Annotated in this window: 65 protein-coding genes and 1 pseudogene (1 of these 66 only partly in view); 31 read left to right on the plus strand and 35 right to left on the minus strand. The window is 71.5% G+C overall.

Annotated features, from left to right (window positions below):
* From ACTMTI_RS27570 to ACTMTI_RS27595, 6 genes are all read right to left on the minus strand, one after another.
* On the minus strand, positions 1 to 95 hold a 95-nt coding region (locus ACTMTI_RS27570), incomplete at its 3' end, for a LysR family transcriptional regulator (protein ID WP_441123748.1).
* 99 nt (positions 96 to 194) lie between these two features.
* The gene (locus ACTMTI_RS27575; protein WP_433013658.1) at positions 195 to 392 is read right to left on the minus strand and encodes a hypothetical protein; all 198 of its coding nucleotides are present in this window, start codon (positions 390 to 392) and stop codon (positions 195 to 197) included.
* A gap of 157 nt (positions 393 to 549) precedes the next feature.
* Positions 550 to 723 (minus strand): CsbD family protein, encoded by a 174-nt coding sequence (locus ACTMTI_RS27580; RefSeq protein ID WP_433013661.1) that lies wholly within the window; start codon positions 721 to 723, stop codon positions 550 to 552.
* 236 nt (positions 724 to 959) lie between these two features.
* Positions 960 to 1,235 (minus strand): hypothetical protein, encoded by a 276-nt coding sequence (locus tag ACTMTI_RS27585; RefSeq protein WP_441123440.1) that lies wholly within the window; start codon positions 1,233 to 1,235, stop codon positions 960 to 962.
* Between the two features lie 29 nt (positions 1,236 to 1,264).
* Positions 1,265 to 2,050: an acyl-CoA desaturase gene (locus ACTMTI_RS27590; protein WP_441123441.1), complete on the minus strand. Its 786-nt coding sequence runs from the start codon at positions 2,048 to 2,050 to the stop codon at positions 1,265 to 1,267.
* Positions 2,044 to 2,352 carry a UBP-type zinc finger domain-containing protein gene (locus tag ACTMTI_RS27595; RefSeq protein ID WP_441123442.1) on the minus strand — a complete coding sequence of 103 codons (309 nt, stop codon included), beginning with the start codon at positions 2,350 to 2,352 and terminating at the stop codon, positions 2,044 to 2,046. The genes ACTMTI_RS27590 and ACTMTI_RS27595 overlap by 7 nt, the downstream gene beginning before the upstream one ends.
* A gap of 733 nt (positions 2,353 to 3,085) precedes the next feature.
* Between ACTMTI_RS27595 and ACTMTI_RS27600 the strand changes: the two genes are divergently transcribed.
* Positions 3,086 to 3,379: a hypothetical protein gene (locus ACTMTI_RS27600; protein WP_441123443.1), complete on the plus strand. Its 294-nt coding sequence runs from the start codon at positions 3,086 to 3,088 to the stop codon at positions 3,377 to 3,379.
* 90 nt (positions 3,380 to 3,469) lie between these two features.
* Here the strand turns inward: ACTMTI_RS27600 and ACTMTI_RS27605 are convergent, their stop codons facing one another.
* Complete coding sequence (locus ACTMTI_RS27605) at positions 3,470 to 3,949, minus strand: hypothetical protein (protein WP_441123444.1); 480 nt, start codon at positions 3,947 to 3,949, stop codon at positions 3,470 to 3,472.
* Positions 3,950 to 3,973: 24 nt separating this feature from the next.
* On the opposite strand from ACTMTI_RS27605, the gene ACTMTI_RS27610 reads away from it, so the two are divergent.
* The 3 genes from ACTMTI_RS27610 (at position 3,974) to ACTMTI_RS27620 (ending at position 5,905) form a co-directional block, all read left to right on the plus strand.
* On the plus strand, positions 3,974 to 4,276 hold the full coding sequence (locus ACTMTI_RS27610; protein WP_441123445.1) for a LapA family protein: 303 nt from the start codon (positions 3,974 to 3,976) through the stop codon (positions 4,274 to 4,276).
* A 155-nt stretch (positions 4,277 to 4,431) separates the two neighbouring features.
* Positions 4,432 to 5,403 (plus strand): acyl-CoA desaturase, encoded by a 972-nt coding sequence (locus tag ACTMTI_RS27615; RefSeq protein WP_441123446.1) that lies wholly within the window; start codon positions 4,432 to 4,434, stop codon positions 5,401 to 5,403.
* Positions 5,390 to 5,905, plus strand: coding sequence for a DUF5994 family protein (locus ACTMTI_RS27620; RefSeq protein WP_441123447.1), 516 nt, complete (start codon positions 5,390 to 5,392; stop codon positions 5,903 to 5,905). Before ACTMTI_RS27615 ends, ACTMTI_RS27620 begins: the two co-directional genes overlap by 14 nt.
* 31 nt (positions 5,906 to 5,936) lie before the next feature.
* Here ACTMTI_RS27620 and ACTMTI_RS27625 read toward each other — a convergent pair whose 3' ends face one another.
* The gene (locus tag ACTMTI_RS27625) at positions 5,937 to 6,152 is read right to left on the minus strand and encodes a hypothetical protein (protein ID WP_441123448.1); all 216 of its coding nucleotides are present in this window, start codon (positions 6,150 to 6,152) and stop codon (positions 5,937 to 5,939) included.
* Positions 6,153 to 6,552: 400 nt separating this feature from the next.
* Here ACTMTI_RS27625 and ACTMTI_RS27630 point away from each other — a divergent pair, with 400 nt between their 5' ends.
* From ACTMTI_RS27630 to ACTMTI_RS27640, 3 genes are all read left to right on the plus strand, one after another.
* Entirely contained in the window at positions 6,553 to 6,918 is a 366-nt protein-coding gene (locus ACTMTI_RS27630) for an STAS domain-containing protein (RefSeq protein ID WP_441123449.1), read from the plus strand.
* Positions 6,915 to 7,322, plus strand: coding sequence for an STAS domain-containing protein (locus ACTMTI_RS27635; RefSeq protein ID WP_441123450.1), 408 nt, complete (start codon positions 6,915 to 6,917; stop codon positions 7,320 to 7,322). The genes ACTMTI_RS27630 and ACTMTI_RS27635 overlap by 4 nt, the downstream gene beginning before the upstream one ends.
* Before the next feature lie 113 nt (positions 7,323 to 7,435).
* A complete protein-coding gene (locus ACTMTI_RS27640; RefSeq protein ID WP_441123451.1) occupies positions 7,436 to 8,539 on the plus strand; it encodes a protein kinase domain-containing protein in 1,104 nt (367 codons plus the stop codon).
* 403 nt (positions 8,540 to 8,942) lie between these two features.
* Here the strand turns inward: ACTMTI_RS27640 and ACTMTI_RS27645 are convergent, their stop codons facing one another.
* Both ACTMTI_RS27645 and ACTMTI_RS27650 read right to left on the minus strand, forming a co-directional pair.
* Positions 8,943 to 10,064 carry an AI-2E family transporter gene (locus ACTMTI_RS27645; protein ID WP_441123749.1) on the minus strand — a complete coding sequence of 374 codons (1,122 nt, stop codon included), beginning with the start codon at positions 10,062 to 10,064 and terminating at the stop codon, positions 8,943 to 8,945.
* A gap of 150 nt (positions 10,065 to 10,214) precedes the next feature.
* Complete coding sequence (locus ACTMTI_RS27650; protein WP_441123452.1) at positions 10,215 to 10,715, minus strand: hypothetical protein; 501 nt, start codon at positions 10,713 to 10,715, stop codon at positions 10,215 to 10,217.
* 24 nt (positions 10,716 to 10,739) lie between these two features.
* Here ACTMTI_RS27650 and tnpA point away from each other — a divergent pair.
* Positions 10,740 to 11,055, plus strand: a pseudogene (gene tnpA, locus ACTMTI_RS27655) (IS200/IS605 family transposase).
* Positions 11,056 to 11,234: 179 nt separating this feature from the next.
* Here the strand turns inward: tnpA and ACTMTI_RS27660 are convergent.
* Complete coding sequence (locus ACTMTI_RS27660; RefSeq protein WP_441123453.1) at positions 11,235 to 12,092, minus strand: hypothetical protein; 858 nt, start codon at positions 12,090 to 12,092, stop codon at positions 11,235 to 11,237.
* 108 nt (positions 12,093 to 12,200) lie between these two features.
* On the opposite strand from ACTMTI_RS27660, the gene ACTMTI_RS27665 reads away from it, so the two are divergent.
* From ACTMTI_RS27665 to ptsP, 8 genes are read left to right on the plus strand one after another with little or no spacing between them, the layout of a single operon-like run.
* Complete coding sequence (locus ACTMTI_RS27665) at positions 12,201 to 12,962, plus strand: DeoR/GlpR family DNA-binding transcription regulator (protein WP_441123454.1); 762 nt, start codon at positions 12,201 to 12,203, stop codon at positions 12,960 to 12,962.
* Complete coding sequence (pfkB, locus tag ACTMTI_RS27670; RefSeq protein WP_441123455.1) at positions 12,959 to 14,014, plus strand: 1-phosphofructokinase; 1,056 nt, start codon at positions 12,959 to 12,961, stop codon at positions 14,012 to 14,014. Before ACTMTI_RS27665 ends, pfkB begins: the two co-directional genes overlap by 4 nt.
* A 39-nt stretch (positions 14,015 to 14,053) precedes the next feature.
* Entirely contained in the window at positions 14,054 to 15,163 is a 1,110-nt protein-coding gene (gene mtlA / locus ACTMTI_RS27675; protein ID WP_441123456.1) for a mannitol-specific PTS transporter subunit IIC, read from the plus strand.
* A 3-nt stretch (positions 15,164 to 15,166) separates the two neighbouring features.
* Positions 15,167 to 15,475, plus strand: coding sequence for a PTS lactose transporter subunit IIB (locus ACTMTI_RS27680; RefSeq protein ID WP_441123457.1), 309 nt, complete (start codon positions 15,167 to 15,169; stop codon positions 15,473 to 15,475).
* Positions 15,468 to 15,893, plus strand: coding sequence for a PTS sugar transporter subunit IIA (locus tag ACTMTI_RS27685; RefSeq protein WP_441123458.1), 426 nt, complete (start codon positions 15,468 to 15,470; stop codon positions 15,891 to 15,893). Before ACTMTI_RS27680 ends, ACTMTI_RS27685 begins: the two co-directional genes overlap by 8 nt.
* Positions 15,890 to 16,894 carry a zinc-dependent dehydrogenase gene (locus ACTMTI_RS27690; protein WP_441123459.1) on the plus strand — a complete coding sequence of 335 codons (1,005 nt, stop codon included), beginning with the start codon at positions 15,890 to 15,892 and terminating at the stop codon, positions 16,892 to 16,894. Before ACTMTI_RS27685 ends, ACTMTI_RS27690 begins: the two co-directional genes overlap by 4 nt.
* Before the next feature lie 11 nt (positions 16,895 to 16,905).
* Entirely contained in the window at positions 16,906 to 17,187 is a 282-nt protein-coding gene (locus ACTMTI_RS27695; protein ID WP_441123460.1) for an HPr family phosphocarrier protein, read from the plus strand.
* A complete protein-coding gene (ptsP, locus tag ACTMTI_RS27700; protein ID WP_441123461.1) occupies positions 17,180 to 18,919 on the plus strand; it encodes a phosphoenolpyruvate--protein phosphotransferase in 1,740 nt (579 codons plus the stop codon). The genes ACTMTI_RS27695 and ptsP overlap by 8 nt, the downstream gene beginning before the upstream one ends.
* Before the next feature lie 4 nt (positions 18,920 to 18,923).
* Here ptsP and ACTMTI_RS27705 read toward each other — a convergent pair whose 3' ends face one another.
* The 3 genes from ACTMTI_RS27705 to ACTMTI_RS27715 all read right to left on the minus strand — a co-directional run bounded on the left by ACTMTI_RS27705 (position 18,924) and on the right by ACTMTI_RS27715 (position 20,607).
* Positions 18,924 to 19,586, minus strand: coding sequence for an aldo/keto reductase (locus tag ACTMTI_RS27705; protein ID WP_441123462.1), 663 nt, complete (start codon positions 19,584 to 19,586; stop codon positions 18,924 to 18,926).
* 165 nt (positions 19,587 to 19,751) lie between these two features.
* A complete protein-coding gene (locus ACTMTI_RS27710; protein WP_441123463.1) occupies positions 19,752 to 19,961 on the minus strand; it encodes an aldo/keto reductase in 210 nt (69 codons plus the stop codon).
* A 4-nt stretch (positions 19,962 to 19,965) separates the two neighbouring features.
* On the minus strand, positions 19,966 to 20,607 hold the full coding sequence (locus ACTMTI_RS27715; protein ID WP_441123464.1) for an SDR family oxidoreductase: 642 nt from the start codon (positions 20,605 to 20,607) through the stop codon (positions 19,966 to 19,968).
* Between the two features lie 25 nt (positions 20,608 to 20,632).
* On the opposite strand from ACTMTI_RS27715, the gene ACTMTI_RS27720 reads away from it, so the two are divergent.
* The 3 genes from ACTMTI_RS27720 to gndA all read left to right on the plus strand — a co-directional run bounded on the left by ACTMTI_RS27720 (position 20,633) and on the right by gndA (position 22,887).
* On the plus strand, positions 20,633 to 20,785 hold the full coding sequence (locus ACTMTI_RS27720) for a hypothetical protein (protein ID WP_441123465.1): 153 nt from the start codon (positions 20,633 to 20,635) through the stop codon (positions 20,783 to 20,785).
* A 40-nt stretch (positions 20,786 to 20,825) separates the two neighbouring features.
* Positions 20,826 to 21,398, plus strand: coding sequence for an HAD family hydrolase (locus ACTMTI_RS27725; RefSeq protein ID WP_441123466.1), 573 nt, complete (start codon positions 20,826 to 20,828; stop codon positions 21,396 to 21,398).
* A 64-nt stretch (positions 21,399 to 21,462) separates the two neighbouring features.
* A complete protein-coding gene (gndA, locus tag ACTMTI_RS27730) occupies positions 21,463 to 22,887 on the plus strand; it encodes an NADP-dependent phosphogluconate dehydrogenase (RefSeq protein WP_441123467.1) in 1,425 nt (474 codons plus the stop codon).
* Between the two features lie 78 nt (positions 22,888 to 22,965).
* Here the strand turns inward: gndA and ACTMTI_RS27735 are convergent, their stop codons facing one another.
* The 4 genes from ACTMTI_RS27735 to ACTMTI_RS27750 all read right to left on the minus strand — a co-directional run bounded on the left by ACTMTI_RS27735 (position 22,966) and on the right by ACTMTI_RS27750 (position 25,300).
* On the minus strand, positions 22,966 to 23,517 hold the full coding sequence (locus tag ACTMTI_RS27735) for a DUF6529 family protein (protein WP_441123468.1): 552 nt from the start codon (positions 23,515 to 23,517) through the stop codon (positions 22,966 to 22,968).
* Entirely contained in the window at positions 23,517 to 24,263 is a 747-nt protein-coding gene (locus ACTMTI_RS27740; protein WP_441123469.1) for a hypothetical protein, read from the minus strand. Before ACTMTI_RS27740 ends, ACTMTI_RS27735 begins: the two co-directional genes overlap by 1 nt.
* Before the next feature lie 106 nt (positions 24,264 to 24,369).
* Entirely contained in the window at positions 24,370 to 25,143 is a 774-nt protein-coding gene (locus tag ACTMTI_RS27745) for an acyl-CoA thioesterase domain-containing protein (protein ID WP_441123470.1), read from the minus strand.
* Positions 25,144 to 25,147: 4 nt separating this feature from the next.
* Positions 25,148 to 25,300, minus strand: a complete 153-nt coding sequence (locus ACTMTI_RS27750) for a hypothetical protein (protein ID WP_441123471.1) — start codon at positions 25,298 to 25,300, stop codon at positions 25,148 to 25,150.
* Positions 25,301 to 25,354: 54 nt separating this feature from the next.
* Between ACTMTI_RS27750 and ACTMTI_RS27755 the strand changes: the two genes are divergently transcribed.
* Positions 25,355 to 25,786 (plus strand): type II toxin-antitoxin system PemK/MazF family toxin, encoded by a 432-nt coding sequence (locus ACTMTI_RS27755; protein ID WP_441123472.1) that lies wholly within the window; start codon positions 25,355 to 25,357, stop codon positions 25,784 to 25,786.
* 18 nt (positions 25,787 to 25,804) lie between these two features.
* Here the strand turns inward: ACTMTI_RS27755 and ACTMTI_RS27760 are convergent, their stop codons facing one another.
* From ACTMTI_RS27760 to ACTMTI_RS27775, 4 genes are all read right to left on the minus strand, one after another.
* Complete coding sequence (locus ACTMTI_RS27760) at positions 25,805 to 26,722, minus strand: hypothetical protein (RefSeq protein ID WP_441123473.1); 918 nt, start codon at positions 26,720 to 26,722, stop codon at positions 25,805 to 25,807.
* Between the two features lie 111 nt (positions 26,723 to 26,833).
* On the minus strand, positions 26,834 to 27,748 hold the full coding sequence (locus ACTMTI_RS27765) for a pirin family protein (RefSeq protein ID WP_441123474.1): 915 nt from the start codon (positions 27,746 to 27,748) through the stop codon (positions 26,834 to 26,836).
* A gap of 22 nt (positions 27,749 to 27,770) precedes the next feature.
* Positions 27,771 to 28,892: an MBL fold metallo-hydrolase gene (locus ACTMTI_RS27770; protein WP_441123475.1), complete on the minus strand. Its 1,122-nt coding sequence runs from the start codon at positions 28,890 to 28,892 to the stop codon at positions 27,771 to 27,773.
* A gap of 72 nt (positions 28,893 to 28,964) precedes the next feature.
* Positions 28,965 to 29,753 (minus strand): SDR family NAD(P)-dependent oxidoreductase, encoded by a 789-nt coding sequence (locus tag ACTMTI_RS27775; RefSeq protein ID WP_441123476.1) that lies wholly within the window; start codon positions 29,751 to 29,753, stop codon positions 28,965 to 28,967.
* A 107-nt stretch (positions 29,754 to 29,860) separates the two neighbouring features.
* Between ACTMTI_RS27775 and ACTMTI_RS27780 the strand changes: the two genes are divergently transcribed.
* Positions 29,861 to 30,436, plus strand: a complete 576-nt coding sequence (locus ACTMTI_RS27780) for a TetR/AcrR family transcriptional regulator (protein ID WP_441123477.1) — start codon at positions 29,861 to 29,863, stop codon at positions 30,434 to 30,436.
* Here the strand turns inward: ACTMTI_RS27780 and ACTMTI_RS27785 are convergent.
* The 6 genes from ACTMTI_RS27785 to ACTMTI_RS27810 all read right to left on the minus strand — a co-directional run bounded on the left by ACTMTI_RS27785 (position 30,401) and on the right by ACTMTI_RS27810 (position 38,261).
* On the minus strand, positions 30,401 to 31,138 hold the full coding sequence (locus ACTMTI_RS27785; protein WP_441123478.1) for a DUF3152 domain-containing protein: 738 nt from the start codon (positions 31,136 to 31,138) through the stop codon (positions 30,401 to 30,403). The two genes, ACTMTI_RS27780 and ACTMTI_RS27785, sit on opposite strands and share 36 nt — an antisense overlap.
* Positions 31,139 to 31,253: 115 nt before the next feature.
* Positions 31,254 to 32,498, minus strand: a complete 1,245-nt coding sequence (locus ACTMTI_RS27790; protein WP_441123479.1) for an NAD(P)/FAD-dependent oxidoreductase — start codon at positions 32,496 to 32,498, stop codon at positions 31,254 to 31,256.
* A 190-nt stretch (positions 32,499 to 32,688) separates the two neighbouring features.
* The gene (locus ACTMTI_RS27795; protein ID WP_441123480.1) at positions 32,689 to 34,926 is read right to left on the minus strand and encodes a serine/threonine protein kinase; all 2,238 of its coding nucleotides are present in this window, start codon (positions 34,924 to 34,926) and stop codon (positions 32,689 to 32,691) included.
* A gap of 90 nt (positions 34,927 to 35,016) precedes the next feature.
* Positions 35,017 to 35,511, minus strand: coding sequence for a TetR-like C-terminal domain-containing protein (locus ACTMTI_RS27800; protein WP_441123481.1), 495 nt, complete (start codon positions 35,509 to 35,511; stop codon positions 35,017 to 35,019).
* Positions 35,512 to 35,522: 11 nt separating this feature from the next.
* On the minus strand, positions 35,523 to 36,515 hold the full coding sequence (locus tag ACTMTI_RS27805; protein ID WP_441123482.1) for a coiled-coil domain-containing protein: 993 nt from the start codon (positions 36,513 to 36,515) through the stop codon (positions 35,523 to 35,525).
* Positions 36,516 to 36,629: 114 nt separating this feature from the next.
* A complete protein-coding gene (locus ACTMTI_RS27810) occupies positions 36,630 to 38,261 on the minus strand; it encodes a serine/threonine-protein kinase (protein ID WP_441123483.1) in 1,632 nt (543 codons plus the stop codon).
* A 136-nt stretch (positions 38,262 to 38,397) separates the two neighbouring features.
* Between ACTMTI_RS27810 and ACTMTI_RS27815 the strand changes: the two genes are divergently transcribed.
* Entirely contained in the window at positions 38,398 to 39,036 is a 639-nt protein-coding gene (locus tag ACTMTI_RS27815) for a GNAT family N-acetyltransferase (protein WP_441123484.1), read from the plus strand.
* Between the two features lie 76 nt (positions 39,037 to 39,112).
* On the opposite strand, the gene ACTMTI_RS27820 is transcribed toward ACTMTI_RS27815, so the two are convergent.
* The 4 genes from ACTMTI_RS27820 to ACTMTI_RS27835 all read right to left on the minus strand — a co-directional run bounded on the left by ACTMTI_RS27820 (position 39,113) and on the right by ACTMTI_RS27835 (position 42,523).
* Complete coding sequence (locus ACTMTI_RS27820; RefSeq protein WP_441123485.1) at positions 39,113 to 40,177, minus strand: NAD(P)-binding domain-containing protein; 1,065 nt, start codon at positions 40,175 to 40,177, stop codon at positions 39,113 to 39,115.
* 167 nt (positions 40,178 to 40,344) lie between these two features.
* Entirely contained in the window at positions 40,345 to 41,118 is a 774-nt protein-coding gene (locus ACTMTI_RS27825; RefSeq protein ID WP_441123486.1) for a phosphotransferase enzyme family protein, read from the minus strand.
* 80 nt (positions 41,119 to 41,198) lie between these two features.
* A complete protein-coding gene (locus ACTMTI_RS27830; protein WP_441123487.1) occupies positions 41,199 to 41,753 on the minus strand; it encodes a hypothetical protein in 555 nt (184 codons plus the stop codon).
* A gap of 2 nt (positions 41,754 to 41,755) precedes the next feature.
* Entirely contained in the window at positions 41,756 to 42,523 is a 768-nt protein-coding gene (locus ACTMTI_RS27835; RefSeq protein WP_441123488.1) for a hypothetical protein, read from the minus strand.
* A 233-nt stretch (positions 42,524 to 42,756) separates the two neighbouring features.
* On the opposite strand from ACTMTI_RS27835, the gene ACTMTI_RS27840 reads away from it, so the two are divergent.
* On the plus strand, positions 42,757 to 43,104 hold the full coding sequence (locus ACTMTI_RS27840) for a hypothetical protein (RefSeq protein WP_441123489.1): 348 nt from the start codon (positions 42,757 to 42,759) through the stop codon (positions 43,102 to 43,104).
* On the opposite strand, the gene ACTMTI_RS27845 is transcribed toward ACTMTI_RS27840, so the two are convergent.
* Positions 43,101 to 43,655, minus strand: coding sequence for an Lrp/AsnC family transcriptional regulator (locus ACTMTI_RS27845; RefSeq protein ID WP_441123491.1), 555 nt, complete (start codon positions 43,653 to 43,655; stop codon positions 43,101 to 43,103). The genes ACTMTI_RS27840 and ACTMTI_RS27845 overlap by 4 nt on opposite strands.
* On the opposite strand from ACTMTI_RS27845, the gene ACTMTI_RS27850 reads away from it, so the two are divergent.
* The 7 genes from ACTMTI_RS27850 to ACTMTI_RS27880 are packed head-to-tail and all read left to right on the plus strand — an operon-like array spanning position 43,656 to position 50,290.
* Positions 43,656 to 43,826: a hypothetical protein gene (locus ACTMTI_RS27850; RefSeq protein WP_441123492.1), complete on the plus strand. Its 171-nt coding sequence runs from the start codon at positions 43,656 to 43,658 to the stop codon at positions 43,824 to 43,826.
* Positions 43,827 to 43,849: 23 nt separating this feature from the next.
* The gene (locus ACTMTI_RS27855) at positions 43,850 to 45,430 is read left to right on the plus strand and encodes an ABC transporter substrate-binding protein (protein ID WP_441123493.1); all 1,581 of its coding nucleotides are present in this window, start codon (positions 43,850 to 43,852) and stop codon (positions 45,428 to 45,430) included.
* Between the two features lie 11 nt (positions 45,431 to 45,441).
* Positions 45,442 to 46,638 (plus strand): ABC transporter permease, encoded by a 1,197-nt coding sequence (locus ACTMTI_RS27860; RefSeq protein WP_441123494.1) that lies wholly within the window; start codon positions 45,442 to 45,444, stop codon positions 46,636 to 46,638.
* Positions 46,635 to 47,480: an ABC transporter permease gene (locus ACTMTI_RS27865; protein WP_441123496.1), complete on the plus strand. Its 846-nt coding sequence runs from the start codon at positions 46,635 to 46,637 to the stop codon at positions 47,478 to 47,480. The genes ACTMTI_RS27860 and ACTMTI_RS27865 overlap by 4 nt, the downstream gene beginning before the upstream one ends.
* Positions 47,477 to 48,250, plus strand: coding sequence for an ABC transporter ATP-binding protein (locus ACTMTI_RS27870; RefSeq protein WP_441123497.1), 774 nt, complete (start codon positions 47,477 to 47,479; stop codon positions 48,248 to 48,250). Before ACTMTI_RS27865 ends, ACTMTI_RS27870 begins: the two co-directional genes overlap by 4 nt.
* On the plus strand, positions 48,247 to 49,155 hold the full coding sequence (locus ACTMTI_RS27875) for an ABC transporter ATP-binding protein (RefSeq protein ID WP_441123498.1): 909 nt from the start codon (positions 48,247 to 48,249) through the stop codon (positions 49,153 to 49,155). The genes ACTMTI_RS27870 and ACTMTI_RS27875 overlap by 4 nt, the downstream gene beginning before the upstream one ends.
* Before the next feature lie 16 nt (positions 49,156 to 49,171).
* On the plus strand, positions 49,172 to 50,290 hold the full coding sequence (locus tag ACTMTI_RS27880) for a M24 family metallopeptidase (protein ID WP_441123499.1): 1,119 nt from the start codon (positions 49,172 to 49,174) through the stop codon (positions 50,288 to 50,290).
* A 26-nt stretch (positions 50,291 to 50,316) separates the two neighbouring features.
* Here ACTMTI_RS27880 and ACTMTI_RS27885 read toward each other — a convergent pair whose 3' ends face one another.
* Positions 50,317 to 51,378, minus strand: coding sequence for a hypothetical protein (locus ACTMTI_RS27885; protein ID WP_441123500.1), 1,062 nt, complete (start codon positions 51,376 to 51,378; stop codon positions 50,317 to 50,319).
* 200 nt (positions 51,379 to 51,578) lie between these two features.
* Between ACTMTI_RS27885 and menC the strand changes: the two genes are divergently transcribed.
* Positions 51,579 to 52,679 carry an o-succinylbenzoate synthase gene (gene menC / locus ACTMTI_RS27890; protein ID WP_441123501.1) on the plus strand — a complete coding sequence of 367 codons (1,101 nt, stop codon included), beginning with the start codon at positions 51,579 to 51,581 and terminating at the stop codon, positions 52,677 to 52,679.
* Positions 52,680 to 52,722: 43 nt separating this feature from the next.
* Here menC and ACTMTI_RS27895 read toward each other — a convergent pair whose 3' ends face one another.
* Positions 52,723 to 53,280 carry the 3' portion of an SDR family oxidoreductase gene (locus ACTMTI_RS27895; RefSeq protein ID WP_441123502.1) on the minus strand. Its footprint extends 198 nt past the window's final position, so only the last 558 of its 756 coding nucleotides appear in the window; the start codon falls outside the window, past its right edge; its stop codon occupies positions 52,723 to 52,725.

The following is a 53,280-nucleotide window of genomic DNA, read 5'->3' on the forward strand; positions in this document are numbered from 1 at the left end:
AGCGCGGACTGCACGATGTGCTCGCGGGCCGCAGCCCGGCCGAAATGCAACTCTTCCGCCAGCGTCACGAAATAGCGCAGCTGACGTAACTCCATGCCCGCCACCCCTTCCTGCCCGGGAGGCGCCGATCCGGGCCGTCGTCTCCCACTCTAGGTTCCTCGTGGGCGTGTGGACTTCTGGAGGAGGTCCTGGCACTACTTGCTGGGCTGAGGTGTCTGGCAGGCGATCTTCGGGTTCATGCCGAGGTAGTTGAGGGGGCCGGCCAGGATCGTCACCGCGATGGTGGCCACCTGATTGCAGTTCTCCACCGGTCCTGTGTAGTAGTTGCGCTGGCCTGCGGCGACGGCGCCGGCGATCAGCCACAGGATCAGCACTACTGATGCGATGCGCATCGGTCCTACCTCCATCTTCGTTCTTGCGCGGGGGGTGGCGGAGACGATGCGGTCATCGGGCGGGGTCATCGGGCGGGTCATCGTGGAGTTCGCCGGCGTCCGTGCGGGATCCCAGCTTGGAATCTGGACCCGCAGGGGCGTTCTGTCGAAGCGGGGATCAGCGCTTGAAGGCGTCCCTGGCCTTCCGGCCGGCCTGCTTCAGATTGCCTGCGACCCGATCGCTCTTGCCCGCGATCTGCTGGCGCCGGTTGCCGGTGACGCGGCCGAAGCGCTGCCTGGCCCAGCCCTTGAGGACCTGGACCTTGTTGCTGATTTCCCAACGCAGACTCATCGCGATTTCCCTTCACCTCCGCATCCCGTACGCCGACATGCCGGGCGGACTGTTGATCCGTATGCCATGGCCCTGGCAAGTGGATACTCCGCCGCGGTCAGGCGGCTTGGAGCTCCAGTGTCCGCCCCGGCCTGGTAGGGGGAAACGAGCAATGGCGGCGCCGGTTATCACCGGAACCGATGAGCGCGGGCCGTTCCAGAGCATCCGGGGTCGCGATCTTGGAATGTCTTTCTTGTCTACGGCACGGGCTGTGCGGGCGGCTGGATGCCGGATGCCGGGCCGTCCGTGTCTTGCCTTCTCGTGCGCCGGGACGCGGCCAGGCTGGCGATCGTGGTCGTGGCCAGAACCGTGACGATCACTGTCAGCGACAGCCACACCGGGATCTGCGGGAAGCTGTCGTGGGCGGCTTGGGCGATGAGTTTGACGCCGATGAAGGCCAGGATGAACGCCAGCCCGTGGGAGAGGTAGACCAGCCGGTCGAGCAGGCCACCGCCGCACCGGTGAGCAGCCATCCCAACGGTGACACCGCAAGAGACATCGGTCAGTCTCCGCCCAGGACGCGGGCCTGCTGGGGGTGGTCGGGTCGGCGGCGCTGGATGCGCTCGTAGTCGGGCCAGTGCACGTCGCTCGCCCAGCCCAGCCGCTCGAACAGGCGGATCACCCCGGCGGACGGGTCGAGCTGGCCGCGTTCGAGGCCGTGGCGGGCACAGCTGGGCTGGCTGTGGTGGCCATTGTGCCAGCTCTCGCCGAAGGACAGCAGGGCCAGGGGCCACAGGTTGGTGGAGCGGTCGTGGCGGCGGGTCTTGAACGGCCTGCTGCCGATGACGTGGCACAGGGAGTTGACGCTCCAGGTGACGTGCTGCAGCAGCGCGACGCGGATCAACCCGGCCCACAGGAAAGCGGTCAGGGTGCCGTACAGGGTGCCGGTGATCGCCCAGCCGGCCAGGAACGGCAATGCCAGCGACAGCGCGCACAGCGCGGGGAAGGCACGTGCCACCCGGACCATGGCCGGATCGGCCAGCAGGTCCGGGGCGTAGCGTTCGGCCGGCGTTCGGTCGTCGGCGAACAGCCAGCCCAGATGGGCGTGGGCAAGCCCCCGAAGCTGCCCGCGCAGGCCGGTGCCGTACCGGTAGGGAGAGTGCGGATCGCCCGGCCGGTCGGTGAAGGCGTGATGGCGGCGATGGACGGCGACCCAGTCGATGACGTTGCCCTGAAAACCCATCGACCCGGCGATGGCCAGCGCCACGCGCAACCATGGCCGCGCGGTGAAGGAGCCGTGGGTGAGCAGCCGGTGGAAGCCGACCGTCACCCCCAGCCCGGTCACCACGTAGAAGCCCGCCGCCAGCAGCAGATCGGTGAGCGCGACTCCAGGGTGGCGGCCACCGGGTGGTCGGTTTCCTGGTAGTGATCCTTGGCGTGACCTCCGCGCGCATCGTCGCTGCAGGCCACCCACCCGCAGGTCAGGCACACCAGCAACCGCGTCCAGGTCCGGCCGAGGGCCAGGCATTCCTTGCATTCGGGCAGCCCGGGCTCCACGGCCGGGAGCAGATCGGTGTGATCGCAACGTTGCGTCTGACCGTTCAGACCGGCGCGCGCGGTCGCGTTCGTTCCTTCTGCGTCCAGGGTCATCACGACCCCCTCATGGTGACAGCGACGCAAGCTGCGCCGGCTGATCAGTGCTCAGTCAAGGTGATCTGCGAGCCGGTGGAAACGTCCATTCCCAGTAAGTCTCATCACCTGCGGCGATAGCGAGCCTGTGGGCGCGTTACCGACGCGCAGTATCTGACACGCATCCGGCTCGATCCCGCGTCTCGACGGACCGCCACAAAAGCGACGGACCGGGATCCCGGGGCGCTTCGCGGACTTCCTCGCTCTCGCGGTGAGTGGATGCTGATCAGCTGGTGACCCCTGCCAGGGCCGGGCGCGGAACGCGGGCGAGCTGTCCAGAACGCCATCAACTCAGCCGACAACGAGCTCGTAGCCGTCTCCCTCCGAATTCTGGCACCTTCGCGCCGAGGATCCGGCCGACCGTTGATGATCGCCGACAGTCTCCCGGCCCGAACCGGAGCCCAACACCGCGCGACGTCCTCGGCCGATGCACACGTGTCAGCGACCCTCGTCCCAGACTCAGGCAGGGCCGGGCGAGATCTTCCAAGAGGGGCCACTGGATCGTCTTGACCTGCCGGATCGCGAACTTTGAGGGCCGCCGGCCCGCAGAATCAGCCGGAGATTTCACCGGCGCAAATCCTCCCATCACCTTATGCCGAGAGTGGAATTCGCTAATTTGTGCGAAATTTCCTTGCTATTTATTTCGGATGGGTATTGAATAAGGAACGCAAGCCAAGGAAAAGGGGAGGCTCTTATGAGCTTCGTACAGATTCTGGAATTCGACACCAAACGCGCCGGGGAAGTCGAGTCGCTCATGAACGAGTGGCGGACACAGACCAAGGGCACGCACTATGTAAGACGCGAGGTCGTGGCGAAGCACCGCGATCGCCCCGATCACTACGTGGCCATCGTGGAGTTCTCCTCCTACGAGGAGGCCCAGCGTAACAGCAAGCTACCGGAAACCGACCGGTTCAACGCGCACATGGCCAAACTGTGCGAGGGCCCGATCGAGTTCTTCAACTACGATGTGATTCGCGACAAGAGCTGATCACCAGCTGAACGTCGCAAAAACTCAGCTTGTGCTGTGGCGTGTGAGAATACTCTCGCGTCATGGCGCGGGCATTTTTTATGCCAGCCTTCATGTCGCGCGGGATGCAAAGGAGCTGTCGGCATTGCAGCGTGCCCGGCAGCCGGGATTCACACCGATACCGAGCGCGGAGGCGTCAGGAGAGATCGGGGTGGGGAATTCGCGTTGCTGACGCGCGTCGAAGTCGCGGGGCGAGCCGTTGACGGGAATACCGAGCGGATCAAACGACTGGGCGCGGCGGATCTCCCTGAGCATCCGGGCGTGTGCGGCTGCTGCGACGGGATCCGGCATGACGGCAGGCCCGAAGAAGGACCTGGCGGCGCTGACCGCCTGGTCGGCCGCTCTGGTGAGCGCCCGCTTGGCGTGCCAGGTGAGTGACGTAGAGTCAAGGTATCCGGAAACGACGACATCCCGCCGCTTTTGAGGTGCCTGCCAGGCCGGCTCACCGAAAGGGTTGTCATGGACATCCTGCACCGTTTCCGTACCAGATCCGGGCCATCCGCTGGAACGGCTGAAGCCGATGTGCCCCAAGGCGAGAGCTCACCAGCGCCGGCCGTGCCCCCCGCGGACCCGGGCTCCAGCGCCGAGACCTCCAGGCCGGTACCCGTCACCCGCACCAGCGTGGCCTGGGCGGGCGTGTGGGCCGCCGCGCTCGTGTCCGTCGCCTTCATCGTGTTCATGTTGCAGAACACCACCCCCACGCAGGTGTCCTTCCTCGGCCTGCACGGCACGCTGCCGCTCGCGGTCGCGATGCTGATCGCCATGATCAGCGGGATCCTGCTCACCCTGGTGCTCGGCACCGCCCGCATCACCCAGCTCCGCCGCCTGGCCAGCCGACGCCGCCGCCAGAACCGCTGACCGCCGAGCACCCCCAGCGTCAGGGCTTTCTCCACCAGATCACCCCGGTAATCCCAAGAACAGCCCAAGGGGAGAGTGAGCGCTGAAGGCGTGGGCAGGCGAACTGGTTCCAGGGGGCGAAAGGACACTGCTGCGCGTGTGACGGGGGAACTGGCATGGCTTCGACGGGTGCAGGCGTCGCCAATCGGGAGCGGGTCGGCGCGGCGCCGATCATCGACGGGCGTAAACCGGTCGCGGCGGTGGTCGCGTTGTGGGTGTTCGTGCTGGTGCCGTTCGCGGCGCTGGCCGCCGCCGTGCCGGTGGCCTGGGGGTGGGGTCTGAGCTGGACCGACGTGGCGATCGCCGCCGCGGCTTACGTCCTGACCGGGCTCGGCATCACGGTGGGCTTCCACCGCTATCTGACCCACGGCGCGTTCAAGGCGGGCCGGTGGCTGCGGATCGGCCTGGCCGTGGCCGGGTCCCTGGCCGTGCAGGGCTCGGTCATCCAGTGGGTGGCCGACCACCGGCGCCATCACGCCTTCGCCGACCGCGACGGCGACCCGCACTCGCCCTGGCGCTACGGGCACAGCGTGCGCGGCCTGGCCAAAGGGCTGCTGTTCGCGCATGTCGGCTGGATGTTCGGACGTGACATCACCAACCGGCGGCGTTTCGCCAAGGACCTGCTCGCCGACGCCGGCATCGGCCGGGTGGACCGGCTGTTCCTGCCGCTGGTCGCGGCCTCTCTGCTGCTGCCCCCCGCGATCGGCCTGCTGGCCACCGGCACCTGGCACGGCGCGCTGACCGCGTTCTTCTGGGGCGCCCTGGTACGCATCGCGATGCTGCACCACGTCACCTGGTCGATCAACTCCATCTGCCACGTCTTCGGCGAGCGGCCGTTGAAAACCCGCGCCGGGGACCGGGCCGCGAACTTCTGGCCGCTGGCGATCCTGTCGTTCGGCGAGAGCTGGCACAACGGCCACCATGCCGACCCCACCTGCGCCCGCCACGGCGTGCTGCGCGGCCAGATCGACGTCTCCGCCCGGCTGATCCGGCTGCTGGAAAAGCTCGGCTGGGCGCACGACGTACGCTGGCCGACCCCGGCACGCCTGGCCGCACGACGCCGCGAGCCTTCCCATGACCGGCCCTGAGAAGGTACGGCTCAGCCTGGATCCCGCCCTCACACGCCGAGGCGCCGTGGACGGGGCGTGGTGGCCCGCCACCTACGACGCCGGCGCGGAACTGCCCGCCCTGATCACCGCCATAGACCAGCGGCTGAACCGACGGGTCCTGCGCGTGGGCCTGCACATCGACACCTGGGACAACATCCCGCACCACATCGCCGCCCCCGGGCGTCACGTCAAAGTGGGCTGGTTCCGCACCATCGACCCCCACGTGATCAACCTGATCATCCCGGGCATCGAGCACCTCAACCTGCTCGTCATCCCACCCGACACCACAGCCGCCGCCGCTCACAAAGCGCTCGCCATGGCCACCCGATGCCGCGGCCGTACCCGTCCCGGCGACATCCTCGCCACCGCAGGCCAACACCGCCCCGCCGACGCCACCACCGAGCAGGAGCTGAGCCTGTCCGACTGGGACAACGAAGGCGGGCAGACCCGACAGCCCGCCCGCGGCGACCACGCATCCTGATCACGCGTTCTGGCAGGGGGACTGCACACCGCTACGGGTCCCTCCTGGCGAGCTCCTGGTCGGCCGCGGCACTGAGCAACCGCGCGGCAGCGGCCACCTCAACGAGCTGACCAGGCGTCATCGCCTCCAGACAGACGGCCAGCCGCTGCCGGTCACCGCGGCAGGCCATGCCCGCCGCGTTCTGAAGGACGAGCGTACGCGAGGCTGTGCCGATCGCCTTCAAGACGTCGGCCAGGGCCTGATCCACGCCATCGTTCGGATCCGGCCGCCGCGGAAATCGAGCATTCAACGCCATTCACCTTGCCGTCCTCGAGCTCTGAGTGTTGTCCGATCCCGTCGCGCCCACCGCCAGCCGAGCTCTGCGCCAGACACTGGCTGCGGTCAACAGCAAAGCGCTCCATTCCCGCAACACGCCACGAGCGGTGCAGCCGACAGAACCGCCCTGATCACGACGCCAGCGTCAGCCCGGTGATCACGGCTGATGATAAGCCTGGTGGAGATTGCTGCTTTCCACCTGGTCGAGCCCGCTAGACGATCAGGTCACCGCACTAAACTGCTCCGTTCACGCCGGCCCAGCGCAACGTGTTCATGACCGCCTCACACCCGCGGCCACCTTAGCCCGCACGCCCCCGCCCGTAGGAGCCAGCATGAACACCTCGGACACGGTCGGCGCTCTCACACCTGGCACGGTTGCCGACCGGCTCTTGCGCATCACGCCGCTCGTCGATCGCGCGGGTCTGCGGATTGAAGGTGAGCTCGACCGCGCCACGCTGCTCGCCCTGACTGAGGCGCTGGCTTCGATGGCGGATGGTGGCAGCTTCTGCGTCGATCTCAGCGGCCTGGTGTTCTGCGACGTCGGCGGACTGCGCGCCCTGGTCACCGCCGCCGCCGGTCTGCGCGGCGGCCGCGTTCTGACGTTGCGCTCGCCCTCCCCGCAGGTGCGACGCCTGCTCGAGCTCACCGGCTGGCACCAGACGGCAGGTCTTCACCTGCAGGATCGGAGCAACTCATGACGACCCTCCATCCCCGCTCCGGGGCAGGTCTGTGGCTCATCCCTGCCACCGCCACCGTCGTTCGCCTGTGCGGCGAGCTGGACATCGGCACCGGCGAGGTGGTGCGCGAACGCCTGCTGCGAGCGTTGCGGCACAGCACCAACCTGCTCATCCTCGACCTGTCCGGGGTGTCGTTCTGCGACGCCGCCGGACTGGGCGCCGTGGTCGGCGTCCAGCACCGGGCCAGATCCCTGGACATCACCCTCGGCCTGGCCGCCCCCCGTCCACACCTGACCAGGGTGCTGCGCCTCACCGGCCTGGACCGCAGCTTCCCGATGTATGGCACCACCCCGGGCAGAGACTCCGGCAGGCGTGCGAGCACGGGTACGGGCACGGTCGGGTTCGGCCCCACGGCAGCGCGCTGAGACGTCGTGCGCACATGTCTGTTCTCGCCGCCGCTGCCAGCAGGACGACCGCCGGGCCATGCCTTTGTCTTCCCGCTGAGACAACAGCCGAGCTGGATCGGCTACGGCATCAGGTGCTGGGAGAAGCCCAGATCCAGGCCGCCGCGATCCTCGCCCAGGCTCGCACCGACGCCGAGCAGATCGTCGCCTCGGCGCAGATCATCGCCTTAACGCAGATCATCGCCTCGGCCGAGCTACAGCGCACGCAAAGCCGGCACCTGCCCCGGCGGCAGGCCCAGGCGGGCCAGGTCACGCAGCCGGCGCCTGCACTCGCCGACGGACCTGTGCCGATCATGGTGCTCAACGGCCGCTGGCGGATCTACGCACCCCTCAACGCCGACGCCAGCGCCATAGCCGCCCTGTACCAGGCCTACGAGCTCGCTGATCCCACCACCACCGTCGTGGCCAAGGTGTTCCACCAGGCCACCAGCGACCCCGAGCGATTCCGCACGTTCCTGCGGGAAGTACGGAGCATGCGCCTGCACCACCGGCACATCGGGCAGATCCTCGACTCCGGCCAGGACCGCAGATCCCAGGCGGTCTACCTCATCTCCCCCCTCTATCAGCCGGGCAGCCTCCATCTCCACTTCCACCTCCAGCAGCGGGCAGGCGCCGGCGTCTCGCTGAAGTGGAGCCTGCAGGTCCTGGATCAGGTACTGGCCGGGCTGCAGGCCGCCGCCGCGAGCGGCATCATCCACCTGGACATCAAGCCGCAGAACATCGTGCTGGACGGCCCCGCCAACATCAGGATCATCGACTGGGGCATGTCCCAGTTGCACCAGGCGGGCAAGAGCGTCTCCACGGTGTCCCCGGGCGGCACCAAGTGGTTCGCCAGCCCCGAGCAACTGGGCGTCACCGGCGCCGCACCCAGCACGCTGTCCGACCTGTACGGCGTCGGCGCCCTGGCCTACTGGCTGCTGACCGGCCTGGCGCCGCTGCGACGCGAGCTCGAAACCGCCGTCGGCACCGACGCCGACCTGCTGCAGGTCCGCCACCTGATGCAAGCCGGCACCCGCCCCGAACGCGCCGACCACCTCAACCCGGACGTGCCCGAACAGCTGGGCCGGCTCATCGACCAGTGGCTCAGCTACACCCCAACCGACCGCATCCCGCGCGGGATGGATCCCTCTGCTGCGCTCGGCTGGGTGCGCACGGCCTTGCAGGGAGGGTTGGGCTGACACGCCGGCCCTCGCCATGGGCGCGGTCCGATCGCGATCGGTAGGTCAGACGTGGCCGATTCACCGGCGCTCGGCTCGTTGGCCTGCGCCATCTGTTGCCTGTGGTGGGTTGGCCGTCGCTTGACGGTGCAGGTCGATGATCGGCTGCAGGGGCCACACTTGACATGGGTGAGGGCGTCGTCGCGGCCGCACGCGAACCGGATGTGGTCGCCGGTGGCGAGGGTGCGCAGGTTGAGGTACTGCACTGCACCCGCACTTCGATCGTCTTGGCGCTGTCGGCGACCAGGTTGAAGTAGCGGCGGTAGAGATTTATCTCGCGGGCGCGCACGCCCTGTTGTTGTCGCGGGTCGTGCGGTCATGATCTTGTCTGGTTCGAGCGCGTCTGCGCTCGCCTCCAAGCCCGTCAGTCCTTCTGCTCGGGTTCCTTCCCAGGAGGTACGGCCTGCGCCGGTGGTTCTGGGGCCGGTGGTTCTGAGGCCGGTCCCGCCGGGAGGGGGATCGGATCGTCCTTGAAGAGCTCGGGAACGGCCCGGTAGAGGACGGCGGTGATCGGCACGGCCACGACCGCGCCCGCGATCCCGGCCAGGATGCCGCCGACGGCCAGCACGAGGATGATCGCCAGCGGGTGGAAGTGCAGCACCCGGCCGACTATCAGCGGCTGGAGCACGTGATTCTCCAGTTGCTGCTCGACGATCAGAATGCCGATGAAGACCAGCGCGTAGATCGGACCCTTCGCGCCGAGCGTGACCAGCGTCGCGACCGCGCCGGCGAACAGGATGCCGACGATCGGGATGAAGCTGGCCAGGAAGATCAGTACGGCGAGTGCCGCCCAGAGCGGGACGCCCATGACGGCCAGCACCAGACCCATGAGCACGCCGTGCACCGCGGCCACGGCCACCGTGCCCTGCACGTAGTGCGACAGCGTGGCCCAGGCAGTCCGCCCGGCCCGGTCGACCCGCGACGCTCTCCGGCCGAACCCCTTGAGGAACCAGGACCAGATCCGGTCGCCATCCTTGAGCAGGAAGAACGTCACGAACAGCAGGAGCACGATCGAGGCCAGGACCTCAATCACCACCACGGTGCCCGCGAGAACCGTCGAGGTGATCTGCTGCTGCCGCTCGGTGACGAACTTGGCGATCTCGTCCACCCAGCGGCTGAGCTGGATGGGCTCCAGGTGCAAAGGGCCGGTGTAGAGCCAGTCCTCCACCGTCTTGGCCGTCTGCCTGACCTGTGTCACCAGGCCGGGGAACTCCGCGTTGGCCCGGACGCCGATGATCCAGCCCGTCCCGCTCAGCACGGCGAGGGCGACGAGCATGGTGATCCAGGTGGCGTAGATCGCCCGCAGGCCCGACGCGCGCAGGCGTCGGGTGAGCGGGAACAGCAGCGCGGTCAGCAGCAGGGCGACCGCCACCGGCAGGGCGAGGATGCGCATCGTCGCCACGAAGCCGAACACGTAGTTGGCCACGATGCCGATGACGATCAGACACGCGCACCACGCGGCCATCCTCGCCAAGGTCGCAGGCACTAACCGCAACAGGCGCTCCTGAGGTGGATCCATGCACGGAACCTTCCCCACCGGTCGGAGATAGGCACGCTTTCAGGATTCAAGCCAGGCAAATGTTGGAGAGATAAAAGGTGCGTCACGGGTAGGGGTCATTCCGCCCTACCGACCTTTTCACGACGGCACGGTGAGCCATCTTCTGTGAAACGACCGCGGCGCGCGCTCACGGCCGCATTCCGCCGACGTACCGGCCCCGGCCATGAGCGCCGCCCGGCGCTGGGCCGGCCGGATGGCGACAGGCTGGAAGCGAGCGAGGAGCCGGTCGTCGTACGGCTGAGCCGCCAGGGAGCGAAAGGAGATCGGTTTGCTCCCAGCTTTGACTCGCCGCGCCGATCCTGGCCTGCCCAGGTGTCCGGCGGCCAGGTTGGCATGCAGGGCGCGGTAGGCGTCGCAAACCTTCTTGATCACGTGCTGGGCCGCCTGCGCGGCCAGCCCGAAAACGGCCTTGACCTGCTCGTAGGCGTGCTTACGCAGGTCGAAGTTACGGAAACACCGCTGCTGGAAGGTGATGCGCGAGACGAGGTCGGCGGCCTTGTTGGCGGCGCGCAGCGTGGCCTGCAGGGCCGCCGCCTGCTCGGGCGTCGACAGGAGCCTCACCTGCACCACCAGTTTCATACCGAACACTTTATCGTGTGACCCATGTCACCGCGATGGGAACCGAACCTCGATATCCGGCGAGGCCGCCGTGTGGTCTACAGCCTGCACGCGCATTTGGTCGTCACGCCCAAATACCGGCGAAAGGTGTTCACCGACGAGCACGACCATGTCCATCTCCTGGCCACCACCCGCCCCGAGGTCCGCACTCCACCCGGGTAACAGCCTCAAGGGCGCCTCGGCCCGGGTGCCACGCAAGGAGTACCCGGCCCATATCCGCAAGTATCTGTGGCGCGGTCATTTCTGGTCGCCGTCCTACTTTGCCGCCTCCTGCGGGGGAGCGCCCCTGTCGATCATCTAGGAGTGCATCGATTGATTTTGGTTACATTGCATATCAATAACGGGAATCGCAATAAACCCGCAGACATCAGGTCAGGCACCAAGTTAGAACCATCAATGGTGCTTGAGCCGCTGATGCGGACGCTCTGCGCGATGCCCACGACAGCCGGCATCCCTCCGGCGGCTGGGCACGATCCGGCCTCACGACACGCTGCGGTAGAGGTCCCTGGTCAGCGTGGTGACGCGCTTGACGGAGGAGCTCCAGGTGCCGCCCGCCGGGTGGGCGGTCAGCACCGCCATGACGTAGCGGTCACTCCGGCCCACCAGGCCCGTGGTGTACAGCACGGGACGGCCGTAGTCGGGCACGCCCGAGCCGGTGGCCCGCTGGGCGATCCACGAGATGGGCGCACTGACGGCCCTGGCGTCGCACCTGCTCGGCGGCGTCGTGCCGAACCCGGACCAGCCCTGCTTGACCGCCCACGGCTTCGGGAGCGCGTCCGGGATGCCGAAGGTCTGGTCGAAGCCGTCGGTGCCGCACGGCGTGGACTGCCGCAGGTGGCCCAGGATCGTGTCCCTGACGCGGGCGTCGGCGCTGTCCAGCAGGTAGCGGTAGGTCCGGACGATGTCGTACGCGCTGAGCGAGGTGTATCCCCAGAAGCCCGGCTTGGAGGCGGGCGGCGGCGTGGTGTCGGCGAGGCCGAGCTTGCGGGCCGTCCTGACGATGATCTGCCCCTTGCCCGCACGGTCCCAGAACGCCGAGGCCGCGTCGTCGTCGCTGGACCGCAGCATGATCCGCAGAAGCTTGGCGTCGGCCGGGGGCACGCTCTTGCGCCGCTCCAGGTAGTCGATCGCGATCAGGATCTTGACGACGGACGCCGAGCGGTATTTGCGGTGCGCGTTCCTCGTGGCCACGATCTTGCCCGCCTGCCGGTCGAACACCACCCAGGCCGCCGTGGTCCCGGCGGGGACGCGCGGCGGCTTGGCCGCGGCCGCCTGGGACGGCGTGGCGAGCCCGACGACGAGGGGTACGGCTGCCACCGCGGCGGTCAGAGGCTTCATTCGCATTCGCCTATAACTACCAGATTCCGGCACCAACCCCTTGACCCTCCAACCAAACCGGGTATAAACACAGGTGAAACCAAACCGAAACGGTGGTGAATCAACATCATGTACGCCGAGGAGCGGCAGCAGGAGATCCTGCGCAGGGCGCGCGCCGCGGGCCGCGTGGACGTGGTGACGCTGGCCGCCGAGCTCGACGTGACCACCGAGACGATCCGCCGCGATCTGACGTCGCTGGAGCGGGCGGGCGTGCTGCGCCGGGTGCACGGGGGCGCGATCCCGGTCGAGCGGCTGGCGTTCGAGCCCGCACTGGCGGCCCGCGACGAGGTGATGACGGCCGAGAAGGAGCGCATCGCCAAGGCGGCGCTGGCCGAGTTGCCCGAAGACGGCTCGGTGATCATCGACGCGGGCACCACCACGGGCCGGCTGGTCCAGGTGCTGCCCGCCGACCGGGAGCTCACCGTCGTGGTGAACTCGCCGCCGCTGGCCACGGCCCTGGCCGCGCGCGCCAACCTGCATGTGATCATGCTGGGCGGCCGGCTGCGCGGCAAGACCCTCGCCACCGTCGACGACTGGGCGTTGCGCCCGCTGGCCCAGCTCAACGTGGACGTGGCGTTCATGGGGACCAACGGCTGCTCACCCGCAAGGGGCCTGACCACGCCGGACCCGGCGGAGGCGGCCATCAAGCGGGCCATGGTGCGGGCCGCGCAGCGCAGCGTGCTGCTGGCCGACCACACGAAGTTCTCCAACACGTACCTGGCCACGTTCGCCGACCTGAGCGAGATCGACGTGGTGATCAGCGACACCGGCCTGGACGCCGGACTGGCGGCCGACGTGGCGGCGGCGGGACCCGAGGTGATCAGGGCGTGATCCTCACCCTGACGCTGAACCCGAGCCTCGACCGCACGATCGAGATCGCCGCGCTGGACAGGGGCGCGGTCATCCGCGCCGCCGCCGCCCACCTCGACCCGGGCGGCAAGGGTGTCAACGTCTCGCGCGCCCTGCTGGCCAACGCCGTGGCCGGCAGGGCCGTGGTGCCGTTCGGCGGAGACGAGGGGCGGCAGCTCGTCCGCCTGCTCGCCGCCGAGGGGCTCGACATGGTCACCGTCCCAGTGGCGGGCCCGACCAGGTCGAACGTCACCCTCGCCGAGCCCGACGGCACCATCACCAAGATCAACGAACCGGGCACGGCTTTGTCGCAGGAGGAGCTCGACACGATCGCGGAGGCCGTGCTGGCCGCCGCGCACCACGCGGACTGGGTCGTCGCCTCCGGCAGCCTGCCGCCCGAGGTTCCCGCCGACGTCTACGCCCGGTTGTGCCGCAGGTTCGCGGCGGCGGGCATCCAGATGGCGGTCGACACCAGCGGCCCGGCGCTGGCCTGCGCGCTCGGCGCGGCGCCCGCCCTGGTCAAGCCGAACCTGGAGGAGCTCGCCGCCGCCACCGCCATGCCGCTGCGCTGCCTGGGCGACGTGGTGGAGGCCGCGGGTAAGCTGCGGGCCGCGGGCGCGCGTACGGTGCTGGCCAGCCTCGGCGCCGACGGCGCCGTCCTCGTCGAGGAGGGCGGCATCTGGTACGGCGAGGCCGCGGTGACCGAGCCGCGCAGCTCCGTCGGCGCCGGCGACGCCATGCTGGCCGGTTTCCTCGCCGGCGGCGGGCACGGGCCGGACGCGCTGGCGCGGGCGCTGGCCTGGGGCGCGGCCGCCGTGCGCCTGCCCGGCAGCCGGATGCCCGGTCCCGCCGACATCGACCCGGCCGCCGTCACCCTAGGCCCACCCGACCCGTCCCGCCCCCTCACCTCCCCCGCCGAGCGCGTTCCCGAGCCGTCCGCCCCCATTCCCGAGGCGTCCCCCACCGGGCGCCTTGCCGGGCCGTCCACCCTCATTCCCGGAGCATCCCCCACAGGGCAGCACCACCAGCCATAGCCGCTGATCATCTGCTCAACCCCCCGAAGGAGCACGTCCATGGCCGACACTTACACACCCCCGGTCGCCGGCACCGGCGTCAAGGCCACCATCCAGCGCATCGGCGGCCATCTGGCCGGCATGATCATGCCGAACATCGGCGCGTTCATCGCCTGGGGCCTGATCACCGCACTGTTCATCCCGACCGGCTGGCTGCCGAACGAGACGCTCGCGAAGATGGTCGGCCCCATCATCTCGACCCTGCTGCCGGTCCTCATCGCCTACACCGGCGGCCGGATGGTGCACGGGCAGCGCGGGGCGGTCGTCGGCGCGGTCGCGGTGATGGGCGTCGTGGTGGGCACGGAGTCCCCGATGTTCCTCGGCGCCATGATCATCGGCCCGCTCACCGCCTTGATCCTGAAATATGTGGACAAGTTCACGGAGGCGCGGACCAAGGCCGGGTTCGAGATGCTGGTGGACAACTTCTCCGCCGGGATCGTGGGCGGTGCCATGGCAGTGGTCGGATTCCTCGGCATCGGGCCCATCGTGCAGGCGGTCACCACGGCCGCGGGCAACGCCGTCGAGTGGCTGATCGTCAACAACCTGCTGCCCGTGGCGTCGGTGCTGATCGAGCCGGCCAAGGTGCTGTTCCTGAACAACGCCATCAACCACGGCGTGCTCAGCCCCCTCGGCGTGGCGCAGGCGGCCGAGACGGGCAAGTCGATCCTGTTCATGCTCGAGTCGAACCCCGGCCCCGGGCTGGGCCTGCTGCTGGCGTTCCTGCTGTTCGGGCCGCGCCCGCTGCGGCCGAGCACACCCGCCGCGATGATCATCCACTTCTTCGGCGGCATCCATGAGATCTACTTCCCGTACGTGCTCATGAAGCCGCGGCTGATCGTGGCCGTCATCGCGGGCGGCGCGGCCGGGGTGTTCACGTTCATGATCACCGGGGCCGGCCTGGTCGCCACCCCGTCGCCCGGCAGCATCTTCGCCTACCTCGCCGTCACGCCGAGAGGCGGCTGGCTGGGCTCGAGCCTGGGGATCCTCGTGGCCACGGCCGTGTCGTTCGCGGTGGCCGCCCTCCTGCTCGGCTTCGGCAGGGGCGAGAAGAACGAGGAGCCCGCCGAGGAGCAAGTTTCCAGCACCGAACCCGTCACCAAGGAGGCGTGAGCCATGGCCGGCATCGACAGCAAGGACATCCACAAGATCATCGTGGCCTGCGACGCGGGGATGGGCAGCAGCGTGATGCTCGCCTCCCAGCTGCGCAAGCAGCTCAAGGAGACCGGCGTCAGCGTGGAGCACACCCCGGTCAACTCCATCCCCGGCGACGCGGACGTGGTGGTGTGCCACGCCGGGCTCGCCGCCAGGGCCCGGGCCGCGGCGCCGGGGAAGGTGCTGGTGTCCTTCCAGATCTTCCTCGGGGACCCGGCGGTGACCAGGCTGGTGAACACGATCAAGAACGGCGGCACGGTCGATGCGTGACGACCTGCTCGACCCGCGGGCGGTGCTGCTGCACGAGAGCGCCCCGGACCGCGAGGCGGCCATCCGCCGGTGCGGGCAGGTGCTGGTCGAGGTCGGGGCGGTCGCGGAGCCGTACATCGACGCGATGGTCGAACGCGAGCGGACGATCTCCACGTACGTCGGCGAGGGCGTCGCCATCCCGCACGGGACGGCCGCGTCCAAGGAGGACATCAAGCGCGACGCGATCTGCTTCGTGCGCTTCCCCGGCGGCGTCGACTGGGACGGCGAGCAGGTCACGGTATGCGTCGGCATCGCCGCCCGGGAGGGCGGGCACGTGCCGCTGCTGGCGGCGCTGGCCGAGATCCTGCTCGATCCCGGCCGCGCGCGTACGCTGCGCGAGGCCGCCGACATCCAACAGGTGATCAAGGAGCTGACGTGAAAGTCGCCAGATTCCACGCCCCGGGCGACATCAGGATCGAGGACGCACCCGAGCCCGTCGCCGGGCCCGGCGAGCTGAAGATCCGGGTACGCAACTGCTCGACCTGCGGCACGGACGCCAAGATCTTCAAGTTCGGGCACCACCACATCAGGCCGCCGCGGGTGATGGGCCACGAGATCTCCGGCGAGGTCGTGGACACGGGCGCGCGGGTGCAGGTGATCGCCGCGATCCCGTGCGGGTCGTGCGCCGAGTGCCTGCGCGGCCGCCAGACGGTCTGCCCGAACCAGGAGTCGATGGGCTACCACTACGACGGCGGCTTCGCCGAGTACCTGATCGTCCCCGCCAAGGTCCTGGCCGTGAACGGCGTCAACGCCATCCCCTCCGGCGTCGGGTACGCCGAGGCGTCGGTCGCCGAGCCGCTGGCCTGCGTGCTCAACGGCCAGTCGCTGGCGGGCGTCGGCACCGGCGACGACGTGGTGGTGATGGGCGCGGGCCCGATCGGCTGCCTGCACGTACGCCTGGCGCGGGCCCGCGGCGCCGCCCGGGTGTTCCTGGTGGACGTGAACGCGCAGCGGCTGGCGATGGCCGCCGAGCTGGTACGCCCGGACGCGGCCATCGACGCCGACCCCGTCGAGCAGGTGCTCAAGCTGACCGGCGGCCGCGGCGCCGACGTCGTCATCACGGCGGCGGCGTCGGGGGCGGCCCAGGAGCAGGCGGTGCGGATGGCGGCCCGGCAGGGGCGCATCAGTTTCTTCGGCGGCCTGCCCAAGGACGACCCGATCATCGCGCTGGACTCCAACCTGGTGCACTACCGCGAGCTGACCATCGTCGGCGCGAACGGCTCCAGCCCCGCCCACAACGCCGAGGCGCTGCGGCTGGTGTCGGAGGGTGCCGTGATCGTGTCCGACCTGATCACGCACCGGCTGCCGCTGTCCCAGGTGCTCGACGGGATCGACCTCGTCAGCCGGGGCGCGGCCATCAAGGTCACAATCGAGCCCTGAGGAGGTTCGTGATGGCACAGCGAACGGTCGCCGTGGCTTCGGCCAGCGGCTTGCACGCCCGTCCCGCCAAGCTGTTCGTGCAGGCGGCGGTCAAGCTGGGGGTGCCGGTGACGGTCCGGCTCGGGGAGAAGTCCGTCCCGGCCAAGAGCATGCTGGGGGTGCTGTCGCTGGGGGCGGTGCGCGGCACGGAGGTGACGCTGGAGGCGGACGGGCCGGGGGCGGAGGAGGCGCTGGACGCGCTCGCGGCGCTGCTCGCCCGCGACCTGGACGCGGAAGAGGCCCTCGATGCCTGACCCCACCCGCACCGGCACCCCTGCCGGGAGCATCACGCACGACCCCGGCACCGGCGCGGCCTCCCCGGGTGCGGCGTCCCCTGGGGGCGGCTCGTGGGCGGGTGCCGTTGGGCGGCTCACCGGGCTCGGCGTCAGTCAGGGGCAGGCGGCGGGACCGGTGATCCGGATGGCCGGACCGCCCGCACTGCCCGCGCCCCGCCCGGTGACAGACGGCGCCGCCGAGGCGGCCGCGGTCGTCAAGGCGCTGGAAGCGGTGGCGGCCGACCTCAACCAGCGCGCCGCCGCCGCCCGCGCCGCCGCCCGCGCCGCCGCCGCGACGGAGGTGAAGGGCTCAGCCGTCGAGGCGGCGGAGATCCTCGAGGCGCTCGCCATGATCGCCGATGACCCGACGCTGCGGGAGGAGGCGGAGGGGCGGGCCCGAAGCGGGCTCGACGCGGTGCACGCCCTGGACGCCGCCTTCACCCACCACCGGGACGCCCTCGCCGCGCTCGGCGGCTATCTGGCCGAGCGGGCCGCCGACCTGGACGACCTCAAGCACCGGGCGGTGGCGTTCGCACTGGACCTGCCCATGCCGGGCCTGCCCGCCCCCGGCCACCCGTACGTGCTGGTGGCCGAGGACCTCTCCCCCGCCGACACCGCGGGCCTGGGCCCCGACGTGCTGGCGCTGATCACGCAGCGCGGCGGCCCCACGAGCCACACCGCCATCCTCGCCCGCGGCCGGGGCCTGCCGGCGGTGGTGGCCTGCCACGGGATCCTGGACGTCCCCGACGGCACGGTCGTCGGCGTGGACGGCACCACCGGCGAGGTCGCCGTCGGCCTCACCGAGGACGAGGCGGCCGAGGTCAGGGAGCGCGACCGCGCCGAGAAGGCCAGGCTGGCGGCGAGCAGCGGTCCCGGCAGGACCGCCGACGGCCACCCCGTGAAGCTCCTGCTCAACATCGGCGCGGCGGCGGACCTGCGGCCGGACGCGGAGGGCGTGGGCCTGTTCCGCACGGAGTTCCTCTTCCTGGACCGCAAGCAGCCGCCCTCGTTCGAGGAGCAGGTGAGCGCCTACGCGGAGGTGTTCGCCCAGGCGGAGAGCGTGATCGTGCGCACGCTCGACGCGGGCACCGACAAGCCGCTCCCCTTCCTCGGCCTGCCGGACGAGCCGAACCCGGCCTTGGGCGTACGCGGCCTGCGCGTGGACCGGCTGCTGCCGGACGTCCTGGACACCCAGCTCCACGCGATCGCCGAGGCGGCCCGGGCCACGGGCGCGCAGGCGTGGGTGATGGCGCCCATGGTCACCACCATCGCGGAGGCGACCGGTTTCGCCCGCCGCGCCCGGGCGAAGGGCATAGCCAAGGTGGGCGTGATGGTCGAGGTCCCGGCCGCGGCGCTGCGGGCCGGGCAGTTGCTGCGGGAGGCGGACTTCCTCAGCATCGGCACCAACGACCTGGCCCAGTACACCTTCGCCGCCGACCGCCAGCACTCCGCCCTGGCCGACCTCCTCGACCCCCGCCAGCCGGCCCTGCTGCAGCTGATCGCGATGTGCGCCGAGGCGGGGCGGGAGGCGGGCAAGCCGGTCGGCGTGTGCGGCGAGGCGGCCGGCGACCCGCTGCTGGCGCCCCTGCTGGTGGGCCTGGGGGTGACGAGCCTGTCCATGGCCCCCGTGTGCGTCCCCGCCGTACGGGAGGCCCTGGCCCGGCTCACCCTGGAGGAGTGCCGCGAGCGCGCCCGGGCCGCGCTCTACTGACGGCTCACGGGCGCCGGCGCAGGCTCGGGCCGGACAGCTGCGGCGGCTGCCAGCCCGCGTCGGCCGGGTTGAGGGTGACGCCGGGCGGGACGATCTCGTCGATCCGGTCGAGCACGTCGTCGCTCAGGCGCACCTCTGTGGCGGCGAGCTGGCCCTCCAGATGCTCCATGGTGCGCGGCCCGATGATGGCCGAGGTCACCGCCCGATGCCGGATCGTGAACGCGATGGACAACTCGACCAGCGTGATCCCGGCCTCCTCGGCCAGCACGGCGAGTCGCTCGACCGCGTCCAGCTTGCGCTGGTTGACCTCCCGCGTCATGTCGTACCGGTCGGGCAGCCGCTGCGCCCTGCGCGTTTGCGGCAAGTCCTGCCCCTTGCGGTACCGGCCGCTCAGCCAGCCGCCGGCGAGCGGGCTCCAGACGATCACGCCCATGCCGTACTGCTCCGCCACCGGCAGCACGTCGGCCTCGATGCCGCGGACGAGCGGCGAGTACGGCGGCTGCTCGCACACGAACCGCTCCAGCCCCCGCCGCTCCGCCGCCCACTGCGCCTCGACCATCTGGTGGGCGGGGGAGGTGGAACTGCCGATTTGACGCGCTCGCCGCCATGAACGGCGACGATTCAGCCTGTGCCGCATACGCGACACTTCTGCGGCTTCCTGCTTCATCGACCTGCGCCACCGGGGTGGTCTAACCGGGTCTCCACAGGCTTTCGAGCCTCACGGCTCCGTTCCCGCCCGTCCGGCGGTACCTGACACGATGAAGCTACCAGACGCCGATCCGCCTCGGCGGCGAATCGGCTGTCCTTGCCCCGCTACGCGGGCTGGTCGGCTTCACCCCCGGCGTGAACGCCCGGAGCACTGCCGACGATTCCGGTAGACGTCAGCGGTGTCGATGAAGTTGACGCCCGAGTCGAGCGCGCGGTCGATGATTCCGGCCACCTCGTCGGGATCGGACTCGCCCCACCCCCCGAACATCATCGCGCCCAGGCAGAGGGGGCTGACCTTCAGACCAGTACGTCCGAGTACACGATATTCAGTCACGGTTTCACTCTGTTGCAACGAAGTTGATGATGGGCGTGTCGCCGGAGACGAGCTCCAGCGTCTGACCTGCCGTGCCCGGGTTGTCCAGCAGCGCCACGATGACGGCGGCCACGTCGTCGCGCGGCACCGAGCCGGGCGGAACCTCAGGAGCCAGCCGCACCAGGCCGGTGCCCGGCTCGTCGGTCAGGCGGCCCGGCCGGAGGATCGTCCAGGCCAGGTCGCGGGAGCGCAGGTCCTCCTCGGCCTCCGTCTTCGCCTCGATGTACGCGGCCCACACCTCGTCCCGGCCCGGCGCGGGCGGTTTGCCGGCGCCCATGGAGGAGATCTGGATGAACCGCCGCGCGCCCGCCCGTTCGGCCGCGTCGGCGAGCAGCACGGACGCGGCCCGGTCCACGGTGTCCTTGCGGGCCGCTCCGCTGCCCGGCCCGGCGCCCGCCGCGAACACCACGGCGTCGGCGCCCCGGAGGATGCCGGCCACCTCGTCGACGGTCGCCTGCTCCAGGTCGCACACGACGGCCTCGGCGCCCGTGGCCTCGACGTCGGGGACGTGGGCGGGGTTGCGCACCAGGCCCACCGCACCGGATTTGAGGCGCTCGGCCAGGCGTAGCGCGATCTTCCCATGGCCACCTGCGATGATGATCCGCATAGTTCGTCATGGTGTCATAGGGCCCATGAGCGACTTCCCGCAGGCCCCCACCCCGGCGTTTCTGTTCGACCTCGACGGCACCCTGATCGACAGCGTCTACCAGCACGTCATCGCCTGGAGGCAGGCGCTGGCCGGGATGGGGATCGACACGGCTCATTACGGCGGGCAACTGTGGTGACGAAGTCCCCGCGAGAATACGCGACCAGCGGCGCATTGGGATGAGCGGCGGGTTGTTCGTCAGCGCGTTGCTGCGCGAGACCGGGCTGAAGCTGACGCGGGAGCAGATCGACGAGCTGCAGGTCACCCATGCGGAGGCGTACGAGCAGCAGGTGCACTCCGTCAAGCCGCTGCCGGGCGCGGCGGAGCTGCTGTCCGAGCTGACCGCGCGCGGCGTGCCGTGGGCGATCGCGACCAGCGGGTACGCCCGCGCGGCCAGGCTCGCGCTCGGCATGCTCGGGTTGCCGGAGGACACTCCTATGGTCACCCGCGATCTGGTGCGCAGGGCCAAGCCGGACCCCGACCTGTTCCTCGCCGGTGCGGCAGTGGTCCAGGTGGATCCCCGGCATGCCATGGTGGTGGGCGACAGCGTCTGGGACCTGCTCGCCGCCCGCCGGGCTGGCGCGGTCTCATTACGGAGGGCGACAATGGTGACGAAGTCCCCGCGAGATTACGCGACCAGCGGTGGGTACGGCAGGGACGAGCTCGAACGGGCCGGGGCTTTCCGGGTGTACGCCGATCCTGCTGACATGCTGGACAGGCTCGATGAGCTCGGCGTGCGGTTCGCAGACTGAGAATCGGAATATCCTGCCGAACCCACGGGCTGGATCAGGCGTATCCCCCAAAGAGGAGCATTTAATGGACTTGGCAGACATCGGCGTCACCGGCCTGGCCACCATGGGGCGCAACCTGGCACGGAACCTGGCCAGGCACGGGTACGCGGTGGCGGTGCACAACCGCTCGCACGGCCGTACCCAGCAGCTGGTCAAGGAGTTCGGCGGGGAGGGCACGTTCGTGCCGTCCGAGGAGCTCGCCGGCTTCGTGGCCTCACTGAAGCGGCCGCGGCGGGCGATCATCATGGTGAAGGCGGGCGCGGGCACCGACGCGGTGATCGACCAGCTCGCCGACCTGATGGAGCCGGGCGACATGATCGTCGACGGCGGCAACGCGCACTTCGAGGACACCAGGCGGCGCGAGGCCGCGCTGCGTGAGCGGGGCATCCACTTCGTCGGCACCGGCATCTCCGGCGGCGAGGAGGGCGCGCTGCTCGGCCCGAGCATCATGCCGGGCGGGTCGAAGGAGTCGTGGGAGGCGCTCGGCCCGATCCTGCAGGACATCTCGGCCAAGGTGGACGGCGTGCCGTGTTCGGTGCACGTGGGCCCCGACGGTGCCGGGCATTTCGTGAAGATGGTGCACAACGGCATCGAATACTCGGACATGCAGCTCATCGCCGAGTCGTACGACCTGCTCCGCCAGGCCCTCGGCGCGACGCCGGCCGAGCTGGCCGAGGTGTTCCGGGAGTGGAACCGCGGCGATCTGGACTCGTACCTGATCGAGATCACCGCTGAGGTGCTCGAGCAGGTGGACGCCGAGACGGGCAAGCCGTTCGTGGACATCGTGGTGGACCAGGCCGAGCAGAAGGGCACCGGCCGCTGGACCGTGCAGAGCGCGCTCGACCTGGGCGTTCCGGTGACGGGCATCGCGGAGGCGACGTTCGCCCGCGCGCTGTCCGGCCACCCGGAGCAGCGGGCCGCCGCCGCGTCGCTGCGGGGGCCGAAGCTGTCCGGGGTCGGCGGGCGCGAGCTGATCGAGGACGTGCGGCAGGCGCTGTACGCCTCCAAGATCGTGGCCTACGCCCAGGGCTTCGACCAGATGGCCGCAGCCTCGAAGGAGTACGGCTGGGATCTGGACCTGGGCGCGATGGCCACCATCTGGCGTGGCGGGTGCATCATCAGGGCCAAGTTCCTGGACCGGATCCGGGCCGCGTACGACGCGAACCCGGGGCTGGCGACGCTGCTGGCCGACCCGGCCTTCGCGGCGGCGCTGGACACGGCGCAGGAGGCGTGGCGGCGGGTGGTGACCACGGCCGTGCAGATCGGCGTGCCGACGCCGGGGTTCTCCTCGGCGCTGGCGTACTACGACGGGCTGCGGCGCGATCGGCTCCCGGCCGCGCTGGTGCAGGGTCTGCGGGACTTTTTCGGCGCGCACACGTATCTGCGCGTCGACAAGGAGGGCGCCTTCCACACCGACTGGTCCGGCGACCGCACGGAACGCCCGGCCTGACAACCCACACACGTACGGCCCGCTCCGGAGGGAGCGGGCCGCGGCGTGCCCTGCCGGGCACGCCGCCTCGAACGGTGCTCAGAACTTCACGCCGAACGTCGTGAAGAACCAGAGCGACGAGGTCAGCCAGAGGCCGACCAGCGCGGTGAAGGCCAGCCCGCCGAGGACGGGGAACGCCCAGCTGGGAATCCCCCGCCTGGGCAGCGCCAGCATCTTGGTGGTGAAGACCCCGTAGAAGAAGCAGCCCACGATGGAGTGCATCATCACCCGGGGCGAGTCGTAGCGCGCGCCCAGGGCGTAGAGGCAGTGGAAGGCCACCGGCAGCGTCAGCAGGAACGCCAGCCGGCCCGACCAGCGGTGCAGGCCGCTGATCAGGGGCAGGTTCAGCGGGCTCCGGCGCCACATCGTCCGGGCGGAGAAGATCTGGACCGCGGCGAGGACGAGCGCCCCCGTGGTCAGCCAGGCCTTCATCGGGAGCGCGCCGGAGAAGCCCGCGACGCTGACGGCGTGCCCGGTGGGCTGGTGCATCCCGCCGTAGAGGCCGAGGACGACCGCGACGAGCGCGCCCCAGGCAAGCGGCAGGAGCAGCAGGAGGGTGCTCGGCCTGCGGATGGCTTGCGCGGTGTCCATTAGAGCCCTCCGATGAATTCGTCGACGTCCTGGGGGTCGATCTCCGCGCCGTTGATCAGCGTGGGCTGTCCCGGCTCGGGGATCTCCGCCGGAATCAGCTCGCCGTCCAGGGTCGCGGCGCCGACCCTGGACCCATCGGGCAGGTAGATCCATCCGGCCCGGAGTTTCGCGCCCCGGATCAGCGCGGTCGCCCGGTAGAGGCCGGACGGCTTGCGCACCGTCGCCAGGGTGAAGTCCCAGCGATCCGCGCCGATCGACAACTCTCCGGTGGCCTTGCCGCCGGCGAGCGCGGCGGTCACGGTGGCGCCGCCGAAGCCCTCCAGTGACACCTCTCCATCGGCGGCCGTGCCCTGGAACCAGGCTTCGGTCTTGCCGTCGCAGAAGTACCCGATCGCCTTGGCGTCGCGGATGGAGATCGCCAGGAGCCCGCGGGTCCCCGGGACCCTCCCCGCGTAGTCGACGCGGACGTCCTTGGCGGCGGGCGTGGTGCTAGGCTCCGCGGCTGCGGGCGTGGTACTCGGCTCGGCGGCGGGCGTGCTGCTCGGCTCCGGGTCGGCGGGCGTGCTGCTCGGCTCCGGGTCGGCGGGGTCTTGCCGTTCCGCCGGCGTGTCCGGTCTCGTGGACGCCGTGGTCGTGCCGTCGGCGGCGGGCTGTGGCGCGGGTGACGTGGTGCTGCTGAGCGCTGCCAGGGCGACCGTGGTCGCCATGCCCGCCAGCAGCGTGAGGATGGGGCCGGCCCTCGTCATGGTCTCCTGCTTGGGATCGTGTGAGCGTATGCCTGTGCGTACGCGCGAACCGCGAATGCGGTTCACCGATCCAGCGATCGATTGCCCGGCCCGGGGGGCGGCGGGGTCAGCGGCCGCCGATGCCGGCCGCGTTCGCCACCGCCGTCACCACGCAGAAGCCGACCGGCCCGGCGGTGTCGTGCAGGGTGACGTGGCCGGTCGCGACACCGCCGGCGCTGAGGTGCCCGGTGGATTCCAGGCCGATGATGTCGCCCTCCGGAAGCCTGGCGAGCGTCAGCGTGTAGTCGGCGTTGATGTATCGCAGCCCGGCCGATCCCACGTTGCTGAGCGGGCTGGCGAAGTCGGCGGCCAGCGCGGCGCGTACGAACGGGGTCACGGGCTCGTCTTCCACCAGCGGATGCGTGTCGCGCATCCACACCCTCCCGGGCCCAGGCGCGCCCCACTCGGTCAGCCGCCACAGGTCGAACGGCGGCGTCCAGCCCTGCCCCTCGACCGGCGGCCCGTCCGGCGCCGGCTCCTCCCACGCGGGCGTGACGATCGTCTGCTCACCGCCGGGCTGCTCACCCTGCCTCAGCAACACGGCGCTCGCCCGCCCGATCACGCCCTGCTCGGTGGCGATCGTCGCGTCGGCGACGCGGATCCTGCGCCCGTCCCTGACCAGCGCCGTCTCCACGGTGACGGGCAGCATCGGGCTGTTGCGGAACAGGTCGACGGTCAGCCGGGCGAAGTGCAGCCCCGGCTCGGCGTACCGCTCCTCGAGGGCGCGGGCGGCCAGCCCGCCGAGCAGCCGGCCGTGGAGCATGTCGGGGGACCAGGGGCCGCGGGCGTGCGGTGCGGGCACCAGCTCGTCGCGTTTGCGCGTGAAGAACGCTGAAGACACAGAATCAGATTCTAGAGGAGAGCAGCCGCCGCCCGAGGACGCGCAGCCGCTCTCGCAGCTCGGCCGGTTCGAGCACCTCGAAGTCCACGTCCAGGAAGGCCACCACCACGGCCATCAGGTGCAGGTCGTCGCCGCGCAGCGTGAGTGAGCGCGCCACCCCGCCCCGCCCGACGGGTGGATTTCCGCCGGGCGCGGGCCTTAAGCTCCAGCAATGCGCGATCTAGGTGAGGACCCCCGGCCCGCTCGGGGCGCGGTACGCGAGATCCATGCCCTCAACGGGGCCGTCACCCTGGCCTACTCCCCCGACCTGGACGGCCTGGCCGACCCGGGGGAGATCGTCTGGGCCTGGGTGCCGTACGAGGAGGACCCGGCACGGGGCAAGGACCGCCCCCTGCTGATCGTGGGCCGCACCGGTCGCAGGCTGCTGGGCATGATGCTGTCCAGCAAGGGCGACGACGGCCCGGATTGGCTGGAGCTCGGACCGTGGGGACGCGACGGACGGGTGTCGTACGTGCGGCTGGACCGGGTATTCGTGCTGGACGAGGACGACATCCGGCGCGAGGGCGCGGTGCTCGACGTCGACCGCTTCGCCCGGGTGGCGGCCAAGCTCATGAAGAGCCACGGGTGGACCGCGGCCCGGTAGCCGCCCGGCGTTCCGGTCTCAAAGGGGCACGATCAGCGCTTCGGGCCGGCCGGCGGGGAAGGCCCAGACGTGCTTGCCCGCCGCGATCACCAGCGCGAGCGGCCCCTCCAGCCCGAGCGGGATCCTGCGGAGCGCCACACCGGCGGCCGGGGCCAGCGCGAACACGTCTCGTTCCGCTCCCGCCAGGACCCCGTTGGCGCAGACGAGGAACGGCATCGGCCCCTCCGGCGCGCCCGTGGTCCGCCGCGGCTCGCCCGACCATGTGGACACGCGCAGCAACCTCCCGGTCACGCTGATCCACACGGAGCCCGCGCACACGGTCATGCCGCCGCGCCGGCGTGGCCCGAGGTCCACCTCTCTGGGGCCGCCACGCAGCATGGTGTCCCATCTGGAGGTCCACCACAGCCGCATTCCCTCCACGGCGCACTGGTCCAGTCCCGGCAGCTCCACCGGTTCCCCCAGGCAGCCGGGTTCGACCAGCCTGCGCGCCAGGCCGGCGGCGACCGCCCAGATCTCCCCGCCGCCCGCGAGCACCCGGCCGTCGAAGAGCGTGCTGGCGAGTGGGGCGCCGCAGGGGTCGAGCCAGTAGACCCGGTCGCCCGCGGTCCCCGCCAGCGTCCCCGCCATCGAGCCCTCGGACAACGAGCTCATGTGCGCCGTCCCCGCGAACGTCCTCGGCACCATCACGGTCTCGGCCAGCGTGCCGGGGACGCCCGCCGCACCGGCCACCGTCCCCGGCACCGCCGCCAGGGACCGTAACTCCGGCAGCCGCGCCCCGTCGTCCGGCCGCCGGGCTCCGGCCTCCGCGTCCAGTGGCGCGCCGGACGCGGTGTACGCCCGCACTCCGCCGGGCCCCGCACACCAGACGGTGGTCCCGTCCGACGCGGCTGCCCGCACGGGGCACGGCAGGTCGATCTTCGTGACGGCACCGTCCATGCGCCGACCTTAACCGCCCGGGTCCTGCACCGCAGCACCTGACCGCGCCGCCCGCATCACCGATGTGGAGACCGGCAGGTGGCCGGCGCTGCCCGCAGTGAGCACCCGGAATCAGCGGACTCGCCCGCGCGGCTTGAGCCGCGTGGCGGGCAGGACGGGCGCGGGGAGCGGCGCCCCGTCGAAGCCTTCGACGGCGCCGAACCCCTCGCCCTCCATCCACTCCTTGCGGTACGCGGCGATCTCGTCGTGGGAGCGGCCGACGAAGTTCCACCACATCACGATCTCCTCGCCGAACGGCTCGCCGCCGATCAGCAGCACCCGCCCGCGCCCGGACAGCCGCACCCCGGCCCGCCCCGGCGGCAGGTAGACGAGCGGACCCCGGTCGAGCTCGTCCACCGCGCCGTCGAGCAGCAGCAGCCCATGCTCGAACGCCGGGTCCAGGGGCACCTCGGCCGCGCCGCCGACCAGCACTTCGGCGCCGACGAGCGGGCTGTATGCGGTGGCGGGCGAGGTCACCCCGCCGAGCGACCCCATGACCACGGTGGCCCGGAATCCGGCTCCGTCCAGCACGGGCAGCGTCGGGTGGTGCTCGAACGCGGGGCCGGTGTGCCGGTGCTCGCCGGGCAGCGCCACCCACAGCTGCACGCCGTGCAGCACCGTCTCCGGCGACTCCTCCGAGTGCGAGATGCCGCGACCGGCCGTCATCAGGTTGAGCTGTCCCGGGCGTACCTGCCGCAGGCTGCCCAGGCTGTCGCGGTGCAGCACCTCGCCCGCGAGCAGCCAGCTCACCGTCTGCAGGCCGGTGTGCGGGTGCGGCGGCACCCGCATCGCGGCCCGCTCCGGGCCGTAGGCGTCGACGAAACACCAGGCACCGATCATGCGCCGGTGCACGCCCGGCAGGGTCCTGCTCACCGCCATCGCGCGCGGCCCGCCGAGCGGCACCTCGCGTCCCATCAGCACTTCGCGGCCCGCTCCGGCCTCGGCGCCGCACTGGATCTCCTGCGGATCCCGTTCCAGGTTGCTCACGCCAAGACTGTACGCCGTACCGCTAGCCCAGGGTCTCCCACCAGCCCTCCACCGCCTGGACGGCGGCGGTGTCGACGGCCTCACCCGGTCGCGGCACGACGATCTTGACGTCGCGGGCCTTGGCCTCGCGCCACAGCCGCTCCACCGGCTCCGCCCACGGGTGCAGCGCCAGCGTGAACGTCGCCCAGTGCACCGGCAGCAGCAGCGAGCCGCCGAGGTCCAGCTGGGCGTTGACGGCCTCCTCCGGGTTCATGTGGATGTCCGGCCAGGCGGGGCTGTAGGCGCCGATCGGCATCAGCGTCAGGTCGAACGGCCCGTGTGCCGACCCGATGGCGCGATAGCCCGCGAAATATCCGGAGTCGCCCGCGTAGAACACCCGCTTGCTCGCCCCCGCGACCACCCAGGACCCCCACAACGTGTCGTTGCGGTGGAACGAGCGCCCCGAGAAGTGGCGGGCCGCCGTGGCGACGAAGCGCAGCCCCGCCACCTGGGCCTCCTCGTCCCAGTCGAGCTCGATGATCCGGTACGCGGGCACGCCCCACCGCTCCAGGTGTGCCCCGATGCCCAGCGGCACCAGGAACGGCGCCTTCTGCGTACGGGTCAGCGAGCGCACGGTCGCCAGGTCGAGGTGGTCGTAGTGGTCGTGCGAGATCGCGATCGCGTCGATCTCCGGCAGCTCGCCGATCGTCACGGGCACCGGGTGGTGCCGCTTGGGGCCGACGAGCTGCGAGGGCGAGGGGCGCCTGCTCCACACCGGGTCGAACAGCACCCGCTTGCCCTCGATCTCCACGAGCGTGGAGGCGTGGCCGTACCAGACGGCGCGCAGGCCGTCGGCGGGCGGCGGGGCGGACGGCGGGATCCGCAGCGGCACCGGGCCGCCGGGCCGGCGCTGCTCCCTGTCTTTGGCCAGCTCGCCGAGCAGGTTCACGGGCGGCCTGGTCATCAACGTCGTCGCCTCGGGCATCGGGTTGAAAAAGGTGCCGTCCTTGAACTGCGGCGAGCGCCGCATCCTCGCCACCCGGTCAGGCCCCGAGTCCAGGGGCCGCGTGCCCAGCTCGGCGGGCACCTCGCGCAACACCCATCCGGCCGCGGCCAAAGCCGCGCCGCCCGCGAGGATCCGCCGTGCCGCCCGCATTCCTGCCATTCGCCACTCCTGGGAGGTCGTCCATCCCGCTCCGCTGAGCAGGGTTCCGCTTCTAAGATATGTCGCGATAGGTCAGACCGTCTTGATCGCTCCGCCGTCGATGACGTAGTCGGCGCCGTTGACGCTCCCGGCGTGCGGCGAGGCCAAGTACGTCACCAGCGCGGCGATCTCCTCCGGCGCGACGAATCTACCGGTTGTCATCCCCGTGTTCGATGGAAGCCCCGCCAGGAGCTCCTCGTGTCCGATGCCGAGGGAGGCGGCCAGCGCGGCGCCGTACCCGTCGGGGGCCTCCCAGAGCGCGGTGCGCGTGGCGCCGGGCGAGATCGTGACGGCCCGCACCCCGCGCGGCCCGAATTCCTCGGCCAGGGCCTTGCCGAACGCGGTCAGCGCCGCCTTCGCGGTGGTGTAGGTGATCGGCCCGGCGTGCGGCATGCGGGCGCCGTTGGAGGAGATGTTCACGATCGTGCCGCCCCGCCGCAGCAGGCTGGGCACGGCGGCCCTGGTGGCGCGCACGGCGCTGAGGAAGTTGAGATCGTACGCCTGCCGCCACTGCTCGTCGCCGAAGCCGAGGAAGCCGCCGAGCTGCCCCTCGCCGCCGTCGCCGCCGCCCACGTTGTTGACCAGCAGGTCGATCTCGCCCAGCTCGGCCAGCGCCCGGTCGATCAGCTCGGCGGGGCCGTGCGCGGTGGACAGGTCGGCCGCCACCGTGATCGCGCCGGTCTCCTTCAGCTCGGGTGAGATCGTCCGCGCGGCGGCCACGACGCGCATCCCCTCGCCCGCCAGCGCCCGCACGATCGCCAGGCCCACGCCTCTGCTGGCGCCGGTGACGACGGCCGTCTTGCCGGTGAGCCGCATGTCCATAGCTTCTCCTCATGAATTGCGTCATCTGTGACGCTTTGACTCTAGGACTTGCAACAGTGATGACGCAAGTTGATGGTGAACGGTGACGTTGCCGTACCCTGTGGGGTGTGAGTGAGACGACGCGGGCGATGCGGTCCGATGCGGCGCGGACGGTGCGGACGATCCTGGAGGCGGCCGAGAGCGTCCTCAGCAGGAACCCGGCGGCCAGCATGGAGCAGATCGCCGAGGCCGCGGGGGTGGCGCGCACGACGGTGCACCGGCGCTTCGCCTCGCGGGAGGCGCTGGTGGACGCGATGATCGCGTGGGCCACCCGGGAGTTCGCCGCCGCCGTGGATGCCGCCCACCCCGACACCACGCCGCCGCTGATCGCGCTCTACCAGGTCACGGCCAACGTGCTGCGGGTCAAGAGCGACTGGAGGTTCGCGATGAGCCGGGCGCTGTCGGCCGATCCCGAGGTGGCCAGGGTGCACGCGGACGTGGAGGCGCTCTGCGCCCGGCTCTTCACGAAGGCGCAGGCGGCGGGGGTGCTGCGTGCCGACGCGGACCCGGAGTGGGCCAGGCGGGTCTACTACGCGCTGATGCACGAGGCGGCCCAGAATCGCGACGCCGACCCCGACGCGCTCGCGGCACGCGTGGTGGACACGCTGCTACGGGGCGTCGGCACCGGGCAGGGCCTCGGATAGCCGCCGATCCTCGGGCGGCTTGCGGTCCGGGAAGGGCCAGGGATTCGGCCGGCAACCGTCAAGGGACTTCGACTGCTGCGCCATGACGGGGGCCAGGCGGCCGGGACCTGGGCAGGAGAGGTGGTGGTGTCCCAGGCTGTGGCCGACCTCGTGGTTGATCACATAGCGCCGGTACGCGGCCAGGTCGCCGCCGTACTGGGGGACGCCTTTCGCCCAGCGCAGGGCGTTGATGACGGAGCGGGAGCCGTTCCAGCAGGACAACTCGCCGCCGGTGTGCAGCGGGAGGCACTGGCGGTCGGTGAGGCGGGGGCTGGACAGGGCGACGCGGACGCGTACCGGGCCGTGGTCGACCCGCTGGAAGCGGGCCCAGCCGCGCGCGTCGTTGAGTATGCGGTGCACTTCGGCGGCGAACGCGCCGGCGTCGAACGGCAGGCCGCGCTCCACCTCCACGAGATACCGCAGCACGGGGCCCCGGCCCGGCCGGGCGGCGGCCCCGCCGCGCACGACCGCGTACCTGCCCGAGGCGGCGTACGGCACCCGCACGTGGCGCTTCGGCCGAGAGGGCGCGGGCGGACGGGAAGCCGCAGGAGGGCGGGATGCGGCGGAACGGCGGGGAGCGGGGGACGGGGCGGGCGCGGGCGGCTTCACGCCGCATTCGCCCACGATCAGGAGCGCCAGCATCAGCAGTGCGAACAGCGGCAACGCGGCCTCCCCACGAGATCACGGTGGGGAGGATTCCGATCCTACGTGCCTGCCCGTCATCATCTCCCGTGCCGCGCGGCCATCCGCCCGCCCAGCACGCCGGCCCGGCGCGCGCTCACCCCATGGGGGGCGCGTAGGGGGTGATGTCGATGGGCGGCTCCTCGCCGAGCGCGAGCGCGGCCGCGATCTTGCCGGTGAACGGGCCCGCCGTCAGGCCGTACGCGCTCAGGCCCGTCGCCACGACCACGCGATCGGTGAGCGGGCCGATGAGGGCGGAGCCGGGGGCGTACACCGGGCGCAGGCCCACCCTCGTCTCCGTCACCGTCGCGCCATACAGCCCCGGCGCCACCCGCAGCCCTGCCTCGATCACCTCTTCGAGCCCGCCTATCGTGACGCGGGGCGCGAACCCCACGTCCTCCACGGTCGCGCCGATCACGACCCGCGAATCGGGGAAACCCAGCAGGTACGGGCCGATCCTGGGCAGCACGATCGGCCACCACGCCGTGTCGATGCCCTCCAAAGTGGCGTGCAGGATCTGGCCCCGCCTCGGGAACACCGGCAGCTCCACGCCCAGCGGCCGGCACACCTGGCCCGCCCACGCCCCGGCGGCGACGATCACCATGTCGGCCTCGAGCGGGACGCCGTCATCGGCGAACTCGCGGCCGCCCATGGGGGCGGCTGGAGGCAGGTCAGGGGTCAGGGGGGCGGCCTGCCGCCAGGACGCGGTCTCGCCGCTCACGGCGGGCGTGGGCTGCCCGGCCTCTGCCGGCTCGGTCGTGGCGGCCTCCCCGGTGCCGGGGGGCGGTTCTTCGTCCGTGGGATGGAGGAGGACCTCGCCGTCCGGGGTCAGGCTCGAGGTGCCCGTACGGATCTCCGCGCCCTGGGCCACGGCGGCGCGCAGGAGCGCGTCGCGTACCGAGCAGCCGTCCACGCGGGCCGCGCCCGGCACCAGGATCGCGCTCAGGGTGTCCGACAGCGGCGGGAACAGCTCCGACGGTGTGGTCACGTCGGTGATGTCGCCCATTTCCGGCGCGTCGGGGTAGCGGCGGCGCAGCAGCGTCCGCACGGGCTCCAGATCGACCGGGTCCTCGCTCACCAGCAGCGCGCCGACCTTGGCGTACCCGATGTCCTCGCCCAGCGCCTCGACCAGGCCCGGGTAGTGGCGGGCGCCCTCGCGGGTCAGCCGGTACCAGTCGTCGTCCTCGGGATGATCCACCCACGGGCACACGATGCCCGCGCCCGCCTGCGTCGCCTCGCCCGGGTAACCGCCGTCCACCACGGTCACGGTCGCGCCCGCGCCGCTCAGGTAGTAGGCCGCGCCGGCGCCGACGATGCCGCTTCCGATCACCACAACACGCATAACCCCATGGTCCCAGCCGGGCTGACCTGTAACGATGACCGGGTCACCCACCTGCCGTGCAAAGACTCCGCCGTTGCCTTCTCCGCGCCTGGGCATGGGGCGATGCACCCATGCCTCCAGGGGCGGCAGGAAGCCCTGGGGCCCGTCCCCACCATCGTGGATCCGGGCCCTCCGGACTACGGGATTGCTCTCAGTTGCGGTGCGTGTAGGTGTAGACGACGTCCACGTTGGTGGCGTTCGACGGCACGTCCATCAGCAGGCGCACCATCTTGCCGGAGAAGTCGATCACCTGGATCTGCTGGTTGCCGGACGTGCCGTCGGGGCGTACCCAGCAGGCCAGATGGTTGTCGTCGTACCAGGTGGCCGCGCTGGAGCACGGCGACTCTATGCGTCGCAGCTCGGCGCCGCTCTGAGAGTCGTAGACGCAGTTGACGCCGACGCTCAGCCCGGGGCAGTCGGTGACGAACTTCTTGCCCGTCGGCGAGAACAGCGACTCCGCGATGCCCGAGCCCACGTTGGGGATGCGGCGCACCCGCTGCCCCTGGGCGTCGAAGAAGCGCAGGGCCTGCTGGTCGGCGTTGATCGCCATGGCGACCACGCCGGTGCCGGTGGGGTCGAAGCCGTACCTGATGCCTTTGAGCGAGCCCTCCCTGAGCGAGGCGACCGTGGCCTCGCGCGCGGTCACGTCCACGATGGCGAACCCGGTCGACTGCCAGACGTCCTTGACCGTGGTGCCGACGTTGAGCAGCACGCGGGTGCTGTCGCGCGACCACCCCTGCACGTACGCGCTGAGCGGCTTCCGCGAGGTCTTGACCGAGAACCGCTCGCCCGTCGTCTTGTCGGTGATGTCCACGGTGTCGTAGCCCTCGACGTAGTTCAAGGGACGCTGGACCAGGTAGCGGCCGTCCGGGGAGAGGATGCTCTCCAACGCCTGCGGATATTTCGTGAAAGGTCCGGTCGCGGAGTCGCGAGCGTAATACACCCAATACTTGGTCTTGGCGTCCCGCACCAGGTACGTGGTGAGCCGGACCGGGTCGGCCGGATTCTCGTAGACGGTGGCGTCGGCGCCGGAGAGCTTGACCGTGGTCAGGTTCGCGGTCGGGACCGGGGACGACGTGGGCGTGGGCGACATGAGCGTGGACGGCGTGCCGGCGGTGGGCGCCTGACCGGACTGGGCCTGTTTCTTGACGGGCACGTCGACGACGCTGACCACGACGATGGCCACGGCCGCGACCAGCGCGACGGCGGCCGCGCTCGCCCCGATCACCCAGCCCTTCCCGCTGCGGGCGGGGCGCTGCGGCGGGCCGTACAGCAGCTGCTGGGGCGCCTGCTGGAACGGGGGCGGCTGGAACGACGGGTGCCCCGCGGCGGGCTGAGAGGGCGGCGGCAAGCCGAACGGCTGCGGCCCCGGCCCTCCGGAGCCGGGAGGCTGCGAACCCGCGGCCGCGGAGCCCGGGGGCAGCCACGCCGCGGACCCGGGGCCGGGAGGCGACATTCCCAGCGGCGGAGTGCCGGGAGGCGAGGCTCCCGGCGGCGGAGCGCCGGGAGGCTGCCACGGGGCCGGTGCGCCGCCGCCCACGACGGCCGCCGCCTGCTGGAGCTCGTCCGGGTTGGAGGTGGCCGGGTGCTCCAGGAGGCGGAGGATCACCTGCTCGGCGGTCGGGCGCCGGGCCGGGTCCTTCGACAGGCACGCCGCGACCAGCTCGCGCAGCGGCCCGCTCAGCCGAGCCAGATCAGGCTCGCCGTAGAGCACCCGCTGAATGATCGCCGGCACGTTCTCGGCCTGGAACGGGCCCGCGCCACTGGCGGCGAACACCATCGTGCTCGCCCAGGCGAACATGTCGGCCGCCGGCCCGGCGGGGTGGGCGAGGATCTGCTCGGGCGCCATGAACGCCGGGGTGCCCACCGGCGTGGTCGTGATGGTGGAGGTCGCGTCGAGCGCCCTGGCGATGCCGAAATCGATCACCCGCGGGCCCTCGCCGCCGAGCAGCACGTTGCCGGGGCCGAAGTCGCGGTGCACGATGCCGGCCTGGTGGATGGCGGCCAGCGCGGTGGCGGTGCCGATGGCCAGCCGGTGCAGCGCCGACTCCGTCCGCGGCCCCTCCTTGGTCACCGCCTGCTGCAGCGACGGCCCGTCCACGTACTCGCTGACGATGAAAGGTCTCTCCTCGTGGACACCGGTGGCCAGCACTTTCGCGGTGCAGAACGGCGCCACGCGCTGGGAGACCGCGGCCTCGCGGGCGAAGCGCTCCGCCGCCACCGCGTCACCGGCCAGATGGGGCCGCAGCCACTTGACGGCCGCCTGTCCCCCCTGCGCGTCGGCGCCTAAATAGACGACGCCCTGCCCGCCCTCTCCCAGCCGCCCCCGGATCTCGTAACCTCCGAGATGGGTGGGGTCTCCCGGTCTGAGCTCAGTTATCGACGGCATGACGGGATTATCAGCGCAGAATCTTGCAAATCACTTTCACCGGTGGCCGAAGCAGGTGGGCGGCGGCCGGCGATGCTGCGCTGCTCGGCGTCACGTCCTTTCTTCCTCCGCCGTATGACGCGACGAATCCGCAGGCCAGTTCTCCAGCAGGATGTGGAGGCCGTCGAGGGCCCGCGCCCAGGACCTCTGCACGTCGCGGGAATGGCGGAATCCCCCGTTGGCCTCCAGGGTGATGTAGCCATGGAAGGCGCTGCGCAGCAGGCGGCCCGCGTCGGTCAGGTCCGGCTCGACCAGCCGGTATGCGCGCAGCATCGCGTGGGTCAGCTCGATGGTGCGGGCGTGGACGGTGGACTGGGCGAGGACGGCGGGGTCCAGCTGGACCGCCTGGGTCGCCACGTAGCGGCCGGGGTGGGCCAGCGCGTAGTCCCGGTAGGCGTTGGCGAACGCGGCCATGGTGTCCTTCCCGGACCGGCCCGCGACCGCCGCGGCGATGCCCGTGCCGGCCGCCTGATCGATGCCGTGCGCAAGTGCCTGGCAGCTGCTTGAGCCACCTGGGGCCTTGCGGGCAGGGGAGAGGGAGTTCACGCCTCTCCCTCCTAGTACACCGAGACGTGCGGGTGGTCGTAGTGGTTGGCGGTGTTGCCGCCGCGGTCCGACATGGTGCGCCAGGCGCCGGTGCGGACGTGCCAGATGCGCTGGCGGTAGATCACGTACATGATGCCGAGGCGTTTGGCGTTCTTGACCACCCAAGCGGCGATCTGGTCGCCCCGCTTCAGCTCCGCCGCCGACGGCATCGCGCCGCCCCGGCTGAGCATGAAGTCGCACGCCCGGCCGAGCGGATGCTCGCCGCCGTCCTGGATCTGCCGGTAGCACCCGATCCCGTACGGCACCTCGAACCGCTCCTGGACGAGCTGCTTGACCAGCGCCATCCGCGGCGTGATGTGGTCGGCCCCCTGAGGCAGCTGCGGTACGAACGTGCCGTCGGGACGCAACCCCGGCGCCGTGTAGAGCTGGTCGATCTTGTCCTTGATCCGCTCGATCTGCTTCTCGGCCTTGCCCTTGCGCTCCTCCAGCTCCCCGACCGTCTGGTCGAGCTCCTTCGCGCGGGCGGCGGCCTCGTCCTTGGCCTGCTGCTGGGCGTCCCTGACCTGGGCGAACCCGCGCAGCTTGGCGTCCTGGAGCGCGATGACGTGCTGCGTGAGCGCCATCCTCGCGAGCAGAACGGACGGGTCCTGCCGGTTGCCGGTGAGCATGGCGAACTGGTTGGGCTCGCCGCCGGTGTACTGGGCCACGGCCATCGCCCTGAGCTCGACGGAGTGGCGGTCGAAGGTCTCTTGGGCGGCGGCCAGCTTCGCCCGTGCTGATTTTTCGACCTTTTCCGCTTTCTGGTGGGTGATGCGGCTGTTGTAGTAGTCGGCGATGAGCTTGTCCGACTCCTTCTGGAGCCCGGCCAGCTCCTTCTTGAGCTGCTTCACCGTGGGCTTGGGCTCGGCTAGCGCGGGCGACGGCAGCAGGATCCCCGTGACGAGAACGGCGACGATGCCGCGCATGGGACCCCGTAGCCGGCCGGCGGGGGACGCAACCGCCACTCTTCTCCTCAAACCCAAAACCGCAGGGCACGTTCCGGTCAGGAGCTATTCAGCCCGGGGGACGCCCTCTATCCGACGCTCGATCGTAGAGGATCCCGCGTCCCCGCATGCAAATCACGGCTCCCGGGTATCGCGCGGGCGGCGCGTCCTGCGTACCACGATCTGCCGTCCGAGCAGCACCGAGCCGGGCACCACGATCAGCCCGAGCAGGCTGGAGCCCAGTTCCAGGCCGAGGCCGGCGTCCAGCAGCCCGTCGCCTTCGCCGCTGAGCGGCGGCACGTTGAGCGAGACCCCGACGGAGACGGAGATGAGCGGATCCCGGTTCCTGGTGGGTGGCGGTGTGCTGGGGTCGGGCGCGCTCGTGGTCGGCGGCGGGTCGTCGTCCGGCGGATCGCTGTCGGGCGGGTCGGGCGGCCGGGTGGTGGGCGCGCTGGTGGGGGGCGTGCTGGTGGGGGGCCGGGTGCTCGGCCGCGGCTCCTGCGAACGCGTCGGCCGTCCGGTCGTCGGCCCGCTGGTCGGCTCCCGCGTGGCCGGGGGTGGCTCGGTGCCGGGCCGGCTCGCGGTCGGCGGTGGGCCGCCGGTGGGCGGCGCGGTCGGGTACGCGCTCGGCCCAGCGGTGAGGGTGAACGGCGGCGTGCCCGAAAGGGACTCGCGCGGCGTGGGGAGGGCGGACGTGGGCGTGACGGGCTGAGGCGTGACGGCCGGGGCGGACGTGACGGGCGGGAGCGCGACGCCGCTCTCCAGCTCTGGCGGCTCGTTCCAGATCACGAACGTCGACACCACCGCCGCCGCGGTCGCCAGCACCAGCCCGCCGGTCACCGCGAGCTTCGTCGCCGGCGCGAGCGAGCTCTGGAACAGGCTCGTGGAGGCGCCGTCCGGCAGCGCCTGCGCCTTGGGCAGCAGCGCGGCCAGCGGCACGATCAGGATCCCGAGCCCGGCCCGGCCCCGTTCCTCCCAGTCCGCGCCGTACGCGGCCAGCGCCACGTCCTCCAGCTCGGCCAGGAACGCCTCGGCCGACTCCGGTCGCGCGGCCGGATCCTTGGCCAGCCCGTGCGCGACGAGCGGCCGCAGCGGCTCCTCGACCTCCTCCAGCGGCGGCACGGCGTGCTGGTGCTGGTAGGCGAGGGCGGCCACGTTCTCGCCGGCGAAGGCCCGGTGGCCGGCCAGGCACTCGAAGAACACCAGCGTGGCGGCGTACACGTCGGTCGCCGGGCCGGCCGGGGCGTCCTCCCACTGCTCGGGCGCCATGTAGGGGGGCGTGCCGACCAGGGCCGCCCGCTCCCCGAAGTGGGTCGCCACCCCGAAGTCGACGAGCTTGCTCTCGCCGTCCCGCGTGACGAGCACGTTCTCGGGTTTGAAGTCGCGATGCACCACCCCGTGCCGGTGCGCCTCGGCCAGCCCGAGCAGCGCGCCCTTCAGCACCACGAGCGCGGCCTCCGCGCCGGTCCGGCCCTCGTGCTCCAGCAGCCGCCGCAGCGTGATGCCGTCGACCAGCTCCATGACGATGACGGCGTCGTCCTGGGACTCGACGTAGTCGAGCAGGCGGGCGGTGTGCGGGCTGTCGATCTCCTTGATGAGGCCGGCCTCCGCGCGGAACCTCTCGCGGAACCCCTCGTCCGTGCGCACCTGCTCGGATAAGTGCTTGATCGCGACTGCCAGGCCGTCGGAGTCGCGTACGGCGAGCATCACCCGTCCCGTCCCGCCGTGGCCGAGTTCCCGGATCTCGGTGTAACCGGGAACATCCATGTGCGGACCTCCTGACCGGATAAAGATCCTTATGTCAGGAAGCTAACCTGGGGTCACACCGCGTGTCGAGCCCCTTCGCATGGGTGACCGCAGCCCTGTTTCAATCGATATTTTTACTACTCCCTATAGTAGGTTCGTGTCTCTGAACGATCATCTCCGCCACTGGCTCGGCGCCTGGCCGCCGCGCGAGAAACTGCACGTCGTCGGGTCTGAGCTGCGTACACTGCCGGGCTGGGACGGCCACGTGCTCCCGGCGCTCGGCGTGGGCGGGCCGGAGGGCGCGGTCCTGTCCGTCCCGCCGCCGCACGTCGCCCGGGTGGCCGCCGCGCGGTCGCCGCAGGAGGTGCCGGCACTGGTCGGGTACGGCGAGCGCAGCTGGTTCCAGGCCGTCTACCGCTGGACCACGAGCCCGGCCCCGCTGGAGGACGCCGGCGAGTGGCTGCCCGCCACCGCGCCCCGGGTCCCGGAGTGGCTGCATCCCTTCGGCGGCGAGGTCCTGGTGGCGGTCGATCCCGGCACGGGCGAGCATCTGGCGGGAGTGGGGATCAAGCGGCACGACGCGTACGGGCACGAGCTTTCGGTCGTCACCGCCCCGGCCGCCCGGGGGCGCGGCCTGGCCAGGCGCCTGGTGGCGCAGGCGGCGCGGCGGGTGCTGGACGAGGGGGCGGTGCCGACGTACATGCACGCCGTCACCAACGCCGCCTCGGCCGCGGTCGCCACGGCGGCGGGCTTCCCGGAGCTGGGCTGGACGGCTTTCGGCGTCGCGGAACGCTGATCGGCAGAGCGTCGCGGAACGCTGACCGGCGGGGACCGAAGAGCGCGCCCGGCAGGGGCCGAAGAGCGCTCCCGGCTCAGGCGGCGGGGTGGGCCGGATGGGCGGTCAGGTAGGCGCGGACGTTGCGGGCGGCTGAGCGGCCGGCCCGGTTGGCGCCTATCGTGCTGGCGGACGGGCCGTAGCCGACGAGCTGGAGCGCCGGCTCCTTGATGACCTGCGTGCCGTCCACCTTGATGCCGCCGCCCGGTTCCCTGAGGCGCAGCGGGGCGAGGTGGTCGAGGGCGGAGCGGAAGCCGGTGGCCCAGACGATCGTGTCCGCGTCCAGGTGCCGCCCGTCCGGCCACGCGACTCCGTACCTGGTGATGCGGTGGAACATCGGGAGCCGTTCCAGAGCGCCCTTCGCCAGCGCCTGCCGTACGACGGGCGTGTAGCCGAGCCCGGTGACGCCGACGACGCTCTGCGGCGGGAGCCCGGCGCGCACGCGCTGCTCGACCATGGCGACGGCCTCGCGCCTGGCGTGCTCGCCGAAGTCGTCATCCCGGAAGACCGGCGGCCGCCGTGTCACCCATGCCGTGGCGGCGGCGACCCCGGCGATCTCGGACAGCACGTGCATCGCCGACGCCCCGCCGCCGACCACGACCACTCGCCGCCCCGCGAACTCCGCAGGCCCCCGGTAGCTCGCGTAGTGGAGCTGCCGTCCCTCGAACGCGGCCGCGCCCGGATAGTACGGCCAGTACGGGCGCGTCCACGTCCCGGTCGCGTTCACCACGGCCCGGGCCGTCCACTCCCCCGCGTCCGTCCCGACCACCAGCCGGCCGTCCGCGCCGTGGCGTACGGCGCTCACCTGGACCGGGCGCACGACGTCCAGCCCGACGCGCGCCTCGTAGTCGCCGTAGTACGCGGGCACCACCTCGGCGGCGGGCCGCCCGCCGTCCGCGCCGGGCGGGCGGTGGACGCCCGGCAGGTCGAAGATGCCGTGGACCTTGTCCATGGTCAGCGAGGGCGACCGGTGCCGCCAGGCCCCTCCGGGACCCGCGGCCGCGTCCAGGACGACCGGCTCGAACCCGAACCGGTCCAGGAAGTACGCGCTGGACAGTCCCGCCTGCCCGGCGCCGATCACCACGACGTCGCTCTCCTCCACGATCAGATGGAACCGCCGCGGTCCCTCTGCTCTTCCCGTGTCCCGTGAGCCATCGCCCATCCAGGCGCCGGGCAAGGCCGCGGCGTCGTGGAATTCGATGCGCACCCACCAGCCGGAGCCGCGCTGGGGGCGTTCTGCTCGGCGGCGTCACGCACGCCGGTCGGCCGTCAGAGCGTCAGCGCGGACTGGAAGGCGTCCCGGTGCCGGGCGAGGTGCTCGATCTCGGCGCGGTAGAGCCGGTCGTCGCCCCGGGCCACGTGGCTGGCGAAGCCCTCGTGCCCGGCGGCGGCCTGCTCGTGCATGTGCGCCACCAGATGATCGAGACGCGCCTGCGCGGTGCCGGTCAGCGCGCGCCTGGCGGCGTCGTCGAGACCGTACGCGTCGGCGAACAGCCGCAGCCGCCGGGCCTGCTCCGCCACCGGGTACGTCGCCGTCAAACCGGGGTCGGACAGCGGCACGAACCGGTAGGCGGCGTAGGCCACGTCCCAGACGCGCGGCCCGGGGTGAGCCGTGTCGAAGTCGATGAAGGCGACCGGCAGCCCGTCGCGGAAGACGGTGTTGTACGGGGCGACGTCGCCGTGACAGATGACCTCGGGGGGGCTCTGCGGCGGGAAGTACCAGTCCATGTCCGGATTTTTCGGGAAATCGGCGGTGGCGTCGTGGAAGTCCCGCAGCAGCCTGGCGACGGTGACCAGCGTCGCGTCCAGCAGCACCCACTCCGGCAGCGGATAGCCGGGGACGTCGCCGGGCACGAAGTCGAGGATCTCCCGCCCCTCGCCGTCGATCCCGTGGCTCCTCGGCGCGCCGGTGAACCCGCGCGCCGCCAGGTGCCCGAGCAGGGCGTGCACCGCGGGCGTCCAGGGACCCACGGGCCGCCGCACCGTGTCGCCCACCCTGACGACGTGGTTGACGCCACCGCCGGTCAGCACCTGCTCATCCACTGTGCGGCTCCTCCGTTGATCGCCCGCAGGCCAGTGTGCCATGCGGTACGGACCCGCCGCCGCGCGCCGCCGAACCGGGGTCAGCGGCGGGCGCCGAACGCCACGGCCGTCGTGCCCGCGATCGCCGTCACCAGCACGACCATGACCAGGAGGGTCTTCAGCGGGTGTGCGCGCCGTGGCGCCGGCGCGACCGGCTTGCTGTGAACGCGAGACGTCACGGTGGGCGTGGGTGTGGGCGTGGGCGAGGGCGTCGGGGCAGGGGCCGGCACGGGCGCCGCGCGGCGGGGGGCCAGGTGCGGAACCCCGCGCGGGCACTGCCCTATCTGGACCCGCTCTCCGCACACCGCGCCCTCATAGATCGTCATCCCAGGCACCGCGACCTTGGGAGCCGGCCGCCGCTTTCCCGTTGGGCGGGCGGAGATCGACACCCCGGGATCCGGCGACCGCCACACCTTCACACCCGGCACCGACCCGCCGCGATCCACCGGGACCTTCCTGGGCGGCACCGGCGGGCGTACCGAAGGCGGGCCCACCGTCAGCTCGGACGGCGGCTCCGGGTCGGCGGCCGCAGGACCGGCGGCGCTCAGCGCGACCAGGGCGGCGGCGAGCATCAGCGGCGCGCGCCTGACGCCCACGATCACATTCCCCCGCCGATTCGCGCGAACTCCTGCAACGCCCCTTGGAAGGCCTGCGGCCCGACGGCCAGCGGCCCGGCGAACGCGCGGGAGATGTCCCACGTCAGATACGTGCCGAACCCGAGCAGCCCGGCCGTCGCCACGATGGGCAGGATCGTCAGCCCGCGCGGCCTGGCCCCGGCCAGGAACGGGAAGAGGATGACCAGCGCGCCGGTGAGGACCGTCAGGAACAGCACCCCGTCGGGCGGCCTCGCGGCGGCGTCGGCGGTGCGCTGGGCGCGCGCCGCCGAGATCGCCCTGACGTGCTCCAGCACGGTGGCCTTGGCCTCCTCCTCGTCGTCGCCGCTCACTTCGAGGCCGGTGACCCGGCCGCGGAGCTGGTCCATCCGGGCGGCGCCGAGCGGGTCCATCCGGCCCTGGGCCATGAGCGGCCACTCGTCCCTGACCACGAAGGTGACGTAGTTGCGCAGCGCGTTGCGCACCTCCAGGGGCGCGGTGCCCGGCAGGGCGTCCGCCGCCCAGAAGGCGTCGATCGCGGCCTGGCTCTCGACATGGGTGTTCTGCCGGGCGGCGTCGGCCGTGGTCCAGGGGACGACGACCGCGATGGCGAAGACCAGCAGGAACATGGCCGACAGCATGGCCCCCGCGTGGCCGGCGGTGGGACCGGCCGGATCGCGGTCCTCGCCCGCCCCCCGCACCAGCCTGAACACCAGCGCGGTGAGCAGCACCACGCCCACCGCCGCCGAGACCGAGAGCGTGTACGCCAGCATGAAGATCTCCCGAAAGACCTTGGATACACAGTGTCACATTACTATCACACAGCGCAATGATGACGTCAGGCCCGGAACGGTAAAGCTCCGGCATGCCCCGAAGTCCGCTCTTGAGCCGATGCGCCGGCATACGGGGCGAGGCCGGGCACGCGGCTGGACGGATTGGCGGGCCCGCCCCCGGTGTTCTGACCATTCGTCCAGCGGCGCGGTGAAGTCCGGGAAATCTGGTGACCATGGAGCCCGTGAATCTCAACGGCCGCAAATTCGTGATGGTGAGCTCGACGGCGAGCGTGGTCGACCGCGACAGTCCCACGGAGTTTCTGTACTGGGAGGCCGACGGGGTGGTGTGGGGCAGCTACTCGGGCGACACCGTGACCCACGGCCGCTTCGTCGGCACGCGGGACGGCGACCAGGTGGCGATCGCGTACGCGCACGCGCTGAAGGCCGGGGGGACGGCGGCCGGGCAGAGCAGCAGCCGCGTCGAGACCGGCGACGACGGGCTGCTGCGCCTGGTGGAGGAGTTCAGCTTCGACGGGGACGACACGCTGCACGTGAGCGTGTGCGCCGAAGTAGCCGATTAGTCGTCCTTCTTGAGGGCGGCGCGGCCCTCGGCGGCGCCGACGAAGCGCATCTTGCCGAGCGGCACGTCGCCCTGCGTCTCCTGCGCCGGGCGCCGCGCCTGACGGGTCGCCTGCTGGCGGTCGCTGGGCAGCACGTACGGCCTTTTGATCACTTCGTCCAGGATGAACACGGTCTCAGTCGCCTTGACCGCCGGGATGTTGGCCAGCCGGTCGGTGACCATGGTGTGCACCGCGGCCACGTCCGGCACGCGTACCTGGATCATCGCGTCGTGCTGGCCGGTGGTGATCGCGCAGTACTCGACCTCCGGCATCCGAGCCAGTTCGGCCCTGAACTGCTTCCACATCTGCTGGCGCACGGTCACGAAGATCAGCGCCGTGATGCCGAGCCCCGTCCGCACGTGGTCGATCTCGGCGGTGAACCGTTTGATCGCGCCGTCCGCGCGCAGCGCCTCGAAGCGGGTGTAGGCGTTCGCCCTGGATATGCCCACCCGCTCGGCCAGCGCGGCGACCGAGATCCTGCCGTTCTCGCGCAGGACCTCGAGGATCTTCATATGGATGTCGTCCAGCTCGAGACCGATACCGATCCGTCCAGGCTGACCGCCACCGCCGACACCATTTCTGGAAATTTCACTCATCATTACCTCATCGACCTTTATATACGTCTTACCGACCGTACGGTGCCTGGACGTTCTGCCGCACAATCCTCGACATCTTTCTGCTGAACGTCCAACTTGGAGGACTGACCATGGCGACCCGCTCCCAGACGGCGGCTGTACTGCTCGCCGGTGCGCTCACCCTGGCCGCCTGCGGGAGTGGCGGCGCCTCCCAGTCCCCCGCGGCCTCAGGGGCCGCAGGCAAGACCCTCGTCATCGACACGTCCTTCGACCTCAAGACGGCCGACCCGGGCCGCACGTACGAGCCGACGGGGCTGATCGTCGGCAAGGCCGTCTACGAGACGCTGCTCACCTTCGACGGGGCCGACGTGACCAAGCCGGTGCCGGCGCTGGCCGAATCGTACGAGCTGAGTGAAGACGGCAAGACGCTGACCCTGAAGCTGAAGAAGGGCGCGACCTTCGCCGACGGCTCGCCCCTGACCGCGGACGACGTGGTCTTCTCCCTGACCCGCGTGCGTGACATGAAGGGCACCCCGTCGTTCCTGCTGGACGGCGTCGAGGTCGCCAAGACCGACGACTCGACGATCACGCTGACGTCCAAGGCGGCGAACCCGGCGCTGCCGTACATCCTGCCCAACCCGGCGCTCGGCATCGTCAACAGCAAGCTCGCCAAGCAGCACGGCGCGACCACGGACCCGCAGGACAAGGCCGAGCAGTGGCTGAACTCGACGTCGGCCGGCTCCGGCCCGTACATGATCGAGTCGTTCAACGTGAGCAGCCAGGTCACGCTCAAGGCGAACCCGAAGTACTACGGCACGAAGCCCGCCTACGACAAGGTCGTCCTGCGTAACGTCGAGGCCGCCACCCAGAAGCTGAACGTGCAGCGCGGCGACAGCCAGGTGGCGCTCAACCTGTCCGGCGACCAGGTCACCGGGATGCCGGCGACCCTCCAGGTCAAGAAGACCCCCTCGGCGAACGTCATCTTCCTGCTGGCCAACCAGGACTCGGCGATCAGCAAGACCACGCCGAACGCCAAGTTCGTCGAGGCCGTGCGCAAGGGCGTGGACTACGCGGGGCTGCTGGAGCTGGCCGGCGAGGGCTCGACGCAGGCGCCGGGCGTCATCCCGTCGCAGCTCCTCGGCGCGCTGCCCCCTGAGCAGGGTGCCAAGCGGGACGTGGAGGGCGCCAAGGCGGCGCTGGCGGCCAGCGGGCTGTCGAACCCGACCGTGAAGCTGGAGTACCCGAGCGAGCTGACCGTGAACGGCCTGTCGTTCCAGCCGCTCGCGGAGCGGATCCAGGCCAACCTCAAGGAGGTCGGCATCACGGTGGACCTCCAGCCCGCGCCGGTGACCACGGCGCTGGACAACTACCGCAACGGCAAGGAGGAGATGGGCCTGTGGTACTGGGGCCCCGACTACCCGGACCCCAGCGACTACCTGGCGTTCCTGCCCGGCAAGCTGGTGGGGCTGAGGGCCGGCTGGAAGGCGGGCGCGGCCAAGGAGATCGAGGCCTCGGGTGAGAAGGCGGCCACGGCCATCGGCGACGACGCCCGCAAGGCGGCCTACGCCGACGTGCAGACCAAGCTCAACGCCTCGGGGCCGTTCATCCCGCTGATCCAGCCGAGCCAGAACATCGTGACGGCTGGGTCGGTGACCGGGCTCGAGTACCACCCGGTGTGGACCGTCGACGTCGCCGACCTCGGCGCGAAGTAGGGGTTTGCCAGGTGTCCGACACCCCGGACGCGTCGTCCCGCCCGGACGGCGCGTCCTCCGGCCCACCCGCCTCGGACGGCACCGCCGAAGGCGACGCATTCCCTTCGACCGGCACCACCGCCGAAAGCGACGCACCCCCCTCGGCCGACGCCACCACCGAACGCGGCACGCCTGGCGGGCGGACGGCGCACCCGCTGGCGCGCTTCCTGATCCGCCGCATCCTGCTCGCCATCCTGATGGCCTGGGGCATCACCCTGGTCACGTTCGTGCTGACGAACCTCGTCCCCGGCGACCCCGTGGCCGCGAACCTGGGCCAGCGGGCGCTCGGCGACCCCGCCATCGTGGCGCAGTGGCGCGCCGAGCACGGCCTGGACCAGCCGCTCTGGCAGCAGTACGCCGTCTACCTGCAGGGACTGCTCCAGGGCGACCTGGGCACCAGCCAGCAGAGCCATCGCCCGGTGAGCGAGGACCTGGCCGAGTACGTGCCGGCCACCCTGGAGCTGGCCGGCGCGGCGATCCTGGTGTCGCTCGTGCTCGGCGTGGCGTTCGGCGTGGTCGCCGCCCTGCGCAGGGACCGGCTGTCCGATCACCTGCTGCGGCTGCTGAGCCTGATCGGCATCTCGGTGCCGACGTTCTGGCTGGCATTGGTGGCGTTCTACGTGTTCTTCTACCGGCTGCAGCTCACCCCGGGCAGCGGCCGGGTGGACGCGGCGCTCGGCTCGGCGCCGCCGGTGACCGGCCTGCAGACGGTGGACGCGCTGCTGGCGGGCCGGTGGGACATCTTCACCTCCGCCGTCGGCCACCTGATCACGCCCGCGCTGGTCCTGGCGCTCTACACGATCGGGCTGCTGACCCGCTTCACCCGGTCGGCGGTGCTGGAGGTGCTCGGCCAGGACTACGTCCGCGCGGCCAGGGCCAAGGGCCTGCCCGGCAGGGTGATCCTCTTCAGGTACGTGCTGCGCTCGGCCCTGGTGCCCATCATCACCGTGGCGGGCCTGGCCTTCGGCAGCCTGCTGTCGGGCACCGTGCTGGTCGAGGCGATCTTCGCCTGGCCGGGCGTCGGCCAGTACGCGTACAAGAGCGCCACCACCCTCGACCTGCCCGCCGTCATGGGCGTCGGCCTGGTCGTGGGCATCGTCTACCTGGTCATCAACCTGATCGTGGACGTCCTGTACGGCGTGATCGACCCCCGAGTGAGGCTGCAATGAGACGGCGGGTACCCGAGGCGTGGCGGCAGCCGCTGGCGGTCGCCGGCGGCGTGCTGGCCCTGGCCTGGCTGGTGATCGCGCTGGCCGCGCCCGTCCTGGCGCCGCACGACCCGCTCGCGCAGGACCTGCCCCGGCTGGCGGCGCCCGGCCCCGGGCACTGGTTCGGGACCGACCAGCTCGGGCGCGACATCCTGAGCCGCGTCATGTACGGGGCGCGGGTGTCGATCCCGCTGACGTTGCTGCTGGTGACGCTGTCGGTGCTGATCGGCGGCCTGCTGGGGGCGTGCGCCGGATATCTCGGCAAGTGGGTGGATGAGACGATCATGCGGGTGGCGGACCTGGTGTTCGCGTTCCCGACCGTGATCCTGGCCATGGTGGTGGCCGCGGCGCTGGGCGCGAGCCTGGCGAACGCGGTGCTGGCCGTGCTGGTCGTGGCCTGGCCCGCCTACGCGCGGGTCACCCGCGGGCTGGTGCTGGGCATTCGTGAGCGGGAGTTCGTGCTGAGCGGGCGGCTGCTGGGCTTCTCGGTGTGGCGGTCGCTGCGGGTGGACGTGCTGCCCAACGTGACCGGGCCGATCCTGGTGCTGGCGACGCTGGACATCGGCACCGCGTTGCTGCTGCTGTCGGGGCTGTCGTTCCTGGGCCTGGGGGCCAAGCCGCCCTCTCCCGAGTGGGGGGCGATGGTGGCTTCCGGCGTGGAGGTGTTCGACAGCTGGTGGGTGGCGACGTTCCCGGGGCTGGCGATCCTGACGGTGGTGCTGGCGTTCAACTTCCTCGGCGACACGCTGCGGGACGCGCTCGATCCCCGTACGGCCCGCGCGATCAAGGAGCGTGCGCTGTGACGCTGGACATCAGCGGGCTGAAGGTGTCGATCGCCGGCAAGGAGATCCTGCGCGGCGTCGACCTGCGGCTGGAGGAGGGCCGGGTACACGGCCTGGCCGGCGAGAGCGGCTCCGGCAAGACGATGACCGGGCTGGCCGTCCTCGGGCTGCTGCCGCACGGCGCACGCGCCACGGGCGCCATCCGGCTCGGCGAACGCGACCTGCTGACGCTGCCGCCCAAGGAACTGAACCGGGTACGCGGCGGCGAGGTCGCCATGGTCTTCCAGGACCCGGCGACCAGCCTCCATCCGATGCTCACGATCGGCAAGCAGCTCACCGAGCACATGCGGCACCACCTCGGACTGGGCAAGGCCGAGGCCAAGGCGCGGGCGGTGGAACTGCTCGGCAAGGTCCGCATCCCGGGCGCGGAGGAGGCCTACGGGCGGTTCCCGCACCAGTTCTCCGGCGGCATGCGGCAGCGGATCGCGATCGCCATCGCGCTGGCCTGCTCGCCGAAGGTGCTGATCGCCGACGAGCCGACGACCGCGCTGGACGTGACCGTGCAGGCCGGCGTGCTGCGGCTGCTGCGCGGGCTCTGCGACGAGCTGGGCCTGGCGGTGCTGCTGGTCACCCACGACCTGGGCGTGATGTCGGCGGTGGCGGACGAGGTGAGCGTGATGAAGGACGGGCTCGTCGTGGAGTCGGGGCCGCGCGGCCGGGTGCTGCGGGAGCCCGCGCACGCCTACACCCGTTCCCTGCTGGAATCCCTGCCCGACGCGGAGGCACGATGAGTTTGCTGACCATCGACGACCTGGTCGTCGAGCACCGCTCCCCCGGCCGTCCCGTCGTGCGGGCGGTCGCCGGGGCCGGCCTGGCCGTCAACCCCGGCGAGGTCGTGGGGCTCGTCGGCGAGTCCGGGTGCGGCAAGTCGACGCTGGCCCGCGCGGTCTGCGGGCTGAACCCGGTCACCGAAGGGTCGATCACGTTCGACGGGCAGCCGGTCCCGCCACTCGGCCTGCGGCGCAGGAAGCTGACCGGGATCCAGATGGTGTTCCAGGACCCGTACACGTCGCTGAACCCGCGCCGCCGCGTGGGCGACCAGATCGCCGACGGGCTGCGTACCGCGCGCGACGCCGTCACCTCGCCCGCCGACCTGCTGGAGCGCGTGGGGCTGCCGCGGGACTTCGCGCGGCGGCACCCGCACGAGCTGTCCGGCGGGCAGCGGCAGCGCGTGGCCATCGCCAGGGCGCTGGCGGCCCGACCGCGGCTGCTGATCGGCGACGAGCCGATCTCGGCGCTGGACGCCTCGGCGCAGGCACAGGTGGCCAGGCTGATGCGGGACCTGGCCGTGGAGTCGGGGGCGGGACTGCTGTTCATCAGCCACGACCTGTCCGTGGTGCGGCTGATCGCCGACCGGATCGCCGTCATGTACCTGGGCAAGATCGTCGAGGTGGGCGGCACGGCGGAGGTGTGGGCCGAACCGCGGCACCCGTACACGAAGGCGCTGCTGCAGGCCATCCCCAAGCCGGACGGGCGCGGCGTGCTGCCGGTCGAACTGCCGGGTGACGTGCCGGATCCGGCGAACCCGCCGGAGGGGTGCCGGTTCCACCCGCGCTGCCCGTACGTGATGGACGTGTGCCGGGTGAAGGAGCCGGACTTCGGGCCGGTCGCCTGCTGGCTGCACGAACCGGAGTGAGGCGGGGGCGGGCGACGTGACGGCGCGGCACGAGGACGTGACGACGGCGCGGGACCGGCTCGTGAGCGAGTCCGGGCCGGTCGGCGGGCGGGCGGGGGCTCGGCTGGCGGCCGTGCGGGCGGCCATGGCGGCGGCCGGGGTGGACGCCCTGGTGCTGCGGCCGTCCCCGGATTTCCGCTTCCTGGGCGGTGGGTTCGTGGGCGGCGGCTTCGTTGACGGTGCCTTTCTTGACGGTGGCTTTCTTGACGGCGGCTTTCTTGACGGCGGCTACGAGGCGGCCTTCCTCGTGGTGACCCGGGACGCCGTCGTGGAGACCGCCGACCCGGCCGGGCTGGTGCCCGAGGGGGCGCGGCGGGTCGGGGTGGATCCGGAGATGCGGGTGCGCGAGCTGTTCGGCCTGACGATCGAGGCCGAGCTCGTGCCCGCGTCCTCCGTGCTGGCTCCGCTCCGGCTGCGCAAGGAGCCGTACGAGATCGAGGCTCTCCGGCGCGCGGTGGGAGCCGCCGAGGAGGTGCTGGCGCAGGCTCGGGAGCTGGCCTGGTTCGGGGCGAGCGAGCGGGCGATGGCCCGGCGGCTGCGGGCGCTGCTGGCCGAGTCGGGGTGCGAGGAGGTGCTGTCGCTGCGCGTGGCGGCGGGCGCGCACACGGCGCGGCCCGCCCACCTGCCCGGCGAGCGGGTGATCAATCCGGGCGACGCGCTGCTGGTGTCGGTGTGCGGGCGGTGGGGCGGCTACTGCGCGGAGGTGGCGCGCGTCTTCGCGGTCGCCGAGCCGCCCGAGGACTTCGAGGCGATGTACTCGGTGGTGCTGGCCGCCTACCGCGCCGCCCTCGCGCTGGTCCGGCCCGGCGTGCCGGTCTCGGAGATCGCCAGGGCCGTCGGCGAGGTGATCGACGGCAGCGGGTACGGGCGCTTCGCGGCGGCGCACACCGGCCGGGGCGTCGGGCTGGGACCCGATGAGGGGCCGCGGCCGGGCGAGGACGCCGTGTTCGCGCCCGGGATGACGTTCTGCCTGGAACCGGCCATCTATGTGCCCGAGCTTTTCGGGGCGCGAGTGGCCGACGTGGTGGCCTGCACGGCAGGCGGGCCGGTGCCGCTGGGCACGAGCCCGCACGCCCTGCACGTGCTGGACCGGTGATCAGCAGGTGCGGCGAAGACCCGTGATCAGCGGGCTGCGGCGAGCCTGCGCGCCTCGTCCGCCCAGCCGGCCAGGAACATCAGGGCCGCGCCCCGCTCACGGAAGCGGCGGGCCGCGTCGACCGTCCGGCCGCCACCGTAGTCGTACTGGGTCTCGCTCACCCGGGCCAGCATCAGCGGCGTCAGGAAGTCGTACTTGACCGCCGACGCGCACACCGCCAGGCGCACCAGCCGCTCGTCGCCGCGCCACCCCGCCTCGCGCAGGCCGCGCACGTACCCGCCGTAGACGGCCGCGTCCAGCTCGGGCAGCCGGGCGGCGGGCAGGAACAGGTCGAACACGCTGTCCGGGATGTGGTTGCCGATGTCCTCGCCGAGCGCCCCGTCCCCCGCGAACGCCCAGTCGACCAGCACGATCTCGCCGTCCCCGTCGATCACGTTGCTGGGCCACAGGTCGAGGTGGCACAGCGCCCGCGGCAGCGATTCCATGATCTCCAGGAACTCCTCCCGGTCGCGGTGCAGCCGTACCAGCTCGCCGCGCAGGCCGGGCGGGAAGTTCTCGCTGATCAGCGGGTGCCGCCAGACGGCGGCGTCCTCCAGCAGCTCGTACGGCACCCGCTTCGACCCCAGGTAGTCCCGCAGGAACGACCGGCTCAGCCACGGCCGGTCCGCCTCCCCCGCCGCGCCCTGGGCCAGGCCGAGCCGGTGGCCGAGTAACGCGTGCCGGTCAACGTCCCATGCGGTGCCCGGCTTCCCGGGCACGTCCTCGGTCCACAGCGCCAGGTCGCCGTCCTCCCGCTCGACCAGCTCCAGGAGTTTGGGCGCGCGCACGCCGCTGCCCGCCCACAGGCCCGGCAGACCGTCGGCGTACACGTCGGCCTCCCGGCGCCAGTAGTTCCAATGGCGCGGGTCCTCGGAGTGCCGCCACTCCTCGCTCGCGGCCTTCCGCCTGGTCAGCACCTTGAGAACGGCCGAACGCGAGCCCCTGCGCACCCGCCAGATGCCGCCGGTGACCGCGTTCATCGGGTTGTGCGTCAGCGGCTCCACGACCGCGTCCGCACCGCCGAGCACCCGCGAGATCTCTTCTTCCATCCGGCAGACCCTAACCACTGACGGTGTGATCCCCAAAGGCAAAGGGGTCGCCGGGCCGGCATCGAGGGGTTGCGCCGGGTCGGCCCGGGAACGGCCAAGGCGTGGCGGCATGCTGTACGCGAGGGCGCTGTGCGGGCTGATGGCCGAGGGCCGCACCGTCACGGGTTTGCCGGAAAGTCCTGCTACGTAGTGGAGACAGCGTGAAGATCACTGGGGTTGAGTTGCGGCGGATCGCGATGCCGCTGGTGGCGCCGTTCCGGACCTCGTTCGGGACCGAGACCTCCCGCGACATCCTGCTGGTCAGGGTCGTGACGCCGGACGCCGAGGGGTGGGGCGAGTGCGTGGCCTTGGCCGAGCCGCTCTACTCCGCCGAATACACCGACGGCGCCGCCGAGGTGATCCGCCGCTTCCTGCTGCCCGCCCTGCCCGAGAGCCTCGACGCGCACGACGTCTCCCGCGCCCTGGAGCCGATCAAGGGCCATCGCATGGCCAAGGCCGCGCTGGAGACGGCCGTGCTGGACGCGCAGCTCAGGGCGGCGGGCGAGTCGTTCGGCCGCTTCCTCGGCGCGACCCGCACCCGGGTGCCGTGCGGGGTGTCGGTCGGCATCATGGACTCGATCCCGCAGTTGCTGGACGCCGTGGCGGGCTATCTGGACGAGGGGTACGTCCGGATCAAGCTCAAGATCGAGCCCGGCTGGGACGTCGAGCCGGTCCGGGCCGTACGCGAGCGGTTCGGCGACGACCTGCTGCTCCAGGTGGACGCCAACGCCGCCTACTCCCTGTCCGACGCCCGCCGCCTGGCCCGGCTGGACGCCTTCGACCTGCTGCTGATCGAGCAGCCCCTCGCCAACGACGACCTCGTCCAGCACGCCAAGCTGGCCAAGCAGCTCAAGACGCCGATCTGCCTGGACGAGTCGATCGAGTCGGCCGAGCACGCCGCCGCCGCGATCGCGCTCGGCTCCTGCTCGATCGTCAACATCAAGCCGGGCCGGATCGGCGGCTACCTGGAGGCGCGGCGCATCCACGACCTGTGCCGGGCGAACGGGGTCGCGGTCTGGTGCGGCGGCATGCTGGAGACCGGCCTCGGCCGGGCGGCGAACGTGGCGCTGGCGGCCCTGCCGGGGTTCACGCTGCCGGGCGACACGTCGGCGTCGCGGCGCTACTACGCGACCGACGTGACGGAGCCGTTCGAGCTGGCGGACGGGCATCTGGAGGTGCCGGCCGGGCCGGGGCTGGGCGTGGAGCCGATCCCGGACGTGCTCGACGAGGTGACCACCGCCACTGAGTGGATCACCCTCTGAGCCTCTCAGCGGCTCGCCGGTTTCCGATACCTCGGCCACCCGATCAGCGGGCGAGCCAGCCGCCGTCGACGGCCAGCACCTGGCCGCACACGTAGTCGGACGCGGGAGCGGCGAGGAACACAGCGGCGCCAACCAGATCGGCCGGGGCGCCCCAGCGACCGGCGGGGATGCGGCTGCGGATCTGCGGCTCCCTCGCTGGATCGGCGCGCAGCGCGGCCGTGTTGCCGGTGGCGATGTAGCCGGGCGCGATGGCGTTGACCTGGACCCCGTCGCAGGACCACTCGTTGGCCAGCGCGCGGGTCATACCCACGACCGCGTGCTTGCTCGCCGCGTACGCGGCGACGTTGACACCGCCCTGGAAGGACAGCAGCGACGCGATCGAGATGATCTTGCCGGTACGACGGGCCAGCATGCGCCTGCCCGCAGCCTGCGTGATCGTGAACACGGCGTCGAGGTTGACGGTCATCACCGCGTCCCAGTCCTCCCCTCCCATGTCGGCAGCGGGAGACCTGCGGATGATCCCGGCATTGTTCACCAGGATGTCCACGCGGGTCTCGGCCAGCAGGCCCTCGATGTCGTCGGAGAGTCCAGAAGCATGCGA

The sequence above is a fragment of the Nonomuraea sp. H19 genome, from assembly GCF_052068215.1.
GTDB lineage: Bacteria > Actinomycetota > Actinomycetes > Streptosporangiales > Streptosporangiaceae > Nonomuraea.

What these genes read in the sequence shown, in the direction of transcription:
- ACTMTI_RS27635 (WP_441123450.1), top strand. Translation starts at nt 6,915, where the DNA reads ATGACGACCCTCCATCCCCGCTCCGGGGCAGGTCTGTGGCTCATCCCT.
- ACTMTI_RS27740 (WP_441123469.1), bottom strand. Translation starts at nt 24,263, where the DNA reads ATGACGAGGGCCGGCCCCATCCTCACGCTGCTGGCGGGCATGGCGACC.
- ACTMTI_RS27725 (WP_441123466.1), top strand. Translation starts at nt 20,826, where the DNA reads ATGAGCGGCGGGTTGTTCGTCAGCGCGTTGCTGCGCGAGACCGGGCTG.
- ACTMTI_RS27840 (WP_441123489.1), top strand. Translation starts at nt 42,757, where the DNA reads ATGGAGCCCGTGAATCTCAACGGCCGCAAATTCGTGATGGTGAGCTCG.
- ACTMTI_RS27855 (WP_441123493.1), top strand. Translation starts at nt 43,850, where the DNA reads ATGGCGACCCGCTCCCAGACGGCGGCTGTACTGCTCGCCGGTGCGCTC.
- ACTMTI_RS27660 (WP_441123453.1), bottom strand. Translation starts at nt 12,092, where the DNA reads ATGAAGCCTCTGACCGCCGCGGTGGCAGCCGTACCCCTCGTCGTCGGG.
- mtlA (WP_441123456.1), top strand. Translation starts at nt 14,054, where the DNA reads ATGGCCGACACTTACACACCCCCGGTCGCCGGCACCGGCGTCAAGGCC.
- ACTMTI_RS27885 (WP_441123500.1), bottom strand. Translation starts at nt 51,378, where the DNA reads ATGGAAGAAGAGATCTCGCGGGTGCTCGGCGGTGCGGACGCGGTCGTG.
- ACTMTI_RS27695 (WP_441123460.1), top strand. Translation starts at nt 16,906, where the DNA reads ATGGCACAGCGAACGGTCGCCGTGGCTTCGGCCAGCGGCTTGCACGCC.
- ACTMTI_RS27680 (WP_441123457.1), top strand. Translation starts at nt 15,167, where the DNA reads ATGGCCGGCATCGACAGCAAGGACATCCACAAGATCATCGTGGCCTGC.
- ACTMTI_RS27630 (WP_441123449.1), top strand. Translation starts at nt 6,553, where the DNA reads ATGAACACCTCGGACACGGTCGGCGCTCTCACACCTGGCACGGTTGCC.
- ACTMTI_RS27580 (WP_433013661.1), bottom strand. Translation starts at nt 723, where the DNA reads ATGAGTCTGCGTTGGGAAATCAGCAACAAGGTCCAGGTCCTCAAGGGC.
- ACTMTI_RS27790 (WP_441123479.1), bottom strand. Translation starts at nt 32,498, where the DNA reads ATGCGTGTTGTGGTGATCGGAAGCGGCATCGTCGGCGCCGGCGCGGCC.
- ACTMTI_RS27770 (WP_441123475.1), bottom strand. Translation starts at nt 28,892, where the DNA reads ATGGCAGGAATGCGGGCGGCACGGCGGATCCTCGCGGGCGGCGCGGCT.
- ACTMTI_RS27705 (WP_441123462.1), bottom strand. Translation starts at nt 19,586, where the DNA reads ATGAAGCAGGAAGCCGCAGAAGTGTCGCGTATGCGGCACAGGCTGAAT.
- ACTMTI_RS27600 (WP_441123443.1), top strand. Translation starts at nt 3,086, where the DNA reads ATGAGCTTCGTACAGATTCTGGAATTCGACACCAAACGCGCCGGGGAA.
- ACTMTI_RS27850 (WP_441123492.1), top strand. Translation starts at nt 43,656, where the DNA reads ATGGATGTCGTCCAGCTCGAGACCGATACCGATCCGTCCAGGCTGACC.
- gndA (WP_441123467.1), top strand. Translation starts at nt 21,463, where the DNA reads ATGGACTTGGCAGACATCGGCGTCACCGGCCTGGCCACCATGGGGCGC.
- ACTMTI_RS27875 (WP_441123498.1), top strand. Translation starts at nt 48,247, where the DNA reads ATGAGTTTGCTGACCATCGACGACCTGGTCGTCGAGCACCGCTCCCCC.
- ACTMTI_RS27720 (WP_441123465.1), top strand. Translation starts at nt 20,633, where the DNA reads ATGAGCGACTTCCCGCAGGCCCCCACCCCGGCGTTTCTGTTCGACCTC.
- ACTMTI_RS27760 (WP_441123473.1), bottom strand. Translation starts at nt 26,722, where the DNA reads ATGGACGGTGCCGTCACGAAGATCGACCTGCCGTGCCCCGTGCGGGCA.
- ACTMTI_RS27595 (WP_441123442.1), bottom strand. Translation starts at nt 2,352, where the DNA reads ATGACCCTGGACGCAGAAGGAACGAACGCGACCGCGCGCGCCGGTCTG.
- ACTMTI_RS27835 (WP_441123488.1), bottom strand. Translation starts at nt 42,523, where the DNA reads ATGCTGGCGTACACGCTCTCGGTCTCGGCGGCGGTGGGCGTGGTGCTG.
- ACTMTI_RS27755 (WP_441123472.1), top strand. Translation starts at nt 25,355, where the DNA reads ATGCGCGATCTAGGTGAGGACCCCCGGCCCGCTCGGGGCGCGGTACGC.
- ACTMTI_RS27715 (WP_441123464.1), bottom strand. Translation starts at nt 20,607, where the DNA reads ATGCGGATCATCATCGCAGGTGGCCATGGGAAGATCGCGCTACGCCTG.
- ACTMTI_RS27810 (WP_441123483.1), bottom strand. Translation starts at nt 38,261, where the DNA reads ATGGATGTTCCCGGTTACACCGAGATCCGGGAACTCGGCCACGGCGGG.
- ACTMTI_RS27685 (WP_441123458.1), top strand. Translation starts at nt 15,468, where the DNA reads ATGCGTGACGACCTGCTCGACCCGCGGGCGGTGCTGCTGCACGAGAGC.
- ptsP (WP_441123461.1), top strand. Translation starts at nt 17,180, where the DNA reads ATGCCTGACCCCACCCGCACCGGCACCCCTGCCGGGAGCATCACGCAC.
- ACTMTI_RS27775 (WP_441123476.1), bottom strand. Translation starts at nt 29,753, where the DNA reads ATGGACATGCGGCTCACCGGCAAGACGGCCGTCGTCACCGGCGCCAGC.
- ACTMTI_RS27575 (WP_433013658.1), bottom strand. Translation starts at nt 392, where the DNA reads ATGCGCATCGCATCAGTAGTGCTGATCCTGTGGCTGATCGCCGGCGCC.
- ACTMTI_RS27585 (WP_441123440.1), bottom strand. Translation starts at nt 1,235, where the DNA reads ATGGCTGCTCACCGGTGCGGCGGTGGCCTGCTCGACCGGCTGGTCTAC.
- ACTMTI_RS27735 (WP_441123468.1), bottom strand. Translation starts at nt 23,517, where the DNA reads ATGGACACCGCGCAAGCCATCCGCAGGCCGAGCACCCTCCTGCTGCTC.
- ACTMTI_RS27650 (WP_441123452.1), bottom strand. Translation starts at nt 10,715, where the DNA reads ATGAAACTGGTGGTGCAGGTGAGGCTCCTGTCGACGCCCGAGCAGGCG.
- ACTMTI_RS27865 (WP_441123496.1), top strand. Translation starts at nt 46,635, where the DNA reads ATGAGACGGCGGGTACCCGAGGCGTGGCGGCAGCCGCTGGCGGTCGCC.
- ACTMTI_RS27620 (WP_441123447.1), top strand. Translation starts at nt 5,390, where the DNA reads ATGACCGGCCCTGAGAAGGTACGGCTCAGCCTGGATCCCGCCCTCACA.
- ACTMTI_RS27795 (WP_441123480.1), bottom strand. Translation starts at nt 34,926, where the DNA reads ATGCCGTCGATAACTGAGCTCAGACCGGGAGACCCCACCCATCTCGGA.
- ACTMTI_RS27665 (WP_441123454.1), top strand. Translation starts at nt 12,201, where the DNA reads ATGTACGCCGAGGAGCGGCAGCAGGAGATCCTGCGCAGGGCGCGCGCC.
- ACTMTI_RS27845 (WP_441123491.1), bottom strand. Translation starts at nt 43,655, where the DNA reads ATGAAGATCCTCGAGGTCCTGCGCGAGAACGGCAGGATCTCGGTCGCC.
- ACTMTI_RS27615 (WP_441123446.1), top strand. Translation starts at nt 4,432, where the DNA reads ATGGCTTCGACGGGTGCAGGCGTCGCCAATCGGGAGCGGGTCGGCGCG.